Source organism: Phormidesmis sp. 146-12 (assembly GCF_052939495.1).
Map to the genome: position 1 here is coordinate 1 of NZ_JBJPHS010000011.1, position 56,225 is coordinate 56,225.

58 protein-coding genes and 1 pseudogene (1 of these 59 running past the window's edge) are annotated in these 56,225 nt (G+C 47.6%); 33 read left to right on the top strand and 26 right to left on the bottom strand.

The window, feature by feature from the left end; translation table 11 throughout:
• The 10 genes from ACKFKF_RS07110 to ACKFKF_RS07155 form a co-directional block, all read left to right on the top strand.
• Positions 1 to 913 (top strand): PQQ-dependent sugar dehydrogenase (locus ACKFKF_RS07110; RefSeq protein WP_446867053.1); only part of this gene is annotated, 913 nt, incomplete at its 5' end.
• A 9-nt stretch (positions 914 to 922) separates the two neighbouring features.
• Positions 923 to 1,078 (top strand): hypothetical protein, encoded by a 156-nt coding sequence (locus tag ACKFKF_RS07115; protein ID WP_446867055.1) that lies wholly within the window; start codon positions 923 to 925, stop codon positions 1,076 to 1,078.
• A 52-nt stretch (positions 1,079 to 1,130) separates the two neighbouring features.
• The gene (locus tag ACKFKF_RS07120) at positions 1,131 to 1,484 is read left to right on the top strand and encodes a phage holin family protein (protein ID WP_446856517.1); all 354 of its coding nucleotides are present in this window, start codon (positions 1,131 to 1,133) and stop codon (positions 1,482 to 1,484) included.
• Between the two features lie 519 nt (positions 1,485 to 2,003).
• Complete coding sequence (locus ACKFKF_RS07125; RefSeq protein ID WP_446867057.1) at positions 2,004 to 2,165, top strand: hypothetical protein; 162 nt, start codon at positions 2,004 to 2,006, stop codon at positions 2,163 to 2,165.
• A gap of 235 nt (positions 2,166 to 2,400) precedes the next feature.
• Entirely contained in the window at positions 2,401 to 2,853 is a 453-nt protein-coding gene (locus ACKFKF_RS07130) for a DUF2141 domain-containing protein (protein ID WP_446867058.1), read from the top strand.
• A gap of 29 nt (positions 2,854 to 2,882) precedes the next feature.
• Positions 2,883 to 3,089, top strand: coding sequence for a hypothetical protein (locus tag ACKFKF_RS07135; protein ID WP_446867059.1), 207 nt, complete (start codon positions 2,883 to 2,885; stop codon positions 3,087 to 3,089).
• A gap of 54 nt (positions 3,090 to 3,143) precedes the next feature.
• Positions 3,144 to 3,410 (top strand): GNAT family N-acetyltransferase, encoded by a 267-nt coding sequence (locus ACKFKF_RS07140; protein ID WP_446867060.1) that lies wholly within the window; start codon positions 3,144 to 3,146, stop codon positions 3,408 to 3,410.
• Between the two features lie 30 nt (positions 3,411 to 3,440).
• Entirely contained in the window at positions 3,441 to 4,253 is an 813-nt protein-coding gene (locus tag ACKFKF_RS07145; RefSeq protein WP_446867061.1) for an ABC transporter permease, read from the top strand.
• Positions 4,254 to 5,216 carry an ABC transporter ATP-binding protein gene (locus ACKFKF_RS07150; protein WP_446867062.1) on the top strand — a complete coding sequence of 321 codons (963 nt, stop codon included), beginning with the start codon at positions 4,254 to 4,256 and terminating at the stop codon, positions 5,214 to 5,216.
• A gap of 78 nt (positions 5,217 to 5,294) precedes the next feature.
• Complete coding sequence (locus ACKFKF_RS07155; protein ID WP_446867063.1) at positions 5,295 to 5,489, top strand: hypothetical protein; 195 nt, start codon at positions 5,295 to 5,297, stop codon at positions 5,487 to 5,489.
• A 53-nt stretch (positions 5,490 to 5,542) separates the two neighbouring features.
• Here the strand turns inward: ACKFKF_RS07155 and rpoD are convergent, their stop codons facing one another.
• The 4 genes and pseudogenes from rpoD to ACKFKF_RS07175 form a co-directional block, all read right to left on the bottom strand.
• A complete protein-coding gene (rpoD, locus tag ACKFKF_RS07160; protein ID WP_446867064.1) occupies positions 5,543 to 7,486 on the bottom strand; it encodes an RNA polymerase sigma factor RpoD in 1,944 nt (647 codons plus the stop codon).
• A gap of 221 nt (positions 7,487 to 7,707) precedes the next feature.
• Positions 7,708 to 8,398: pseudogene (locus ACKFKF_RS07165) on the bottom strand (IS1 family transposase).
• A gap of 81 nt (positions 8,399 to 8,479) precedes the next feature.
• Positions 8,480 to 8,686, bottom strand: a complete 207-nt coding sequence (locus tag ACKFKF_RS07170; protein ID WP_446867065.1) for a hypothetical protein — start codon at positions 8,684 to 8,686, stop codon at positions 8,480 to 8,482.
• Between the two features lie 52 nt (positions 8,687 to 8,738).
• Positions 8,739 to 9,947 carry a M20 metallopeptidase family protein gene (locus ACKFKF_RS07175; RefSeq protein ID WP_446867067.1) on the bottom strand — a complete coding sequence of 403 codons (1,209 nt, stop codon included), beginning with the start codon at positions 9,945 to 9,947 and terminating at the stop codon, positions 8,739 to 8,741.
• Positions 9,948 to 10,197: 250 nt separating this feature from the next.
• Here ACKFKF_RS07175 and ACKFKF_RS07180 point away from each other — a divergent pair, with 250 nt between their 5' ends.
• From ACKFKF_RS07180 to ACKFKF_RS07190, 3 genes are all read left to right on the top strand, one after another.
• Complete coding sequence (locus ACKFKF_RS07180) at positions 10,198 to 10,512, top strand: helix-turn-helix domain-containing protein (RefSeq protein ID WP_446867068.1); 315 nt, start codon at positions 10,198 to 10,200, stop codon at positions 10,510 to 10,512.
• 97 nt (positions 10,513 to 10,609) lie between these two features.
• Positions 10,610 to 11,050, top strand: a complete 441-nt coding sequence (locus ACKFKF_RS07185; protein ID WP_446867070.1) for a (2Fe-2S) ferredoxin domain-containing protein — start codon at positions 10,610 to 10,612, stop codon at positions 11,048 to 11,050.
• Between the two features lie 404 nt (positions 11,051 to 11,454).
• Positions 11,455 to 12,105, top strand: coding sequence for a response regulator transcription factor (locus ACKFKF_RS07190; protein ID WP_446856528.1), 651 nt, complete (start codon positions 11,455 to 11,457; stop codon positions 12,103 to 12,105).
• Between the two features lie 29 nt (positions 12,106 to 12,134).
• On the opposite strand, the gene ACKFKF_RS07195 is transcribed toward ACKFKF_RS07190, so the two are convergent.
• Positions 12,135 to 13,424, bottom strand: a complete 1,290-nt coding sequence (locus ACKFKF_RS07195; RefSeq protein WP_446867072.1) for a tetratricopeptide repeat protein — start codon at positions 13,422 to 13,424, stop codon at positions 12,135 to 12,137.
• 537 nt (positions 13,425 to 13,961) lie between these two features.
• On the opposite strand from ACKFKF_RS07195, the gene purD reads away from it, so the two are divergent.
• Both purD and nblS read left to right on the top strand, forming a co-directional pair.
• Positions 13,962 to 15,275, top strand: coding sequence for a phosphoribosylamine--glycine ligase (gene purD / locus ACKFKF_RS07200; protein WP_446867073.1), 1,314 nt, complete (start codon positions 13,962 to 13,964; stop codon positions 15,273 to 15,275).
• A 123-nt stretch (positions 15,276 to 15,398) separates the two neighbouring features.
• The gene (gene nblS, locus ACKFKF_RS07205) at positions 15,399 to 17,309 is read left to right on the top strand and encodes a two-component system sensor histidine kinase NblS (RefSeq protein ID WP_446867168.1); all 1,911 of its coding nucleotides are present in this window, start codon (positions 15,399 to 15,401) and stop codon (positions 17,307 to 17,309) included.
• A gap of 191 nt (positions 17,310 to 17,500) precedes the next feature.
• Here the strand turns inward: nblS and ribBA are convergent, their stop codons facing one another.
• Positions 17,501 to 19,204 carry a bifunctional 3,4-dihydroxy-2-butanone-4-phosphate synthase/GTP cyclohydrolase II gene (gene ribBA, locus ACKFKF_RS07210; RefSeq protein WP_446856531.1) on the bottom strand — a complete coding sequence of 568 codons (1,704 nt, stop codon included), beginning with the start codon at positions 19,202 to 19,204 and terminating at the stop codon, positions 17,501 to 17,503.
• Between the two features lie 492 nt (positions 19,205 to 19,696).
• Between ribBA and glpX the strand changes: the two genes are divergently transcribed.
• The 3 genes from glpX (at position 19,697) to ACKFKF_RS07225 (ending at position 25,280) form a co-directional block, all read left to right on the top strand.
• On the top strand, positions 19,697 to 20,734 hold the full coding sequence (gene glpX, locus ACKFKF_RS07215) for a class II fructose-bisphosphatase (RefSeq protein ID WP_446867075.1): 1,038 nt from the start codon (positions 19,697 to 19,699) through the stop codon (positions 20,732 to 20,734).
• A gap of 114 nt (positions 20,735 to 20,848) precedes the next feature.
• The gene (locus ACKFKF_RS07220; RefSeq protein ID WP_446856533.1) at positions 20,849 to 22,141 is read left to right on the top strand and encodes a glutamyl-tRNA reductase; all 1,293 of its coding nucleotides are present in this window, start codon (positions 20,849 to 20,851) and stop codon (positions 22,139 to 22,141) included.
• 265 nt (positions 22,142 to 22,406) lie between these two features.
• On the top strand, positions 22,407 to 25,280 hold the full coding sequence (locus tag ACKFKF_RS07225; protein ID WP_446867076.1) for a UPF0182 family protein: 2,874 nt from the start codon (positions 22,407 to 22,409) through the stop codon (positions 25,278 to 25,280).
• Positions 25,281 to 25,284: 4 nt separating this feature from the next.
• Here ACKFKF_RS07225 and ACKFKF_RS07230 read toward each other — a convergent pair whose 3' ends face one another.
• The 4 genes from ACKFKF_RS07230 to ACKFKF_RS07245 form a co-directional block, all read right to left on the bottom strand.
• The gene (locus ACKFKF_RS07230) at positions 25,285 to 25,980 is read right to left on the bottom strand and encodes a Uma2 family endonuclease (protein ID WP_446867077.1); all 696 of its coding nucleotides are present in this window, start codon (positions 25,978 to 25,980) and stop codon (positions 25,285 to 25,287) included.
• A gap of 193 nt (positions 25,981 to 26,173) precedes the next feature.
• Positions 26,174 to 26,842, bottom strand: coding sequence for a Shedu immune nuclease family protein (locus ACKFKF_RS07235; RefSeq protein ID WP_446867078.1), 669 nt, complete (start codon positions 26,840 to 26,842; stop codon positions 26,174 to 26,176).
• A gap of 4 nt (positions 26,843 to 26,846) precedes the next feature.
• The gene (locus tag ACKFKF_RS07240) at positions 26,847 to 27,335 is read right to left on the bottom strand and encodes a hypothetical protein (RefSeq protein ID WP_446867079.1); all 489 of its coding nucleotides are present in this window, start codon (positions 27,333 to 27,335) and stop codon (positions 26,847 to 26,849) included.
• Positions 27,332 to 27,490 (bottom strand): hypothetical protein, encoded by a 159-nt coding sequence (locus tag ACKFKF_RS07245; RefSeq protein WP_446867080.1) that lies wholly within the window; start codon positions 27,488 to 27,490, stop codon positions 27,332 to 27,334. Before ACKFKF_RS07245 ends, ACKFKF_RS07240 begins: the two co-directional genes overlap by 4 nt.
• 617 nt (positions 27,491 to 28,107) lie before the next feature.
• Here ACKFKF_RS07245 and ACKFKF_RS07250 point away from each other — a divergent pair.
• Positions 28,108 to 28,479, top strand: a complete 372-nt coding sequence (locus ACKFKF_RS07250; protein ID WP_446867082.1) for a hypothetical protein — start codon at positions 28,108 to 28,110, stop codon at positions 28,477 to 28,479.
• A 53-nt stretch (positions 28,480 to 28,532) separates the two neighbouring features.
• Here ACKFKF_RS07250 and ACKFKF_RS07255 read toward each other — a convergent pair whose 3' ends face one another.
• Positions 28,533 to 29,300: an ABC transporter ATP-binding protein gene (locus tag ACKFKF_RS07255; RefSeq protein WP_446856537.1), complete on the bottom strand. Its 768-nt coding sequence runs from the start codon at positions 29,298 to 29,300 to the stop codon at positions 28,533 to 28,535.
• 42 nt (positions 29,301 to 29,342) lie between these two features.
• Positions 29,343 to 30,656, bottom strand: coding sequence for a branched-chain amino acid ABC transporter permease (locus ACKFKF_RS07260; protein ID WP_446867083.1), 1,314 nt, complete (start codon positions 30,654 to 30,656; stop codon positions 29,343 to 29,345).
• A gap of 419 nt (positions 30,657 to 31,075) precedes the next feature.
• On the opposite strand from ACKFKF_RS07260, the gene ACKFKF_RS07265 reads away from it, so the two are divergent.
• Both ACKFKF_RS07265 and ACKFKF_RS07270 read left to right on the top strand, forming a co-directional pair.
• The gene (locus tag ACKFKF_RS07265; protein ID WP_446867084.1) at positions 31,076 to 31,294 is read left to right on the top strand and encodes a hypothetical protein; all 219 of its coding nucleotides are present in this window, start codon (positions 31,076 to 31,078) and stop codon (positions 31,292 to 31,294) included.
• Positions 31,291 to 31,593 (top strand): type II toxin-antitoxin system RelE family toxin, encoded by a 303-nt coding sequence (locus ACKFKF_RS07270; RefSeq protein ID WP_446867085.1) that lies wholly within the window; start codon positions 31,291 to 31,293, stop codon positions 31,591 to 31,593. Before ACKFKF_RS07265 ends, ACKFKF_RS07270 begins: the two co-directional genes overlap by 4 nt.
• 149 nt (positions 31,594 to 31,742) lie before the next feature.
• On the opposite strand, the gene ACKFKF_RS07275 is transcribed toward ACKFKF_RS07270, so the two are convergent.
• The 3 genes from ACKFKF_RS07275 to ACKFKF_RS07285 form a co-directional block, all read right to left on the bottom strand.
• Positions 31,743 to 31,922 (bottom strand): type II toxin-antitoxin system Phd/YefM family antitoxin, encoded by a 180-nt coding sequence (locus ACKFKF_RS07275; RefSeq protein WP_446867086.1) that lies wholly within the window; start codon positions 31,920 to 31,922, stop codon positions 31,743 to 31,745.
• A gap of 72 nt (positions 31,923 to 31,994) precedes the next feature.
• Positions 31,995 to 32,264: a ParE family toxin-like protein gene (locus ACKFKF_RS07280; RefSeq protein ID WP_446867088.1), complete on the bottom strand. Its 270-nt coding sequence runs from the start codon at positions 32,262 to 32,264 to the stop codon at positions 31,995 to 31,997.
• The gene (locus ACKFKF_RS07285; protein ID WP_446867090.1) at positions 32,261 to 32,479 is read right to left on the bottom strand and encodes a hypothetical protein; all 219 of its coding nucleotides are present in this window, start codon (positions 32,477 to 32,479) and stop codon (positions 32,261 to 32,263) included. Before ACKFKF_RS07285 ends, ACKFKF_RS07280 begins: the two co-directional genes overlap by 4 nt.
• 114 nt (positions 32,480 to 32,593) lie before the next feature.
• Between ACKFKF_RS07285 and ACKFKF_RS07290 the strand changes: the two genes are divergently transcribed.
• Positions 32,594 to 32,896: a cytotoxic translational repressor of toxin-antitoxin stability system gene (locus ACKFKF_RS07290; RefSeq protein WP_446867091.1), complete on the top strand. Its 303-nt coding sequence runs from the start codon at positions 32,594 to 32,596 to the stop codon at positions 32,894 to 32,896.
• A 40-nt stretch (positions 32,897 to 32,936) separates the two neighbouring features.
• Here the strand turns inward: ACKFKF_RS07290 and vapC are convergent, their stop codons facing one another.
• The gene (gene vapC, locus ACKFKF_RS07295; RefSeq protein WP_446867092.1) at positions 32,937 to 33,344 is read right to left on the bottom strand and encodes a type II toxin-antitoxin system tRNA(fMet)-specific endonuclease VapC; all 408 of its coding nucleotides are present in this window, start codon (positions 33,342 to 33,344) and stop codon (positions 32,937 to 32,939) included.
• A complete protein-coding gene (locus tag ACKFKF_RS07300) occupies positions 33,341 to 33,565 on the bottom strand; it encodes a hypothetical protein (protein ID WP_446867093.1) in 225 nt (74 codons plus the stop codon). Before ACKFKF_RS07300 ends, vapC begins: the two co-directional genes overlap by 4 nt.
• Before the next feature lie 514 nt (positions 33,566 to 34,079).
• On the opposite strand from ACKFKF_RS07300, the gene ACKFKF_RS07305 reads away from it, so the two are divergent.
• Entirely contained in the window at positions 34,080 to 34,256 is a 177-nt protein-coding gene (locus ACKFKF_RS07305) for a hypothetical protein (protein WP_446867094.1), read from the top strand.
• Between the two features lie 657 nt (positions 34,257 to 34,913).
• On the opposite strand, the gene ACKFKF_RS07310 is transcribed toward ACKFKF_RS07305, so the two are convergent.
• Both ACKFKF_RS07310 and ACKFKF_RS07315 read right to left on the bottom strand, forming a co-directional pair.
• The gene (locus ACKFKF_RS07310) at positions 34,914 to 35,861 is read right to left on the bottom strand and encodes a toll/interleukin-1 receptor domain-containing protein (RefSeq protein WP_446867096.1); all 948 of its coding nucleotides are present in this window, start codon (positions 35,859 to 35,861) and stop codon (positions 34,914 to 34,916) included.
• A 15-nt stretch (positions 35,862 to 35,876) separates the two neighbouring features.
• A complete protein-coding gene (locus ACKFKF_RS07315) occupies positions 35,877 to 36,371 on the bottom strand; it encodes a hypothetical protein (RefSeq protein ID WP_446867098.1) in 495 nt (164 codons plus the stop codon).
• Between the two features lie 200 nt (positions 36,372 to 36,571).
• Here ACKFKF_RS07315 and ACKFKF_RS07320 point away from each other — a divergent pair, with 200 nt between their 5' ends.
• Complete coding sequence (locus ACKFKF_RS07320; protein WP_446867099.1) at positions 36,572 to 37,963, top strand: cytochrome P450; 1,392 nt, start codon at positions 36,572 to 36,574, stop codon at positions 37,961 to 37,963.
• A gap of 78 nt (positions 37,964 to 38,041) precedes the next feature.
• Positions 38,042 to 39,502, top strand: a complete 1,461-nt coding sequence (locus tag ACKFKF_RS07325; protein WP_446867101.1) for an isochorismate synthase — start codon at positions 38,042 to 38,044, stop codon at positions 39,500 to 39,502.
• Between the two features lie 241 nt (positions 39,503 to 39,743).
• Here the strand turns inward: ACKFKF_RS07325 and ACKFKF_RS07330 are convergent, their stop codons facing one another.
• The 3 genes from ACKFKF_RS07330 to ACKFKF_RS07340 are packed head-to-tail and all read right to left on the bottom strand — an operon-like array spanning position 39,744 to position 42,978.
• Positions 39,744 to 40,151, bottom strand: a complete 408-nt coding sequence (locus ACKFKF_RS07330) for an acyl-CoA thioesterase (RefSeq protein ID WP_446867102.1) — start codon at positions 40,149 to 40,151, stop codon at positions 39,744 to 39,746.
• Positions 40,152 to 41,474 carry an ATP-binding protein gene (locus ACKFKF_RS07335; protein ID WP_446867103.1) on the bottom strand — a complete coding sequence of 441 codons (1,323 nt, stop codon included), beginning with the start codon at positions 41,472 to 41,474 and terminating at the stop codon, positions 40,152 to 40,154. It abuts the gene before it with no gap.
• Between the two features lie 7 nt (positions 41,475 to 41,481).
• Positions 41,482 to 42,978 carry a site-2 protease family protein gene (locus tag ACKFKF_RS07340; RefSeq protein WP_446867104.1) on the bottom strand — a complete coding sequence of 499 codons (1,497 nt, stop codon included), beginning with the start codon at positions 42,976 to 42,978 and terminating at the stop codon, positions 41,482 to 41,484.
• 219 nt (positions 42,979 to 43,197) lie between these two features.
• Here ACKFKF_RS07340 and ACKFKF_RS07345 point away from each other — a divergent pair, with 219 nt between their 5' ends.
• Positions 43,198 to 43,965 (top strand): MBL fold metallo-hydrolase, encoded by a 768-nt coding sequence (locus ACKFKF_RS07345; protein ID WP_446867105.1) that lies wholly within the window; start codon positions 43,198 to 43,200, stop codon positions 43,963 to 43,965.
• A 26-nt stretch (positions 43,966 to 43,991) separates the two neighbouring features.
• Here ACKFKF_RS07345 and ACKFKF_RS07350 read toward each other — a convergent pair whose 3' ends face one another.
• Positions 43,992 to 44,693, bottom strand: a complete 702-nt coding sequence (locus tag ACKFKF_RS07350) for a Crp/Fnr family transcriptional regulator (RefSeq protein ID WP_446867106.1) — start codon at positions 44,691 to 44,693, stop codon at positions 43,992 to 43,994.
• A gap of 940 nt (positions 44,694 to 45,633) precedes the next feature.
• On the opposite strand from ACKFKF_RS07350, the gene ACKFKF_RS07355 reads away from it, so the two are divergent.
• From ACKFKF_RS07355 to pgsA, 3 genes are all read left to right on the top strand, one after another.
• Positions 45,634 to 46,929, top strand: a complete 1,296-nt coding sequence (locus ACKFKF_RS07355) for a hypothetical protein (protein ID WP_446867107.1) — start codon at positions 45,634 to 45,636, stop codon at positions 46,927 to 46,929.
• 270 nt (positions 46,930 to 47,199) lie between these two features.
• Complete coding sequence (locus ACKFKF_RS07360; protein ID WP_446867108.1) at positions 47,200 to 47,976, top strand: sugar transferase; 777 nt, start codon at positions 47,200 to 47,202, stop codon at positions 47,974 to 47,976.
• Positions 47,977 to 48,077: 101 nt separating this feature from the next.
• Positions 48,078 to 48,602, top strand: coding sequence for a CDP-diacylglycerol--glycerol-3-phosphate 3-phosphatidyltransferase (gene pgsA, locus ACKFKF_RS07365; protein WP_446867109.1), 525 nt, complete (start codon positions 48,078 to 48,080; stop codon positions 48,600 to 48,602).
• On the opposite strand, the gene ACKFKF_RS07370 is transcribed toward pgsA, so the two are convergent.
• Positions 48,599 to 49,525, bottom strand: coding sequence for a ChaN family lipoprotein (locus tag ACKFKF_RS07370; protein ID WP_446867110.1), 927 nt, complete (start codon positions 49,523 to 49,525; stop codon positions 48,599 to 48,601). The genes pgsA and ACKFKF_RS07370 overlap by 4 nt on opposite strands.
• Before the next feature lie 250 nt (positions 49,526 to 49,775).
• Here ACKFKF_RS07370 and ACKFKF_RS07375 point away from each other — a divergent pair, with 250 nt between their 5' ends.
• Together ACKFKF_RS07375 and ACKFKF_RS07380 are read left to right on the top strand one after the other, a co-directional pair.
• Entirely contained in the window at positions 49,776 to 50,693 is a 918-nt protein-coding gene (locus ACKFKF_RS07375) for a bifunctional riboflavin kinase/FAD synthetase (protein ID WP_446867111.1), read from the top strand.
• 154 nt (positions 50,694 to 50,847) lie between these two features.
• Positions 50,848 to 51,756 (top strand): AAA family ATPase, encoded by a 909-nt coding sequence (locus tag ACKFKF_RS07380; protein ID WP_446867112.1) that lies wholly within the window; start codon positions 50,848 to 50,850, stop codon positions 51,754 to 51,756.
• A 111-nt stretch (positions 51,757 to 51,867) separates the two neighbouring features.
• Here the strand turns inward: ACKFKF_RS07380 and ACKFKF_RS07385 are convergent, their stop codons facing one another.
• A complete protein-coding gene (locus ACKFKF_RS07385; RefSeq protein ID WP_446867113.1) occupies positions 51,868 to 52,290 on the bottom strand; it encodes a hypothetical protein in 423 nt (140 codons plus the stop codon).
• A 286-nt stretch (positions 52,291 to 52,576) separates the two neighbouring features.
• Between ACKFKF_RS07385 and ACKFKF_RS07390 the strand changes: the two genes are divergently transcribed.
• Positions 52,577 to 53,392 (top strand): C39 family peptidase, encoded by an 816-nt coding sequence (locus ACKFKF_RS07390; protein ID WP_446856556.1) that lies wholly within the window; start codon positions 52,577 to 52,579, stop codon positions 53,390 to 53,392.
• A gap of 142 nt (positions 53,393 to 53,534) precedes the next feature.
• Here ACKFKF_RS07390 and ACKFKF_RS07395 read toward each other — a convergent pair whose 3' ends face one another.
• On the bottom strand, positions 53,535 to 55,118 hold the full coding sequence (locus ACKFKF_RS07395) for a glucose-6-phosphate isomerase (RefSeq protein WP_446867114.1): 1,584 nt from the start codon (positions 55,116 to 55,118) through the stop codon (positions 53,535 to 53,537).
• A gap of 212 nt (positions 55,119 to 55,330) precedes the next feature.
• Here ACKFKF_RS07395 and menA point away from each other — a divergent pair, with 212 nt between their 5' ends.
• Positions 55,331 to 56,225, top strand: the 5' portion of a protein-coding gene (gene menA / locus ACKFKF_RS07400) for a 2-carboxy-1,4-naphthoquinone phytyltransferase (RefSeq protein WP_446856558.1). It continues 8 nt past the right edge of the window; only the first 895 of its 903 coding nucleotides appear in the window; its start codon is at positions 55,331 to 55,333; its stop codon lies off the right edge, out of view.

Genomic DNA, 56,225 nt, shown 5'->3' on the forward strand with positions numbered 1-56,225 from the left:
AGTATTGGTCAATACCCGTACTCACTTGATTCATCCCTTTGTTCAGCAACGCCCACAGGGGTTAAAGCGGATTCGATTTATGGCGAAAAGTCCAGACGATCGCCTCTTTGTCACTGATATGTATGATCTGACGGACAACCAGAAAGGCAAGGTTTATGTCCTCGATCGCTTCGATTCTAAAACAGGTAAATTTGGTAAAATCACGCCTTATTTGACGAATCTTAGAAATCCTAATAGCGTTGCGTTTTATGTAGATTCCAATGGTAATCAGTGGTTATATCTGGCGTTGACCGATCGCTTAGTTCGTTATCGCTACAGCAATGGTGAAACTGCTCCCAAAAGTGCCCCTCAAGTGTTGGCCAAGTTTCCTGACTATGGGTTGAGCTATAAGTACGGCGGCTGGCATTTGACGCGAACCGTTGCCATTCACAACGATAAAGTGTACGTCGCTTTGGGAAGTAGCTGCAACGCTTGTGAAGAAAAAGAATCGGTCAGAGCCTCAATTCTAGAAATGGATCTTGATGGTAAGAATCAAAAACCCTACGCGAATGGTTTGCGAAATGCTGTAGGGATCGAATGGGTGAATGACCAGCTATACGCGACAAATATGGGAGCCGATCACTTAGGAGATAACAAACCAGAAGAGACATTTTATAGAATCAGGAACGGTCAAAACTATGGATTTCCCTATTGCTATCAATATCAATCTCGCATCTATGCGGATAATCAGTTTAAGCGATCGACTAAAAAAGTAAATTGCAGTACGGTTCCTTTAGCAAACGCTACATTTCCTGCTCACAGCGCTCCTTTGGGATTGGAGTATTTTGATTCAGCGAACTCTGACGAGTTAAAAGATTCCTTTTTAGTGGTGCTTCACGGGGGATCAAAGCTCAAATTGCAGCGAGGCTATTGAGTCTCACGATTGAAGGCTGACAATTCATCAGAAGTGTTTATTAGCGGCTTTTTGCAAAACGGCACGATCTACGGAAGACCTGTCGATATTTTGCGAGTGGACAAGGATGCATTTCTACTAACCGATGACTACTCAGGGGTGATTTATTACATCTCAAAAAAGTAGCCTACCGTTAACGGTGTGGTCTGCTATCATCGAGACAAAAATTCTAACTACCATGCTGCACTTTATCTTGACCTGGCTGGCGACGGCTGTTTCTCTAATCATCACGTCCTACATTGTGCCTGGGTTTCGGATTGATAGCCTTGCGGCGGCTCTAATCGGGGCTGCGATCTTAGGATTTGTGAATGCGATCGTGCGTCCCCTTCTCATCCTATTCACCTTACCGTTGACGATCGTGACACTGGGGCTGTTTTTATTTGTGATTAATGCCATCACGTTCTGGTTGGTGGCAGCGTTGACCCCTGGATTCTATATTGCTGGATTTTTCTCTGCTCTGTTGGGTGCAATTGTATTAACGATCGTATCTACCGTCGTGTACTGGTTCTTTGGCAGACTTGAACCCTCTTAGAGTAGCTGCTATGAATTCTCAAAGTCCCCAAACATTGCCTAACAATGCGATCGCGCCGCTCAACTCTCCCCAAAAAGACGTGCAAGGATGGATGATCTCAGGGTACCCATCTGACTTGAGCGTGGTCTTGGCTTGGTTTCTTCTTTTTATAAACTTCTTCATTCTTCCCTGGATAGTGTTTCCCATTACAGTTTGTCTTAAGAGCGTTCGTTATTTTGTTGCTCAAAACTCTTTTTATTCTTCGCGTCTGTATTATCTTAGTCATCTCTGGAGTGTTTTACTTATCGTTGGTAAGCGTTGCAATGGATATAGTTGGCGTGGTCATTCAGATTTAACAGAAAGCAGTATTCGACCACCGAACAGGTCGGTTATACTAAGTATCCCTTGTGATTGGGACAGCGTTGCACCCTGAATTGTGATCGAGAACTTGCAGCCAGGCAGCCGATCGCGAACTCAGGAAAGTTAACGATCGATTTGGTTGGTGCAGAAGTCGTAACCTACCGACAGGGGAGGAATACCGTGTATGAACGCCAGATTTTGCATCAGGAAACGATTCATAGCCAACCCATTTTCACGGGTTCTAGCCATGTAATCGAAAGAGACAGTCACTTCTCAACTCCGACCCGTGGGATTCGTTCATTTGAGGCAGAGCATAACCGGATTCGCTGGCAGCGAGGCTAAGGAAGAGTTTGGTAGAAAAAACCGTGGTGGTTCTCTCGAACCGTTGAGTATGTGTTGTAGGTAGAGCCTTAAAAGAACGATATGTTAAATCTTAGGCTGCAACAGATGGGGGTGGGGAATGGTTGTCGGGAATGTTTTTCTATGCGTTGCGGAAGTGGTTTTACAGAGCATTTTTGATTACATTGTTATATGAGCTACTTTGCTACAACACTAATTACACTTAGATCAACAGATGATGCAACGCCTTCTAACTAGCTTCTTGATTACAACTGTAACTGCTAACCTTTTGTCACTGAATGCTGAAGCTATGCCCAACTATGCTCTAACAGTCACCGTAGATGGATTGAGAAATCAGAAAGGAATTGTTTGTCTGAGCCTGTTTGCTAAAGATCAGGGGTTTCCCAATGGAGTCGATCGTGCCCTTGATTCTCGCTGTGTGAGTGCCAAAACTGCTGCGCCATCGGTGACGTTTAACAACTTGAATGCAGGCAATTATGCGGTTGCAGTCATTCATGATGTCAACGAAGACGGTAAACTGAACACTGGACTTTTCGGAATTCCTAAAGAAGGATTTGGCTTTTCTCGTAATCCCAAAATTCTCACCAGTGCGCCCAGTTTTAAAGAAACAGCGATCGCCCTTGTCAATCAAAAGACGAACATCAAGGTTCAGTTGAGATACTTTCTGTAATTAGAACTGTAGTTAAAATTGTAGCTAAAATGCAAATCCTGACCTATCAACCTCAGTACCAAATGCAGGTGGCTAAGTTGATTTTGCAGATTCAACGCGAAGAATTTGGATTGCCAATCACCCTCGAAGATCAACCTGATTTACTCGATATTCCAACGGCTTATCAACAGGGAAATGGAAACTTTTGGATTGCTGTCGAGAATGATCAGGTGATTGGCACGACCCCTTGCGGGTAACTCGAAGAGATCGCCGCTATTGATATCCAAAATTACCAGCTTGCTCTCCGTAAAATGTTTGTTGCATCGGCTTACCGAATGGTCGATCGGGAACCCTTCCAGGTCAGCATTGGTCAACAGCTATTGAACACTTTATACAATTGGGCAACAGAACGGAATATCACAGACATCTACTTGGGAACTGTTGCAGCCTTTAAAGCAGCGCATCGATTTTATCAAAAGAATGGGTTTCAGAGCGTCGATCGTGCTGATCTTCCGTCTACATTTCCATTCATGTCAGGCGACACGCACTTCTACCGACGGACAATCAAACAAAGTTAAAACCAGCACACCAGATCGGATACAGTACGATTGGATAAATCTAGAGACACCCAGGAGAAACGGTTGTTAGCGAGAGACTGGTCAGGAACAACGGCGATCGCTCAACGCATTCTGCTTGAACTGTGGCGGCGAAAAGTTAGTCTAATTTGTTGGGTGGTCTTTCCCGCGTCAATTTTGATCATCAACGGCATGATTCTGTCCGAACAGGCGCGTCTCTCGGTCGCAGAAGCGTTTGCGCGATCGGTGGCTCCCTGTTTAGTCGGAACGGCGTTGTTTTTTAGCTGTCTGGGCGGCAGTATTGCAACGATCGTCGCAGAGCGAGAACAGCGTACCCTCAAACGTTTGTTGACTTCTCCTTTGCGAGGCACGTCCTACTTTTTAGGTATCTTTTTAGCCTATGGCTCGATCGGTGTCGGTCAAACGATTTTAGTCTACAGCATTGCTACTTTTGCTAACGCCTCATTCAAAGGATCGTTGGGGTTAGGATTGCTGATTACATTCCTCAGCATGATCGCTTATGTGGGTGCAGGCTTTTGTATCGGGGCAAAATTAGCGCGTCGCACTGAAGATGTGAATGCATTAATCGCAGCGTTGGGTGTTCCGTTGTTGTTATTGAGTGGGGCGTTTATTCCGATCGAGTTCTTTCCCAAAGCTCTGAGAGACATTGCTCAATACAATCCCATTTATCACATGATTGAAGCGCTCTCTGCTGCGTCCATTCAGGGAAAAGACTTTGCTGAAATTGCGCCTCACTTTTGGTTTTTGGTAGGATTTTCTGGGCTAATGCTGGGTGGCGGGTGGCTCTCATATCGTCAAATGCTCGAAACTGAAAGGAGACGATAATTGCTGAAAATTGAAAATCTTTGCAAATCCTATGGGTCACGATCGGTTCTCAAAAACCTGAATCTCAGCATTGCTCCTGGCGAAATTTATGGACTACTCGGAGCCAACGGAGCCGGAAAAACCACCACAATCAACATTCTCTGTCACCTGCTGCGATCTGATAGCGGCCGCGTCACCATTCACCATCAGCCCATTTCAGACGCGACCAAATCTCTCATCGGACTGGTTCCCCAAGAAAATCTCCTCTACGGCAGTCTCACCTGTGCCGAAAATCTCAACTTCTTTGCGCGGCTCTATGGATTGCCAAAAAAACAGAGGCGAGAACGAGTGCAGGTTTGTCTAGAAGCAGTTGGGTTGGGCGATCGCTCCCATAGCTACGCAGAAACCTTGAGCGGGGGAATGCAGCGACGATTGAGTTTGGCGATCGCACTGGTGCATCATCCCAAGTTACTGATTCTCGACGAACCGACGGCTGGCTTAGACATCGAAGCCCGGATCGAAATCTGGCGGCTGATTCGCAATCTGCAAAGTCAAGGCATGACGATTTTGCTGACAACTCATTTACTTGATGAAGCTGAACGACTGTGCGATCGCTTAGGCATTCTCAAACAGGGCTGTCTCTTGTCTGAGGGCAGCTTATCTCAACTGCGTCAATGTATTGCGGCTCAAGAAATTGTGATCGTGCAAACTTCTGATGAGGAGGGAGCGATCGCGCGTGCCCAATCTCTCGGTTTTCCTTACCGCCGCTATGGAGACGACTTAGCTTTTTGGCTCCCTGAAATGTTGGAGTTAAAAGACATTATCAGCCGATTTGATGGGGTTCCGTTGGAGTCGATCGCCCGTCAGCCCGTCCGTCTCGAACATATCTACAACGAAATTCTGAATGGCGATTTAAAACAGACGAACTCTGAGCGCGATCGTAATAAGCCTGAGTTGATTCCAATTGAGGAATTGCCTTGCTAAGTCGGTCAGATTACAATGCAAGCATCATCTCAATTTCTCAAGTATCCTCGTCTGAATATCACAGATGGAGAAAAATTCATGTCCCAAACTGTGCCTACTTTGAGCCTCGAACAGATTAAATCTATCATTGCTCAACTTCCTGCCCAAGATTTATTAACCCTGTCCCATGAGATTGCAGAACGGCTACAGTCTTATGAGTGGATGAGTCTGTCACAGACGGGTTTTGAGGAGTGGAACGACGAGGAAGAAGACATCTATGATGTTGAATCCTAAGCCAGAAGAAATTTGGCTAGGTACGTTTCCATGCGTTCTTGTTCAACTCTGAACTATCGAATAAATTCTTTTAAGATTTGGTTACGTTCAGGATGCCGTAATTTACGGAGTGCTTTGGCTTCGATTTGCCTAATTCTTTCACGAGTCACATTAAAAATCTGGGCAATCTCTTCTAACGTTTTCATTTGTCCATCATCTAGACCATAACGTAGGCGTAATACGTCCTTTTCACGAGAGGTAAGCGTAGCCAGAATACCCTCTAGATCTTCTCGAAGTATGTTCCGAGAAATATGTTCTTCCGGTGTTTCACAATCAGCTTCGATTAAATCACCTAAACACTCTTCTTCTCCCATCGGTGTATCCAGCGAAATCGGTAGCTGAGCAGACTTGGCAATAAACCGCAGCTTCTCGATCGTTATTTCCATGCGAATGGCAAGCTCTTCTTCCGTCGGTTCGCAACCCATCTTTTGAGAAAATAACTTTATAGTTTTCTCAATGCGAGAAATGGTTTCGTAGAGGTGAACCGGAAGGCGAATCATTCTGGATTGATCTGCGATCGCACGAGTAATTGCTTGACGAATCCACCATGTTGCATATGTTGAAAACTTATACCCTTTCTCATAATCAAACTTCTCTGAGGCTCTGATTAGCCCTAAACTTCCTTCTTGAACTAGATCTTGGAATGACAATCCTCGGTTCATATATCTTTTCGCAACTGACACTACTAAACGCAGGTTCGATTGCACCAGCTTTTCTTTAGCACGGCGACCTAAATGCAAGCGATGCCGAAAAGCTGGCAATGCCATACTAACCCCATATGCCCATTCACTATCTGAAGGCTCACGATTCAATTTCTCTGCCAATCTTATACGGACTCTCTCTAGCTGTAGTAGATCAGAAATCTTCTGCGCCAACTCAATCTCTTCACTGGCACGTAAAAGGCGATAGCGACCGACTTCTTGCAGATAAAGACGAATTGAGTCCTCAGTGTAGTTCCGACTTCTCATCCGTCTTTTAGAATTTGCTTGATTAGCTTTCAGATGTACTTCCTGTTCACCTACAGTGTCATTTTCATCATCAAACGGTACATGGCTATTGCTATGAATTCTGTTACTAGAAAAGTTAGTTCCTTTGTAGCGAATAAGCGGCGGACAGCTATTCTCTTGATAGAAGGGACTGACAATTGCAAAACATGAGCCATTCGGGTTTGTGATACGCTGTCTTGGATTGTTATAAACATTCACTCTTGCGTGCCAGGTTTCCATATACGGCTTTAAGGTATGCCAATTTAGCAGAAATGTTTGTGCCGCCTGATTAGGTAAAGCAACAACGATTAACAAATGCTCCAGTGCTATTCCATAAACTGAGTTAATTGCATCTAAGTAAGCAGCCCCTTGAATAATGTGTTCATCTAGAGAAAACTGATCTAATTTCTCCGATGTTTTCCATTCAACAACACAATCGATTCCAGACCAAGAAGCAACACAGTCTACTCTGCCAGAATAAAGTAACTCTGGATGAAATATTGGTTTCTCTAAAAGACGAACATAGTTTAGTTTGCGAAGAATAGGCTCAACAGAATTAACCCAAGGAACTAAGTCTGCTGAATAAGAAGCATTTCTACGCCCAGTCAAGTAATGCTTGATTAGGTTATGTACGGCAATGCCACGGTTTCTTGCTTGTTCCTTTTTTAGTTCAATTTCATGCTTAGAAAGTCTTGCACCTTGTTTACGTACTGGTAATGCTGTGGCTTCGAGAATTTGTGTAACACTCGGTAAGTGTTTACTAAATAAAATGTACTCACAAAGCCAAGACAGACTTTCATAGTTTTGTCGTAATGCCAGCAGAGATTTAGTCAGAACCTGTCGCTTTAAAGAGTCAAAAGCTGCAAGTGTAAGTTTTTGCTTAAAATCAACGAAAATGCCGTCGAGAAGACTGCGGTTATGCGCTTCACAGCATTCTGTGAAAAATTGCGTTAGTTCATCCGTTTGACTCATAAGTAATCAGGCTCGTCATAAGTGCAGCAAAGTATGACGTTAAGGTGCCCAATTGTCACGAAGGAGTAGCGTACAGATAAATAGGCGGCATATGGAAGAGTGAGTGTCTTTCAGCAGTCCAACAATTTTTTTGTAGAGCTTTTTATCCAGTTGCGCCCATTCTGTGAAGTCTTCAAAAGCACTGGGTTCAAAAATAGGGCGTTGCTGAACAAAGGGATGAATCAAGTGAGTACGGGTATTGACCAATACTTTAGGTAATGGAGGAGCAATCGCAGCGAATGCTTTAGCATTTCGACCGACTTGGAGTAACACAAGGTCTGGCGATGCAATCGAGCTAAGTCGTGACGTAAGCGGGTATTCTCGCCTTCGACTCTCGTCATGTACGTCTTGCTCACAAGGTGGTCGCCTTCCTCAATAAAACCGGGATAAACCTTCCAGCCATCGGTGACATAGAAGTAGCAATGCCAGCAACAGACAATCTGCCACAAGGGTTTGAACGTCTCTGCGCTGTGACTCCCCCCACCCAAGCGAGAATGCCCGCCCGGAAATGGTTCACGGCTGTCCAGATCCAAATTTTGTTTTTTTTGACCCGACAAAGGTTTCTAGTTCGTCGAGTTCTCCCACCTCTGGAATCTCCGACTCCTGTGGGGCATCCGGCAGTTGCTGTCCGAGTTGCTTGACCCAATGAATCACGGTTGTATGATGCACGCCAGTACAGCGCTCAATCGCGCGAAATCCCATGCCGTTGACGTAACGCATCAAGCAATCCTGCTTGGTTGCTGCGCTGTAGCCTTTGGGTGGGTCATAGCCTTCAATAAATTGGCGACCGCAGGCGCGACAGATATGATTTTGCTTGCCTCGTCGTTTCCCGTTCTGGCGAACCTCAGTAGACCCACAGTATCGACACTGCATAGTACAACACCCTCATTCATCCCTCCATTATGCAACGCCAAAAATAACTTTACGCTTCACTCCAGATTATCCAGATTGACTTCAATGAGTGTTGGTTGATGAACGTTGTTTAATGTTCTCAACTGCTTGCAACAATCGTGCGCGATTTGCAGCAGAAGCCATCAAATAAGCGGTTTCGTCCACACCATATACAACAATCTCAATTTCCTGATCCTTAAAAGTCGCCTTCAGTCCGTCTAAAAATTTTTGATCGAGTTCATTAGCATTTAAGCGATAAATCGTCTGCATACTGCTTTAATTTGAGTGATTTGATTGAAGGCCCAGATTTGCTAATCTAATCCTACCGTTTGCAAAACTTTTCGACGCAGCGCACAAAAATTTCAACCCCCATTCCTAATGCAGTTTCATCAAAATCAAATCGCGGATGATGATGCGGAAAGTCTAATCCTTTGGCAGAATTGGCAGACCCCAAAAAGAAATAACAGCCCGGAACTTCCTGCAAGAAAAACGACATATCTTCACCGCCCATCGTTTGACAGTTTGGCACCACTCCTAGCGGCGACTCAATCACTGTTTCTGTAACAGATCGCACCAGATCCGCGATCGCGCCATCATTGATCACAGGCGGATAAAGCGATCGGTAATCTAACTCAAACTTGGCACCGTGACATTGACAAACCCCGGCAACAATTTGTTCAAGTCGCTGGCTAAAATAATTGGCGTAATTAGGGTTAAAATAGCGCACCGTTCCACTCAATTGAGCTGTGTTAGCAATGACATTGCAGGCTGTCCCGGCATGAAATTCGCCAACGGTCACTACTGCCGACTCGATCGGGTCAATGTTTCTTGCCACAATCGTTTGTAGTGCATTTACCACTTGAGAACCGACCACAATCGAGTCGATCGTCTGTTGAGGAATTGCGCCATGTCCGCCTTTGCCAAAAATCGTACAGCGAAACGTCTCGACCGCCGCCATCAGAGCGCCCGATCGCACCCCCACCGTTCCCAAGGGAAGCTGATTCCACAAATGCAGACCGACGATCGCATCCACATCGGGATTTTTTAACACGCTAGCTTCAACCATTGGCTTCGCACCGCCTGGCCCTTCTTCGGCAGGCTGAAAGATGATCTTCACGGTTCCCGAAAACTGGCGATGTTGAGACAAATAATATGCCGTGCCTAGGGCGATCGTCACATGCCCATCATGACCGCAGGCGTGCATCTTGCCATCGTGTTGAGACTTGTAGGGGACTTGATTCGCTTCCTGAATCGGCAAGGCATCCATATCTGCTCGAATTGCGAGAACAGGGCCAGGTTGATGTCCTGCGATCGTCGCCACGATTCCCGTTTGGGCCACCCCTGTCTGATGCTCAATGCCCCACTCAGTCAGCTTTTGAGCGATGAATTCTGCGGTGAGATGCTCACAAAAACCGAGTTCTGGTCGTTGATGTAGTCTGCGCCGCCAAGCAACTAGTTGAGACTGGAGGGCCTGAATCTCAGAACGAATGCGAGAAACATCGACAACCGGATTCAGAAAAGTGGAAACCATAGTAGAAACAGTGAATGTTTTATGACAAATGAAAGGGTTGAGAGTCTTCGGCGATTTTAACGTGACAGCCTAAAAATGTCTCCAATCCTCGTCTTAGCTAAAGTCTACCTCGATCGAATTTAGAAGCGTTGACGTGAGTGGCTATCTTAACCGCTTGTGAGTTCATTCTTGGTATCAAATTGTTTTGAAGAACGGTCAGATTGCCGTAGCGTTACCGTTTCTTTCCCTAGAGTTTTACCGCATGTTTATAATGGCTAATCTCATCGTTGATCTGACTTTTATTCGTGTGCCCTCTACCGTGAGTCAAGCTATGGGAAAAGCAGGAAAGGCCCTCAAGCACGTCCTCTCAACCTACGGTCTAAGCCAAAATCGGCTGGCTGTGACAATGGGCATTAATCGATCGACCGTTCATCAATGGGTCAACGAAATTAGTGATCCCCTCGCCGAAGCCGTGACCGAAATCATCAAAGCCCTCCGCCAAATTGACGAAACCGCCGCCGAAGATTTCATCAATCTGTATCTAGAGCGGGGGACTCAAAATGTCGATCGAGAAGGAGTGGGATGAAAGCCAAAAGCCTGTTTTGCAGCCGTCAATTTTTCTTTCTATTACTTAACTTAAGATCTTAAATAAAGACCTTAAAAAACTCAACCTGCGATCGTCCATGTCTTCCTCTCCAATTCCCCCAGCCTCTGAGTCTCTGACAAATTGTGTTCAAAACTTGGGACTGCCCCAGATTCAGCGCCACCTTTTAATCTGTGCAGACCCCACAAAACCGATCTGCTGCTCTCAAGAAACGGGATTAGCGTCCTGGAATTACTTGAAGAAACGCCTGCAAGAACTGAAATTAGATAAACCGACTGCCGATCGTCCGGGCTGCATCTTTCGGACAAAAGCGAATTGTCTGCGCGTCTGTGATCAGGGGCCGATTCTGGTCATCTATCCCGATGGGGTGTGGTATCGGGCGGCGACTCCTGACGTAATCGAACGGATCATTCAAGAGCATTTGATTGGCAACCAAATTGTCAAAGAGTATGCGTTTCTCACCCATCCGCTGCCACAGCCAGTCAGCCAAAAAACCGATTTCTCTAAGCAAGCTGAATGACGGATTTTGACGCAGTAGCGGCGTGAATTGTGGGATGGAAACGATCGTATTAACCGTCCCTCAAAACCTTTTCAATCCTGGCTCCTCAAACTTCTTAAAGCTCACGCGATCGAGTCCTTAATCCACCACCGTTAATCCACCACCGTTTGATGGAAACCTGATCGATAAAGTTAATTTTTTTGACAAGTCGTATATAATGGCGCAAGACACAGGGTCAATAAATCTGCGCCACTGTCCACATTGCAATTGATTGAGTTTTCTATCCTCTTAACGAAGCTCCCCAAAATAAAAGTTAGATTCTAGCTAGATTTCCGTTAAATAAAACGGTTGATTCTGTAGAATGTGGCAATGCATAGGGTTCTATTTCCATTCAAGTCCAGATTAGGCAGAGCGAGTATCACAGCATGAAGGAAACCAGCGCGGGGAATCATAGACGGCTGCTGCTGATTGACGATGACCCTAACTTGATTTTGCTAGTCAAAGACTATCTTGAGTTTCGCGGGTATGAGGTCATCACCGCAGAAAACGGTCGCGAAGCTTTAGAGGTTCTAGAGCAAGACGTTCCAGACATGATTATCTGTGACGTGATGATGCCAGAGATGGACGGCTATTCGCTCGTCAGCGCCATCCGCTCAGATCCCAAAACCAGTTGGATTCCGGTCTTATTTCTATCCGCCAAGGGGCAAAGCCAGGATCGCGTCAAAGGGCTAAACATCGGCGCAGATGTCTACATGGTCAAACCCTTTGAGCCAGAAGAACTCGTCGCCCAAGTTGAGTCTTCTCTCAAGCAAGCCTCTCGCCTGATTCAACACAAAGACGCGAAGGGTGGAGACAATACGCCCAAAATTCAAGTCCCGTTTGATGTCGAGCTAACGCCCACTGAGCTGCGAGTGGTGCAATTTGTGGCGAGAGGTATGGCCAACCGAGAGATCGCCGAAGAACTCAACGTCAGCCAGCGCACGATCGAAAGCCACGTTAGCAACATGCTCGGCAAAACCGGACTGCACAACCGGACAGAATTGGCGCGCTGGGCGATCGAAAATAGTATGGCTTAGATAGGTTTCAACTCATTCAAATTAGCGAGTTACTCTCCTTTTTGTGCGACTTGAATCTGGGTGGTGAAGTAATCCATCCGATAGTTAAGCTGCTTTGCCAGTTCTAGCCCTTGATTAAAAGCGGTAGCGGCTTCTGCATAAGACTTTCGAGCAAGTTGGATTTGCCCAATTTTGTCGTAAGCATCCATTGTGCTGTAGAGGTCAGAAGTTTGCTGCCCAAAGCCGATCAGGTATTCGTAAACTCTCAGGGCCGCGTCTGGGCGATCGTTCTTGCGGTAAAGCGCTCCCAATTTTTGCAAGGCATCCTTGGTGTAGGCTAACTGGAGCAGGGGTTGTGCCAGGGTGAACGCTTCTTGATAAGTCTGCTCTGCTAACGCAGTTTGTCCGCTGGCGGCGTAGTTGTCGGCAATTTTAATCTTGAGCGGGGGAATTAGCGGCTGTTGCTGAGTTTGCTCAAAAAGCTGCACCAATTGCTGCTGATAGGGCACAGCTTGGGGGGGCTGTTTGGCTTGCTCGTGGGCAAAGGCCAGTTGACTGATGCTCACAATTTCATTCGCCCGATCGCGCCTTGCCTTTGAGCCATTCAGCAGGTCAGTGTAGGTGGCGATCGCTTTGGGATAGTCAAACCAACTTAAATGAAGCTGTCCGATCGTATTCAACAAGCTGATTTCCTGGGTGACATCTTTGCGCTGCCGAGCTTCGGTCAACAATGTGTCATAGGCGCTGAGGGCGAGTCCGGGCGATCGTACTTGCTGATAGGCGAGTCCTAATCTAGAGAAGAGTTGAGTGCGATCGAAGGCGGGTTGCGGAGGGATCTTATCCAGCTTCCCGGTCTGCACCTGAGTTTGAATCGATTGCAGTCGAAGTGTGATCACCCGCACCTGGTTAGGTTGATTTTGTTTCCAGGCTAAATCGCCGACTCGACCCAGCGCCTTCACTTCTTCTACAAACCCCAATGCACGACGCAGCCGCAGTTCTCGATTCCACAACCCAAAGGCTTCGAGAGGCTGTTGAGCCGCTAATTTGACCAGGGCTTCTTGATTGAGGGCATCCAGCGCGATCGTCAGACGGGAGCGATCGACCGCACTCAAGGGAGTCTTTAAACCACCTGGCAATAAGGGATCAGGCGTAGTTAGCTCCAGCGGACTGGGCGGGAATTCATCTTTTTGGGGAGGCTTGGCGGTCGGCTGTGTCGTGGGTGAAGGCTTTGGTTGGGGAGTCTCGGCCGACTGGGCAGAAACGCCAAAATTTAGGCTCGAAACTACGATTCCTGCACTGACCCAGGTTAAAAAGTCAGAAAACTTGACTGTCATAGGCACGATCGACCTTGGTGTAAATGTTTAAGCGGCAAAAAACAGCAAATTAAACGGCAGATTTTTCATCAACCCTTTGGTTAGCAGAAGTGAAACGGCTCTCGAAAGTTTCAAAAATTAAATTTTCAAGAATTACTGAGTAGTCAGCCGACTGAGCCAGTCAATCCTTGGATTAATAACTTCTATCTAAGCAGAAGTGAGCGCTGAGTAAGGCCGCAAGTTAAGGGTCTATTGATACCGAAAGTAGGAAGATTAAGTGAGTTTTTGACCACAATAAAAGTTAGAGGAAAATAAACCGAAATTCACCTGAATGATAAAAGCTACTGCCACAAAATAGGTCGAATCTGAGCTTTATTCAACTGATAACTCAAACCTCAACACTCCCATGACATAATGAGATGCCATTCGTCCGTATTGGAGATTTTACCGTTAAGCTTAGTATTTTAGATAGACAAAATTTTGAAGACGGTTTGAGTAATATTGCTTGACCGCTGTGTGTCGCGTGGGTTAATCTCATCCATCGCTACACCATTAACAACACTTGTGAGATTGAGTGAGGGCAATGTGAGGGTTTTGATTGTTGGCAATGGGGGACGTGAACATGCCCTGGCGTGGAAACTACTACAGTCGCCGCAGATGCAACAGGTGGTCTGCGTGCCGGGTAACGGAGGAACTGCTCACCTCGATCGCTGTAGCAATTTACCTTTATCGATAGATGACTTTGAAGGAATTGCTCGATTTGCGCTGGTCAACAATATAGCTCTGATTATTGTCGGCCCCGAACTGCCACTCGCGCTAGGCATCACCGACTATCTCAAGCAGCAGCATTTGACGGTATTTGGCCCTACTCGCGAAGGCGCACAAATCGAGTCGAGTAAAGCCTGGGCCAAAGGTTTGATGCGTCAAGCTGGGATTCCGACGGCTACAGCTGAGGTGTTCAACGATGCCGAGTCTGCCAAAGCCTACGCTCGATCGCAAGGTGCACCGATCGTCATTAAAGCAGATGGGCTTGCGGCTGGGAAGGGAGTCACCGTAGCTTCCACCATTGATGTCGCGGTCGCTGCGATCGAGGCTTGTTTTGAGGGGCAGTTTGGCGAGGCGGGTCAGCGGGTGGTGATCGAGGAATGTCTGACGGGGCAAGAAGTTTCTATTTTGGCGGTCACAGACGGCTTGACGATTCGCCCTTTGCTGCCTGCCCAAGACCACAAACGGATCGGAGAGGGTGACACTGGGGCGAATACTGGAGGAATGGGTGCCTATGCGCCTGCTCCGATCGCGACCCCTGCTTTGATGTCCCGCATTCAGACCGAGATTTTAGAACCGACGATCGCGGCCCTTCGAGACCGAGAAATCGACTATCGCGGCGTTTTGTATGCGGGACTGATGATTACGCCCGCAGGTGACCCAAAAGTCATTGAGTTTAACTGTCGATTTGGCGATCCAGAAATTCAAGCTATCTTGCCCCTGCTCGAAACGCCGATCGAAAAAATTCTGTTAGCCTGCACCCAACGCCAACTAGAGACCTTGCCAGAGATTGAATGGAAGCCAGGAGCCGCCGCCTGTGTGGTAGTTGCTTCAGAAGGGTATCCCGAAAGCTTTACCAAAGGCGTTGAGATCAGAGGCATAGAGCAGGCCGAAGCCACAGGTGCCCAAGTGTTTCAAGCGGGGACGCAGCGCAAGCAGGATGTGCTGGTGACGGATGGTGGGCGTGTGCTGGGAGTAACCGCAGTCGGTGCAGACTTTGGACAAGCGATCGACCAGTCCTACGCCGCGATCAGTCGCATTCAATTTGAAGGCATGTACTATCGAAGGGATATCGGCGATCGCGTTCGTACCGTCGGCTCGACTCCAAATTAGCCTAATATTAAGATAAGCTCTGTCAGAACAGCCCTCCAGCCGTCATTCACCTTGTCTATCCTCAAATCCATTCAAGACGTTCTCATTCGCTGGTGGTCAGAATTTACCCTCCAGACTAAGCTCATGGCTGCCGCGACCCTGGTGGTTTCTCTGATCATGAGCGGTCTGACCTTTTGGGCAGTCAATACGATTCAGCAGGATGCTCGCCTCAGTGATACTCGATTTGGCAGCGATTTGGGTCTATTGCTGGCGGCAAACGTGGCTCCTTTAGTCGGAGAAGACAATCGGACAGAACTGGCGCGGTTTTCTCATCGCTTTTACAGCAGCACTTCTAGCGTCCGCTACATGATCTATGCCGATGCTGACGGCAATATCTTTTTTGGCATTCCCTTCTCTGATTCAGAAGTTCAAAATTCTTTGACAATCCGGCGACGCATTCAACTCCCGGACGATTTTGCCAATCATTCCGACTTGCCCCTGGTTCGGCAGCACATTACACCCGATGGAGAAGTGACGGATGTTTTCGTGCCGCTGGTTTATGAAGGGAAATATCTGGGGGCGCTGGCGATCGGTACCAATCCCAATCCGACCGCCGTGGCTTCTTCTCACCTGACTCGCGATGTGACGATCGCGGTTTTTGTCTCGATCTGGGTAATGGTGATTTTGGGCGCGGTGTTTAATGCCCTACAGATTACGAAGCCGATTAAAGAACTTGTGGTGGGCGTGAAGAATATCGCCAAAGGTAACTTTAAGCAGCGCGTCGATCTCCCCGTAGGGGGCGGGGTTGAGTTGAGCGAACTGATCGCCAGCTTCAACGAAATGGCAGAACGGCTAGAGCGCTACGAAGAACAAAATATTGAAGAATTGACCGCAGAAAAGGCAAAACTAGAAACGCTGGTTTCGACGATCGCGGATGGAGCCGTTTTGTTAGATACCAATCTGCAAATCGTGCTGGTTAACCCTACGGCTCGTCGCATTTTTGGTTGGGAAGGAAAAGTCATCGAAGGCACCAATGCGCTTTACTCTTTCCCGGTTGCCGTTCAGGTTGAGTTGACGCGACCGCTTTATCAGATGGCTAGAGGAGAACTCAAAGAGGAAGCTGAATTTCGCATCACGTTTACTGAGCCGACCAATCGCACCATTCGCATTTTGCTCAATCGGGTTCTCGATCTCTACAAAGAAAACATCAAAGGCATTGCCGTCACGGTACAAGACATCACGCGCGAAGCGGAGTTAAACGAAGCCAAGAGCCAGTTCATCAGCAATGTCTCCCACGAGTTGAGAACGCCGCTCTTTAACATCAAGTCCTTTATCGAAACCCTCTACGAATATGGGGAAGATCTGAGCGACGCTGAACGACAAGAATTTTTGGAAACTGCTAACCGAGAAACCGATCGCCTCACCCGCTTGGTTAACGATGTCCTGGATCTGTCTCGCCTCGAATCTTGCAAGGTCTATCACTTTGAGGCGGTGGATCTAGCACAACCGATCGAGCAAATTCTTCGCACCTACCAACTCAATGCCAGAGACAAGGGGATCGAGCTACTGCAAGATATTGATCCCGATCTGCCGCCTGTTCTGGGTCACTATGATCTCCTGCTGCAAGTGTTTGCCAATTTAGTCGGCAATGCGCTCAAGTTTACAGAAGCCGGGGGCAAGGTCACGATGCGGGCCCATCTGTTGCCTGCGGAAGCGCTTGAGGAGTCAACGTCTGGTCTTGAGGTAACTCCTCCTTCGAGACGAGTCCGAATTGAGATTGTCGATACAGGAATTGGCATCGACCAGGAAGACCAGGATGCCATTTTTGAGCGATTTTTCCGCGTTGAAAATCGAGTTCACACCCTGGAAGGCACTGGACTGGGACTGTCGATCGTTCGCAATATCATTGAGCGGCACCGCAGTCGAGTCTGCCTAACTAGCGAAGTCGGAGTCGGGACAACCTTCTGGTTTGACCTGGCAGTTTATCAAGACGAACCCGCAATCACACCCTCACCGACTTTAGAGACTCCGGTATTGGAAGCGATCGAAGGCTAACGGTGACGTGAATTAATTCGATGAAGTTTTTCGCTCCGGTGTTTGACGCTTCTGCTGCTATTCTGGAGATCTTCCAGACTTTCAATCTTAACAATTCAGATTCAGCAGTTCTCAGTTAAAACAATTGAGAAGGACTTGTAGAGACAAAGCTTTTTGAACAGGTCTTCAATCCTAAGCGTTAAACATTTGAACTACTCCTCAAACTCCTGTTTGCAGAAGCTGTAAATCGTTTGCGTTTCTAAGGCGGTGCAGATCGATGAGGGCTGCTGTCCGATCTCAAAGGTACGTCGATCGAGTTGTACCTGTAAGCCCGTCAACGGATCGGAGCCTGGAGAGATCATGAATTCTAGCTGCTCAACAAACGACCATTGCATCAGAGTATCTAGAATCTGTGCGATCGACCCAATATAGGGATGTCCGGGAGCCTTGTACCAATCTGCATCACTAACCAACGCCTGCTCAAAGCCCAGATTGACAATCAGCGGAGCCTGCCCGAAGAGAGCAGAGGCGACAGGTCGAGCTTCTTCTTGCAGCATCAGATCGTGGGCCTTCGCCAAAAATCTGAGTTTCTCTAGACGTTCATAGCGCTCTGTGACGGTTTCCACCTCGTCGTGAAGGTGAATCGCGATCGTCACCAGATAGGTTCGCAAAAACAAGTGACCCATCTTTTCGGCTTTGGTGGTCAGATAGTTGGAGTTGTAGGACGTCGCCTCGATTAGCAGAGGAACGCGATCGACCATTTCTAAGCCATAACCTTTGAGTCCAGCAATTTTGCGAGGGTTGTTGGTGATCAGGCGAATTTTCTTCACACCCAGGTCATTGAGAATTTGTGCCCCTACGCCATAGTCCCGCAGGTCAGCCGGAAAGCCCAACCGCTCATTGGCTTCGACCGTATCCAGCCCCAAATCTTGCAGCGAGTAGGCTTTTAACTTGTTGACCAGACCAATGCCTCGCCCTTCTTGACGCAGGTAGACGATGACCCCAGCCCCCGCATTCTCGATCATCTTCATCGCCGCCTGAAGCTGCATCCGGCAATCACAGCGCAGAGAACCCAGCGCATCTCCCGTCAAACATTCTGAATGAACGCGCACCATCACAGGCTGATCTTTGAATTGAGAAGGATTGCCTTTGACGATCGCGACATGCTCAGAGTTGTCTAAGAGATTGCGATAAGCGTAAATCTGAAAGCGACCGAACTGGGAGGGCAAGTCGGCGATCGTTTCTCGGCAGACAAAGCGCTCGTGCCGCAGCCGATAGCTGATCAAATCGGCAATGCTAATAATCTTGAGGCCGTGGAGCTTGGAGTATTCGATCAGTTCTGGCAGGCGCGCCATCGAGCCATCCGCATTTTGGATTTCGCAGATCACACCCGCCGGGTACAAACCTGCCAATCGAGCTAGATCAACCGCCGCTTCGGTGTGGCCGGCCCGCTTTAAAACGCCGCCTTCTCTCGCTCGAATCGGAAAAATGTGACCTGGACGGCGCAAATCGCTGGGTCGAGTGTCTGGGCTGAGGGCCACTTGAATCGTTCGAGAGCGATCGTCTGCCGAGATGCCCGTCGTCACCCCCACCCGTGGAGAGGCATCAATACTCACCGTGAAGGCAGTTTGATTACTGTCAGTATTCTCACGCACCATCAGAGGCACATCTAATTCATCCAATCGGTTGCCCGTCATTGCCAGACAAATCAAGCCCCTTGCGTAGACGGCCATGAAATTAATCATGTCGGGGGTGGCAAACTGGGCGGCACAGATGACATCACCTTCGTTTTCCCGATTTTCGTCATCGACGACGACGATCGATTTGCCCGCTTTGAGGTCAGCCAGAGCTTCATCGATCGGATCGAAGGAAAATGGATGGTTTAACAGGGGTTGAGTGTTGACGGAGAGGTTCAAGGCGATAACACCGTAAAGTTTTTTGAAGCGACTTTATCTTGATTGTAATTCCTTTGACTTCGGAAGCATACCTATCTTTGATAGTAATTCTTTTGAGAAAGAATCTCCTGGATGCAGGGTGAAAGGCAAGCCATTACGGATGAAAAAAATCAGCCAATGTGCCGAAAATGCCCAAAAAATCAAAAGTCGTCAATGACCGCACACCATCCTGATATTTTCGTATTGTAAATTCCTCCCTTAGAAATGGTAATTGAGCGATTAGCGCAATTTCCTCACTTGAATGACTGAAAAACGATGAAGTAGGGTGACGATCGGCGCTCAATTCATCGCTTCATCACCAAATAGGCATTTTCTTCTTGACTCGACGCTTCTGATCAAGACGCAAAACTTAACACAGAGACACCCAAGAAGGCATCACCCCCTTTTGGTAGACTTAAAAACTGAGAGCGCTAAACGAAAGGGCGCAAAATCAGCAGTTGGAGGACTTACTTCGTGGAAAACACGCTGGGTTTAGAGATTATTGAAGTGGTTGAGCAGGCTGCGGTCGCCTCCGCTCGCTGGATGGGCAAGGGTGACAAAAATATGGCTGACCATGTGGCGGTCGAAGCCATGCGGGAGCGGATGAATAAGATCTACATGCGCGGTCGCATTGTCATTGGAGAAGGGGAACGCGACGACGCACCCATGCTCTATATTGGCGAAGAAGTCGGCGTTTGTACCCAGGAAGATGCCAAAAATTTCTGCAACCCGGATGAACTGGTCGAGATCGATATTGCGGTTGACCCTTGCGAAGGAACCAATCTTTGCGCCTATGGTCAGCCCGGTTCGATGGCGGTCATGGCCATTTCTGAGAAAGGTGGGTTGTTTGCGGCTCCCGACTTTTACATGAAGAAGCTGGCGGCTCCTCCGGCTGCAAAAGGCAAAGTAGACATTAATAAGTCTGCGACCGAGAATCTAAAGATTTTGTCTGAGTGTTTGGATCGGTCGATCGAAGAACTCGTGATCGTGGTCATGAAGCGCGAACGCCACAATGACCTGATTGCTGAAATTCGGGAAGCAGGTGCCAGAGTTCAATTAATCAGTGATGGTGACGTGGGCGCTGCGATTTCCTGCGGCTTTGCGGGAACAAACATTCACGGACTGATGGGCATCGGGGCCGCTCCTGAAGGCGTGATTTCGGCGGCCGCGATGCGGGCTTTGGGCGGTCACTTTCAAGGGCAACTGATCTACGATCCGGCCGTCGTCAAAACGGGACTGATTGGGGAAAGCCGAGAAGCAAACCTCGATCGCCTCAAAAGCATGAACATCACTGACCCTGACAGAGTGTACAGCGCTGAAGAGCTGGCATCGGGCGACACCGTGTTGTTTGCAGGCTGTGGCATCACGCCCGGTAACTTGATGGAAGGGGTGCGCTTCTTTAAGGGTGGCGCGAGAACCCAGTCTCTGGTCATCTCAAACCAGTCTAAGACGGCGCGATTTGTGGATACGATTCACATGTTTAACCAACCCAAGACCATTCAAGTGCGTTAAGTTCAAGAAGCTATGAGGTTTGAGCCTGTTGGAAGCGCTTTTGGTGGAAGGCAGGCTCAACTAAAAACTCAAACTCTTACATCGTGGCGGTTTAAAATAACAGAGTGATTTAAGATGAACATTGCCGTTGTGGGGTTAAGTCACAAAACTGCCCCGGTTGAAGTTCGCGAAAAGCTGAGTATTCCGGAGCCTGTGTATGATAAGGCGATCGCTCAGTTGTGTAATTGTCCTCACCTTCAAGAAGTCGCCGTTCTCAGCACTTGTAATCGTCTAGAAATTTACATTGTCACGGACGAGACGGATCAGGGCATTCGCGAAGTTATTCAATTTCTTTCAGAACACAGCAAGCTACCTGCGCCCTACCTGCGTCAGTATCTCTTCACGCTGCTGCACCAAGATGCAGTGATGCACCTGATGCGGGTATCGTCTGGGTTAGATAGTCTGGTGCTGGGCGAAGGGCAGATTTTGGCTCAGGTGAAGCATTGTCACAAACTCGGTCAACAACATAACGGCGTTGGGCGGATTCTCAATCAACTCTTTAAGCAGGGAATTACGGCTGGGAAGCGCGTTCGTACAGAAACCAGTATTGGGACGGGGGCGGTTTCGATCAGTTCGGCGGCGGTGGAGTTGGCTCAGATCAAAGCGCAAAATCTGGCGGCTTGCCGGGTGGCGATCGTTGGCGCTGGCAAAATGTCTCGTCTCTTGGTGCAGCATCTTTTGTCTAAAGGGGCGACGAATATTACGATTTTGAATCGATCGCTGGAGCGTTCTCAAGAACTCGCCAAACTGTTTCCCGATGCAACTTTAAATCTGTTGACCTTGGCGGAAATGATGCCGACGATCGCGCATTCTGACCTTGTATTCACGAGTACATCTTCGACCGAGCCGATTCTCGATCGCTCCAAGCTAGAGACGATTTTGGAACCCAATCAGCCGTTGATGGTGTTTGACATTGCTGTTCCGCGAAATGTGGATGCCAATGTGAATGAGTTGGATCACGTTCAAGCGTTCAATGTGGACGATCTGAAGGCGGTGGTGGCGCAAAATCAGGAAAGTCGGCGACAGATGGCAATGGAAGCGGAAGCGCTGCTGGATGAAGAAGTAGACAGTTTTGATGTGTGGTGGCGATCGCTGGAAACAGTTTCTACGATCAGCAGTTTGCGAGACAAAGTGGAGGCAATTCGCGCTCAAGAGTTGGAGAAGGCGTTTTCGAGATTGGGGACGGAGTTTGGCGATCGTCACAAAGAAGTGATCGAAGCGCTGACTCGCGGCATTGTCAACAAAATTTTGCACGATCCGATGGTGCAGCTTCGCGCCCAGCAAGATATTGAGGCTCGTCGTCAAGCGATGCAGACATTAGAACTGCTGTTTAATTTAGAGAAGCCGTCGAGTCAAGCGAGAGTTTAGACATCCCGAAAATCTAATCAAGTAGGCCCTGTGCAGGTAGAAGCAAAATTCGGCGTTGCTGATTGGAGGGATGAATGCGTGGGAAGTGTCCATCTTTTCGCCCCCTAAATCCCCCAATTTTGGGGGACTTTGAACATTGGGTTTCTCTCCGCTTTGGGGCAATTCATCCCACGATTCAGCAATGCCCAAAATTCTAGTCTGTATGTGGTCTATTTGTTTGAGAATGGTGGTATTTCTCATGGAGCGCTCAGGCTAACCTAAATTTATGCGCCTCTGGAATCAAGCTTCTCAACTGATCGTCATCTTATTGGGACTGTGGTTTGGCTTTGATTGGCTGGCCCATTTTGTCGTGGAGAGTCTTTGGTTTCAGGAAGTCAATTATCGATCGGTTTTCTGGCTCAGGCTCGGTACTCAAGCAGCCATCTGGACGATCGTCACCGTTGCTTCGATCGCATTCCTGCTCATCAACCTCTCTTTAGCCCAACGATTCAAGTCCCACTCCTCACTCCTCACTCCTCACTCCTCACCCCCTCCCAACGCTCTCCCCTGGCTGCTTTTGCTCACATTTGGCATGAGTTTTTTGCTGGGATTGCTGCTGCTGCACTACGGTCGAGCCATCACAAATTGGCAGATTGATTGGACGGTTCCCAGTATTACGCCAGCGTTGCCGACGCAGTTTCGGTTGGGGGCGATCGCTCAAACTTTAACCCAATTAATTAGCTCGATTTGGGATGGCTGGCTGGCTTCTGTCGAATTGTTGTTGCTGTTGGGTGGAGCGATCGCACTTCTAATCTATCCAAAGTTTTTGTTGAAAGTTGGAGCGGTTGTTCTCAGTTTGTCTCTTGGATTTACGCTTTCTCATTATTGGGGTAACTTTTTACAGTTGTTTCATGCGACGACGTTTAATCAAACTGATCCACTTTTTAATTTAAACATCCGTTTTTATATATTCTTTTTGCCAGTTATCGAACTGTTTGAATTCTGGTTGATTGGAGTATTTACTTATGGATTCGTCTCGGTTTATCTAAGCTACTTACTTGCCGATAACAGCTTGAGTGAAGGTCGAGTTCACAAACTTTCTGTACCGCAACAGCGACACCTTGCAGGATTGGGCGGATGTTGGATGATGGCGATCGCCCTGACTCACTGGATCAGTCGATATGAATTACTCTATTCAACTCGCAGCGTTGCCTATGGCGCAAGCTACACAGATACAATAGTGCAATTGCCCGCAAACACCGTTTTGAGTATTGGCGCACTAGTAATTTCTTTGTATCTTTTTTACCAAACTCGCTCAAAACATAGAATACAAGACACCACGCTTTTTTCTGGTTACTTACTGGCGGTCGTAGTGGTTGGTTTTTTGCTCCCGATCGCCGTTCAAAGACTGGCCGTACAGCCTAATGAATTAGCGCGAGAATGCCCCTATATTGAACGCAGCATTGCTAAAACGAGGGAAGCTTTTAATCTCACCGCGATCGACGCACAAACCTTCGATCCGCAGAACAATCTCACCTTTGCTGACCTGCTGCAAAAAAATAGTTTAACTGTTCAAAACATTCGGCTTTGGGATACGCGCCCTCTTTTAGAAACCAACCGTCAACTTCAGCAAATTCGCCCTTATTATCGATTTTTTGATGCCGACATCGATCGTTACAGTCTACCCACTGGCCCAAACTCTTCTGCAAACCAACAAGTTCTGATCGCGGCGAGAGAACTCGACTATAACAACGTTCCTGCTGAGGCGAAAACATGGGTTAATGAACACTTAGTTTATACACATGGATATGGCTTTACAGTTAGTCCGGTGAATAAAGTTGCGCCTGGTGGATTACCTGATTATTTAGTGCGAGATATTGGGGCGGATGCCAATCGAGGTGGAAGTGCTTTGGGGTTGGCCAACGATCGTATTCGAGAGAGTATTCCGATCGCCAATCCTCGCCTTTATTACGGTGAAATTGCCAACACCTACGTCATGACTTCGACAAGGGTGCGCGAGTTTGACTACCCCAGCGGCAACGAGAACGCTTACACCGTTTATGACGGACAGGGCGGCGTTTCGATCCGATCGTTCTGGCGAAAACTGGCTTTTTCTAAAGTCCTCAATGATTGGCAAATGCTGTTTACTCGCGACTTTACTCCCGACACAAAGCTTCTGTTTCGCCGCAATATCAATCAGCGAATTCGCTCGATCGCTCCCTTTCTAAAATTTGATCAAGATCCTTATCTTGTTGTAGCCGATGCGGGAAATCCGACACGAAGCCCCACTCAAAACTATTTATATTGGATTGTAGATGCCTATACAACGAGCGATCGCTATCCTTATTCTGATCCTGGTCAATTGGGATTTAACTACATTCGCAATTCAGTCAAAGTTGTCATTGATGCCTACAACGGGTCGGTGAATTTCTATATTGCAGATTCTCAAGACCCGATGATCCAGACTTGGGCAGCGATTTTCCCCAATTTATTCAAACCGTTGGATGCCATGCCCACCGCGTTGCGAAACCATTTGCGCTATCCAGCAGACTTGTTTAATGGTCAGTCCGATCGCTTGATTACCTATCACATGACTGATCCACAAGTTTTCTATAACCGAGAAGACCAGTGGCAAGTGCCTAATGAAATTTATGGGAATAAAGCGCAGCCTGTTGAACCCTATTATTTAATTACCAATCTTCCAACGACGGTCAACCGCGAAGAATTTATTCTGTTATTGCCCTACACGCCCAACCAAAGAACCAATCTAATTGCCTGGTTAGCAGCGCGATCGGACGGTCAAAACTATGGAAAGCTTCTCCTCTACACGTTTCCCAAACAAGAATTAGTCTTTGGAACTGAGCAAATTGAAGCCAGAATTAACCAAGATCCCGTGATTTCTCAACAGATTTCGTTATGGAATCGAGCCGGATCACGAGCCATTCAGGGCAATTTGTTGGTGATTCCGATCGAGCAGTCTCTTCTCTACGTCGAACCGCTCTATCTCGAAGCCGAACAAAACAGTCTGCCTACACTCGTTCGGGTAATTGTCGCTTATGAGAATCGAATTGCAATGGCAGCCACGCTAGATGAGGCACTCAAGGCAGTTTTTCAGTCCAAACCGACCAAAACGCCTGCGATCGTGCGTCCTGTCGAGTAACGTCTCAAAGCTGTTCAGGATCAATCCCTTGCGCTCTCAATCGCTCAACCAAGTCTTGAAACAATTGTTCTGCCTGTTCTGCCCGTTGTTCTGCTTGTTCTGCTCGTTCGTCTGGGGTGGGATAGCGATCGCCTCGTTCGTCGTACCAATAGAGCCATTCTCGTGTGACCCCTTGATGCAGTCCGCGATCAGTGCCCAACCCCAACCCAATTTCTGGCAGCCAAATGGGATTTCCTGATAGCAGTACATAAGCATCGTCCACCAAGCGATAAACTTCCAATCTGGCCTTGCGGCGGCGGTAGATTGAATAAATCGCGTAATACTGAATGCCTAACTGTCGATAGAGTTCGTTTTTCTTGCTGTATTCGCCGCGATATTTTTGAGAAACGACTTCTAGAGCGAAGATGGGAACGACTCGTTCTTCCCAGAAAACGTAGCTGAGGCGTAGGTCTTCATCAATGATGCGATCGACTCCCAAACTCAGAAAGCCATCGGGCACTACGGCTGGCAATTCAGGATCGTAGTAAATTCCCATATCAACGCCAAAAAACCAATCCATCCGGTCTTTCCAGAGGTAGCCGAGAATCAGTTTTAGCAGGGTCGGAATCAGATCTTGAAGCTCGTTATCCACGGGGGTATCGTCTGAGTCGGGCAGTTCTTCGGAAGACGGATAGCAGTGTAAGGGATTGTACTCTAGCATGGCGATTTCCCCGTTTGGCTTCCTAAATTTTAGCGAAGGATGAGCGATGAGTCAGAAGTATAGAATGACTAATCCAGGTTTACGGGTTGAGGCTATCTCACTCAAAGTGTTTAAGGCTCTCAATGCCGGAATTATTAGAGCGCAGCAATCACCACTAGACTGATGCAAATGCATTAGACAAATGAATGTTGAATTAATTCTTGCCCTCTAGAATTTCGACCAAAGTTTTTATCTTTTCAAAAACCTCATCATATGTAACAATCTGGACATTTCTATGGTCGGCTCTATAAAGTTCAAAAGATCTCCTCTTATACTTATCTAACAGTTCATTACCTGCATGACCTGAAATAACAATACAGAGAGGATTGAAGGCTTCAAAATCGCTGTCTGATAGGCTAACCAGTCTAGCGTGGTCTTTAATCCAAGAATCTCTACTTGTAGATACTTGAGTTACAGCACCCACCAGATCGCTAGAAGGATTATAAACTCCCTTCCTATATTCCTTTCCGAGAAGACGACTGGTTGGAGTCTTAATTTCTATTAGCGAAGTATTTCTAGTTAGGTTATTGACCATAAGAAAATCTATAATTTTGCTACCAGTTCTTTCCATTTCCCTACCACCAACATATGCCTCTGAAGAAAGTATAGTCACTGGAGTAGAGAAAATTTGTGAAAGAACACAAGAATTTTCTGATAGCAGCTTTTGCCAGAATAATTCACTGGAGTTGTTTTGGTTAGTTTTCCAAACTTTAAAGATCTGTTTGAGCTTATCCACTCCAACTAAAGCGTTTAATATCTTCTGAACTTTAGCATCCCTATCACTATCGCTTTCTTCTTGCAAATTTACTACCGCTTGAGCCATCTCTTTATGAAACGTTGATAAGTTCTAAAATTTGGTTGAAATCGCTAGGGCTATCGGCTTTTTTATTCAGCCTAGTTGTTACGTCCCTAATGTTTTTACTTTCGCTAAAAAGAGGATTTACCTTTTCTCTCCACTTATCTAAAGATTTCCAAACATTATCACTGTCTTGAAAGTAAGCTTCTCTAAACACATCCATAGTGTGACTTTTACGGTGTGTCTCAAAAGATTCTGAGATTAAAGTTGCAGCATGGTTGATGCTTTTAGCATCTTTTTGAAGAGCGGGGATAGAGCAAGTACAGTCCCGCAAATTCCCTGTGTTGCGTTTCAGTTGTAAATAATCCTTTAGAACTAACTCTACAAAAGGGTTACCGTCCGCCTCTAGAATCTCTAGGTCTTTATAGAGAAAGGAGCATAGTTTTTCGTCTTTAGTAGTTGATTTGACAACTACCATCAATTTTGTCCCAGGTACTAGAGAGTTGTTCTGCTCTGTCATCTTAAAAAGCTCATTAATTCAACGTAGATGATGGGATTGATCGCGAGTTGATCTTGACGGGCGTAGGTCGTAAGTTGATGGAATGACCAGCTAAACCAATTTGGATCGTTGGTGAGGATGTCGAGAATAATGTTGCTATCAACAAGGACGGTCATGGAGCTTCGTCTTCGCGGGTAAGGGTCATGATTTGGTCGGTGGTCAAGCGATCGAGTGTGCCGCGCATGGTGTTAATCCAATCTGAGATAGGCTCGTCGGGCTGTTTTTTCTTGATGTAAAGTCGGTTATTTTCGATTTCTAATTCGAGTTCAGTTTCGGGTGAAATTCCAAATTGTTCGCGGATTCTCAGAGGGAATGCTCAGCTTTCCATCTGGCGTGAGGTTCATGGTACCGGGTTAGAAGATGAGGAGTGATTTGATCTTAACCTGACGATCGCCCGTCGATCGCTCCCCCAAAACTCCAATACTTTGCTTTAGACGAAACGAATCGTTCCTCAATTAAAATTCAGGATTCCAAAAAACGAGAAATTTGTGTAAAATACCCCGCAGATGGGTAAAGCGCCCCGGAAATTTGATTTCGCAGATCAGACCTCCGAGGACTTCCATCTAAAGTTAAGTAGAGTAACTTCAGAGGCGTATATGATTGTACACCGTCAGCTTTGCGATGGGATCTTGGCACCCTGGAATCAAGATCCCGCATACATTTCACATGACTGGGGAACGTTTGAACAATCAGCATTCCCGTCCTCTTTGCATTAACAGAGGAGACAAACAATATGGCTGTTAGGAATCCCCTTCCTGACTCGGTTTCGTTTGGCTTTGAGTTGCGATGCTCATCAGTCAGACGATATCAAGTCATGGTGACGTTGGATTTGCAGGAGCGTTTGATTTTTATGTCCTCTGGCGTTCTTTCGGATGTGATCGATTCTATTGACGAATTTGTGTCACAACTGAGTCAGATTGCGTCTACAAAACTGGCCCTGCTCAAATGGGATGGCACCAGCGATCGAACCACTGAATTTCAAGTGATTCAAGTGTTGTCTAGATATCAAGTTCAACGTTCTCTAATGAAGTTCAATATCATTATGGGCAATGGCTCACTGATTCACCTGGAGGATTTGTACGACAAAGAAACTATTCAACTGTAGGAGGTACTGTAAGAGGTTAGGGAGTCGTCGATCGTCTTTCGTGCGGCTCTCTCTTACTGCCCTAGATAGGCCTCTAATACTTGAGGATTGGTTTGAATTTCGCTGGGTGTGCCGACGGCCAAATTGCTGCCTTCTGCTAGAACGTAAACTCGATCGCACAATGACATAATCACATCCATGTTGTGTTCGATGATTAGAAAAGAGAGTCCTTGACGATTCCAATAGTGAATGTAGTCACAAATCTGATTGATCAACGTGGGATTAACTCCAGCAGCAGGTTCATCCAGCAGCACTAGTTTGGGGCGGGTCATTAAGGCTCGTGCAATTTCTAATAGTTTGCGCTGTCCGCCAGAAAGACCGCCTGCATAGTCTTGAGCCTTTTCTGCCAAACCGACTGAGGCGAGAATCTCCATTGCTCGATCGCGCGCTTCTTTCTCTTCTTTGGCAATTCGTCTGCCTGCAAACCAGGTATTCCAAAAGTTTTCGCCTGTTTGATGTTGGGCGGCTAATAACATATTCTCTAAAACTGACAGACGCGACAAGACGCGAGCAACCTGAAACGTGCGTACCATCCCCCGTTGAGCAATTTCGTGCGGCTGCAAATTTTGAATGGGTTCGCCATCAAAGACTACTCGCCCCTGATCGGGATGAATGAAGTTAGACAGCAAGTTGAATAAGGTGGTTTTTCCTGCACCGTTGGGGCCGATTAATCCAGTGATACTGCCGGGAGTCACTGCGATCGCCGCATCATTTACCGCCGTTACGCCACCAAAACTCTTCATCAATCCGGTGGCCGACAAGACGGGCATTTGAGAATTCATATGGTTTATATCTTCACTGTTCATATTCAATTCAAAGATTAATTACTTGCCAAGTGTCAATTCGTCTTTGTTGCCCAAAATTCCTTGAGGTCGCCAAATCATTAACAACATGAGCAATAGACCGATTAGCATAATTCGCAATGCTCCCACTTGATCGGCCGCCAAGGGAATGAACTGATCAAGCGATCGCGTCAAAGTTGTATATCCCCAAAAAATGGCTGCTCCTAAAAGCGTTCCAGCATTACTGCCAGCCCCGCCTAATACAATAATCGTCCAGGTATCAAAGGTAATTTGTGTTTCAAAACTGCGAGGATAAACCGTACTCAGTTGCCACGCGAGAAAGGCACCCGCCACACCTGCAATAAAGCCGCCAATCATAAACGATTGCAGTTTATAGGCAAAGACATTTTTACCCAACGCTTTAGCCACCTGTTCATCTTCTCGAATCGCTTTGAGAACTCGTCCCCAGGGCGATCGTACCAGCCGTTCCAAAGCCCAAAACGTGACAGCTACCGTAATGACTGAGAGGAATAGCAGCCCATTTCTCGCCGGATTTTCTCGATAGTTATAAAGCGCCACAGCACTGACTCCATAAAGCCAAACGCCAAAAATCGAGAGCGCGATCGTAGACAGCAACACCACACCCGCATTCCAATTAGGCATCTTTGGCAAAATTAACCGTTTGGCAATCCAGGTATAAATCCAACCGACTGCTACCAGCGATCCCATCAGCAGCGCAATCAACACACCGCCCGGTAGCGAATTTGCTAGCTTTAGCGTACGAGAAGTCATCCCAACGCCATAGATCAAAGCCAACAGAGAGCCAGAATATCCCGTCAAAATCAGCGAATTTTGTAGCAGTTGAGAACGATCGACTCCTCTCAGCCGTTTCGCCGTCCACTTCCACAATCGCCAGAGGGCAAGAACCGCGATCGCTGTAAAAATCGCAATCATGCCAATTCGAGTTGCCACCGTAGGCCGAAAATTCGCCAGCGGCAAGTCGTAACCCTGAACGCCAAACGATCCTTTGGTCAGCCATTCTTCATTGAGCGCCACCAACCGAATTAATTCTGACACGCCGATCGTGACGATCGCTAGATAATCTTCGCGCAGTCGCAGCGTTGAGAATCCGATTAGCAGTCCCAACAGGGCGGCCAGTGCGCCTCCAATCAAGACCGCGAAGATCATCGGCACTCCTGCCAAACTCAAAAGAACCGTCGTATAGGCTCCGATCGCCAAAAAGGCCGCATGTCCGAAGTTGATTAGGCCTGTAAAGCCCCAATGCAGGTTCAATCCCAGACTAAACAGGGCATAGACAGCGGTAAAGACAATCAGTGAAACGAGATAACCAACCATAAGTTCAGAAAGGCGTGGAGTAATGAAATCGTATCTTACTAGGGAACCGGAATCGTAGCGATCAACACAGCCAAACGACATTGAGTTAACGTGAATTCGATGAAATCCTTCGCTGCGGTGATCGCTCCGGGCAGCCCCCTAAATCCCCCAAGTTTGGGGGACTTTGAGCAAAAAATCCCATCCGGAAGTCCCCCAGATTGGGGGGTTGGGGGGCGAAAGTGCTGAATCACGAAGCGAAAAAACTCTGTCGAATTCACGTTGAGTTAGGCTTCAGCGTTTGGCGTTTGAATTCAATTCGCGAGGCGAGATTTGATCGCAACTTGGGCATTCTGAACGCAGATTCTAAATGCAGTCCAAAGCTTTGTGCTGACTTGGGTTTGTCTCAGTTGAGTTCGATGTTTTTTCGTTGGCAATCAGTTATGAACCTATTTCGCAGTCGCGCCCATCATTTGATCGATCGCCTCTCGGACGAAGAACTGGCAAGCACCTGGATCGAGCTAGAAACGCTGTTTTATGACCTTTATGTGATGAAAGCGATCCAAGCGTCTAAGAAGTGCCACAATCCCGGAGACACCTTGACCCGTGAAGAAGCGCTGCGTCTGTTACCCCTCATTCAACCTGCACCCCGATCACTATGAATACGACAAAGCCAAGCTCAATGGGTGGTTTGATGCTTCCGGCGAGGCTTGAAGTCCGCTACGATCGTACCTTCTTGATCGATCTCAAAAGTCTTGAATCTTCTGCCTTTCCTCGAATTCAGCAGTTTGTGTTTGGCGAGTTTTTTCAGATGGGTCAACTACAAGACTTGTGCGAATTTCAGCCTGTTGGCTCTAGCGAAAATTTTTACCGCTTCACGCTAGACAACTATCTGATCTGCATTGAAATCACAGGACAAATCATCAAGTTTTTACGAATTTTGCCCAAGCCTGATGTTTAGAGTAGTTATATTCAATCTACTTGTTGGTGATACAGATCCTCGCCCCCTAAATCCCCCAATCTGGGGGACTTTGAAATGGTATTAGATTCCAGCTTCACCAGTTTATATACTGTTGCACTGCTCGATCGGCGTTGCCAGTCCTTCCCGAATCAATTCTCGCATCCCTGGAACTGAAAGAAGATAAGTGTTTCTTGCACCGATGTCCAGTCAGCTTCAGACAACAGCACTGCATTGCTACGCTGTCCTGCAATCACGATCGGCTGATTTGACTGACTCACTGCATCGATCAAATCCTCTAACTGCTGTTGAGCTTTATCGACTGGAATCATAATCCTCCACTTAACAACGCTTTCTATCTTTTGTCTGCTGACTGTAAACGTTACTTCTATTACCCTGTGTTGCTACACCTGCCCCAGAAACTTGTCATACTCCGCATGTGAACCAACCCAAAACCAGATCACCGTGTCTCCATCTAACTGACCAACTGCCCGGTAATTTCTACTAATCCGAGCAGAGTAAATTGGCAAATCTGGATGTACTTTCTTGAAACGCAGGCTTGGGTGGCTTGGGTCTTCCTTGAACTGGAGATATGCCGCGCGTGTCTGCTGTTGAACTTGCTCAGATAAATCAGCAAATAGTTTACGGAACTGGATTGTGGTGCGTGAATTCACAGTGTCTCTGGGTCGAGTTCTTGAGTCTTGCCTGCGTGATACTCGTCCATTGCTGTAGCAGCGAGTTCGGCAAGTGTATCTGGAGAGCGGGAGAATGCTTCATCCCAGCGCAGATCGTCTTCAAGTTCTTCCAGAATCATTGATGCGATCGCATCTTGCTCTCTTGTAGGTAAAGCTTTTAGCCTGGCGATCGCACGTTCAAGTAATTCAGTCATGGCTAACCATACTCTGACAATGAAAATAGTCTCTTATCTATTATCGCTTCTTGACGGCAAGTTAAGCACAGTTTGAACATAGTCTTGGAATGCTGTTTAACCGCACCGATCGCGATGAACACGATAAAGCCAAGCTCAATAGGTGGTTTGATGCTTCCGGCGAGGCTCGAAGTCCGCTACGATCGTACCTTCTTGATCGATCTCAAAAGTCTTGAATCTTCTGCCTTTCCTCGAATTCAGCAGTTTGTGTTTGGCGAGTTTTTTCAGATGGGTCAACTACAAGACTTGTGCGAATTTCAGCCTGTTGGCTCTAGCGAAAATTTTTACCGCTTCACGCTAGACAACTATCTGATCTGCATTGAAATCACAGGACAAATCATCAAGTTTTTACGAGTTTTGCCCAAGCCAGATGTTTAATGACCCAGGCGAGGGGTAACTATCCTTATGGTTTGGTTACTCACGTCTTAACTTCCCAATCCTCAATCTGCAACCCATCTACACGCCTAAACTCTCGCGTGTTATGTGATATCAAGGTTAGATTGTTAGCAAGCGCGATGGCTGCAATTTGCAAATCGTATGCACCAATGGGCATTCCTCTGGTTTCTAGCTGTGCTCGGATGACTCCAAACGTCATAGCGGCAAAATCATCAAATGGAAGTGAGACAAACCGTTCCAAGAAAGTCTGTTGTAGAGCAAAATTGCGTTCTGGATCAGTACTTTTCATGGCTCCAAAACAAAGTTCTGCTTTGACGATCGAACATACAGTAATTTCTTGAACCGGGACTGCCTCTAGCCTCTGCTTTAAGTTCAGGTTTCTGCCTTTCAGATAAATGATGCAGACGTTGGTATCGAGAAGATATCTCATTCCAGGCTTTCGCGTTCAGGCTGTTCGGATTGGGGATGTCTAAAAAACGAGTCATCCTGGATGCAGCCATAAAACTGTTCTAAAGACTGAGAACTAACCTCTTTAGACAGTCTAGTTTGATAGACAATGACAACCTCAACATCTGTATCTCTCATGTCAGGTAAATGAACCTTTAAGAGACCATCGCTACCGATATGAGATTTTAGTGTGATGCTGTGCATGATTTCAACTCTATTCCTATAAACGGATTGCTTCACCCAATTCTTGCAGAATTCTCTGTAGTCCTGCCATCGCTGCCTCCAGTTTAGCCATGACCTCTTGTGCGATCGACTACTCAGGGGGACGAGTCAATTGTAAGACTTATCAGAATCTCAGCCCAATGGCTCCAGCAAAATTTTCTATCGCTTCATGATAAATAATTATGTGATTTTCATTGAGATCAGGGGAAAAATCATCAAATTTTTGCAGGTTTTGCATGAGTCCAGATGTCTGAACGTGAATTACTACAGAGCAGCTTTTAACGAGACGCATACTAGATCCTTACTGCAATTTCTGGTTGCATTTCTTGATCGGCGTTGCCAGTCCCTCCCGGCATTTCACCTGTTATGAGCGCTTCTCTGAGCCATTGCCAGAAAATGATTGGAACTAGGGGGCTAAGGCTTGCGACCATAATGCTACCCCTATTTTTTCTTGGAAAACATCCTGATGATTGGGAGGACTGCTTGTATAGTAATAATGTACTATAAAATTCAAATCATGTCAGAAAATACTAGCTCACAGGCAGCTTCAAAGAACGAGCTTTGCGAAAAACTTAGAGATCTAGTTGTGGAAAAGCAGCAAATTAAAGGGCAAATTAGAGAAACAGAAAAGCAAATCGATCGCCTACAGAACAACATAGATCAAGCAGGATAAATCTATACTCGTTCATTGAAGCTTGATCTTTAACGTTTCAAGCTTGAAGTTCATATGATGGACTTAATCCTGTCCGGATATTCATCAATTTATTAGCAGGTATGAAGCATAGTTAACGCTAAAGACTCACTATGAATGACAATGAGCGGCTTGAGCTAATGAAGAGAAAAGCTGTTTTGAACATGGAACTTTTAGAACTAACTAAACATATTGGGAGAGTTAAAGAGATCATAAGCGAAATCAAAAGGATTGATAAAAAGTTAAACTTATGAGTAAAAGAAGTAAGTCATTAAGTGGTTGTCAGGATTGGAGTGAAGTACATACCTCTCTTCGCGAAAGAAACCCCATACCTTTTGTGGTGCAGTTCACCCTTTTGTCGTTTCTGGATTTGTAAAACTGAAAACTTTCACTGCGCCAAGGTTTCAGAATTTGCTATGAAGGGAGTAATCAACAAGGGATGCAGCACTTTGTAAATCAATCAACTACAAAGTTAGACAACTAGAAGATTATGGAATCAGCATCTTTGCTCGTATACATGTATTACATCAAATAGAGATTCGATGTGATAGAACGTAAAGCGCGATTAATCAACGGCGAGTATTTGAGGACTTCACACTCATATACATAACTGTATTTCATAACGCCTGCTTACTTAGGTTAGACTCCAGAGTTTCGAGCGTCCATTAGAAGCCTTAAGACAGCATAGTCGATACGGGCTTCTAATTTGCTTTTTATTGAAATATCTATGTATGGAGGAATCCTATCTTTAATAAGTCTGAAAGCTTCCTCATAGACATTTGAATCCGCAGACTTGTACATATTAGAATCTGCTAATGTGGGTGGCAACGCTGGCTCATTCACGAAAATGATATTATCTCTAGCAATTGACATAGAGATGAATTCTAGACATGTAGAAATCTCTAGAAAAAATTTAGATAAACTATCTTTCCTTTTAACTTCCAGCTTAAGCCTCGGAAATTTTTCTAGTGCTTTTGCCCCACACCTTTCTGCGATGCTCTCTCTGGAAGAGAGCCAGTCTAGGAGGGGATCTAGACTAGAATCAACTCGATTCTCCAAGGAGCTTATTCTATCAAGCCTTTGCTCAATTTCTTTGATTTCTTGTTCTAAGCCATTCTTCTTACATATGAGCTTCTCCAATTTATCACTTAAATGTTCAGTGAGTCTCTGGCCCGTAATTCCCCAAAATAACTGCCCCATCGGGTCAGGGCTTTGCTGACGAAAATCCACCCGGTGAAAGTGTTTATAGAATCTTGGAACCCTGTCAATAATCTCGTTGGAGCAACCAGGCAGAATTACCAAACCCATCCGAAGTTTACGAGATACGAACTCGTCAAGAAACAATCTCATTTCAATATCTTCCCATGGCCCGACACCTGATGAGCCAACAAAAATTGCAGCCGACTTAACCTGGTCAATAACTTCTTCCAGTTGATCTTGCCAGGGTCGAAAAGGCTCGAAATCATACTTATCTAACCAGGTCTTAATGCCTTGATCTTGAAGATGGTGCCTAATTTCTTCTACGTGTGGTTTCTCTTGGCTGTTATGGCATAAAAAGACATTCCATTCTGGTTCGTCTCTCATCATTGATTGTTACCTGGATCACTGTTCAACGCCTGCAATTTTCGCTAGCGCGATCGCATACTGCTCCAAACTATTTCGCAATTCCGCTAACTCTTGACGCATCTGGGCGGCTTCTGACCAATGCTGCTCATGCACTCTTTTGCTCATGTTGTCGGGGCGCTGCACTTCCCATTCCTCTAGCGCTGGGTGCCAACGGGTCATAAATGGACGCAAGCCATCGTTCAAAACCGCGATCGCGATTCCTCCCACCGAATGCCGTGATGCACCTACTTTCGGCCCTGCTAATTTCAGTATCTCTCTCGTTGTACCAAATAAGGTATACAGCGAGTTGAGCGCCTCCCGCAGCAAGCCCTGCTCTGATCCTAAAGATTGCACCGCGATCCGAGTCACCAACTCCACGTACAGTGACCATGCCGCATTTTGCTCGGTCGGGTCAGCTTCCCATCTGGCAGAGCCAATGCCAAACGGCAGACTGACGGATACTTCTCTCAAAACAGCATCTTGCTTTGCCATAAAAACCTTTAATTCCTATTTGGACTGGGTAGAGGCGAAATCTCAGTTGGGTGTCAGGTTAGGTTGAAGGGACACAAAAATTATACCGATGTCTCAGTATTTACTGTGGTGAGATGTGTCACACTATGCCTGTCCATTTATGACTTCTGCTGGCTCTGCCTTCTAAACTAGAGCGAGAAGTGTCTACACAAGCAAGTCTGATGAAACTGCCTGATGGATCGCGATCGCCCTCTCTTCTCCAAACGCTCTCGATCGTTGCTCAACCGATTAATTTTCTCGAAGCCTGCGCTCAGAAGTATGGCGACACCTTTACCTTGAGAGTGTTGGGCGTAAATTCGCCGCCTGTGGTGTTTTTTAGTCATCCGGATGCGATTCAGGCGATTTTTACGACGCTGGCAGACTCGCTGGAGTTGGGCAAAGTCACCCATGTGTTTCGGCCGTTGGTGGGCGATCGCTCGTTGATTATGCAGGAAGGTCAGCGTCACTTGCGATCGCGCCAGTTGTTAATGCCTGCTTTGCATCGAGAACAGCTTTATCGTCAAGGTCAACTGATCTGCGCTCTAGCCAGCGAACAGATGCAACAATGGCAGCCCGGACAGTCGCTGAATATGCGGGAGGAAATGTCTCAGATTTCGCTTCAGGTGATTTTGCAGGTCGTCTTTGGCATGGTGCCGGGTGACCGCTATCAACGGCTCAGACAGCTATTGGGCAGATTGTTGGAATCGATTACGTCTCCGCTTTATTCGACTCAGTTTTTCTTTCCGCCGCTTCAACAAAATTTGGGGCGCTGGAGTCCCTGGGGCAGCTTTTTAGATCAACAACAGCAAATTGATGCTCTGATCTACGCCGAAATTGAAGAGCGCCGATCACAGAATCTCAGCCAGCGATCGGACATTCTCTCGGTGTTGATGTCTGCCCGTGACGACCAAGGCGAATCGATGGACACTCAAGACTTGCGCGATCAGTTAATGACGCTCTTGCTGCTCGGTCACGAAACGACGGCCTCTGGTTTGGCGTGGGCGTTTTATTGGATTCATCGAAATCAGAACTCACTCGATCGCCTGCTGCCAGAAATTCAAAATCAAAGCCTCGATCCGACCGCCCTTTCTCAACAGCCTTACCTGACTGCCGTTTGTAAAGAAGCGCTGCGGGTGTATCCGATCGCCCTCATTTCCCAACCGCGCAAAGTCAAGCAGACGATTGAACTAGAAGGTTACACGTTTGAACCGGGGGCCATTCTCGTTCCTTGCATTTATCTGGCGCATCGTCGAGCCAAGACTTATGTAGAACCGGGGCAATTTAATCCCGATCGCTTTATGACGCAAAAGTTTTCACCCTATGAATTTTTCCCATTTGGCGGCGGCAGTCGAAGCTGTGTGGGCATGGCATTGTCGCTGTTTGAGATGAAGCTGATTTTGGCAACCGTTCTGGCTCATTATCAATTTGAGACTAATGAAAATCGCCCGGTGCGGCCGTCTCGTCGAGGCATCACGTTTGTGCCGCCAGATGACTTTCGCCTCAAGGTCGTGGGACGGCGACCTGACCCAAAGAGATCGGAGTTGCCGCGTCCTTCATCTCCCAAAGTCTACTAAAATCAGCTAAGGGACTAGGTTCCAGCTTTTGTCATTTCAAAATGTCTGTTTCAAACAAACCTCGATACTTGCGTACTCATGCCTGTTATCCCGTACCGTCTCGATCGCTTGCAAAATCAGAAAGATCTCGCTCAATTTCTCCGTACGTTTCGACCCGCTAATTTTAGAAATTCTCCGCTACAAATTGCCAGCATTTCTTTAGAAATTGATCCAATCGATCCGCTTGCAGTTTTACAATCAATTGTTCGATCTAACCAGCGACATTTCTATTTTGAGAAGGGTCAGCAAGAAGCAATTTTGGCGATCGGGGCAGCCATTCAGTTAGAAACGAAAGGGAAAAATCGATTTATTCAAGCTAAAGAATTCATTCAAGATACGCTGTCAAAAACAACTCAAACTGGTGAATTAGATGCTCCATTTTCTGGGGCACATTTTTTCTGTAATTTTTCATTCTTTGACGACATTTCTGAAACTGATTTTTTTCCGTCTGCTTCGATCTTTTTACCTCGCTGGCAGGTCTGTCGTCAGGGCGATCGTTCAACCCTTGTTGCTAACTTAGTGATCGATCAGCAGTTTGACCCAGACGCTGCGGCAAGCTTGGTTTGGCGACGGTTTGATATGATTCGATCGGTGAGACATGAGGCGATTGATCTGGCGATCGGTCACAGAAACTTACTTAAAAAACAAAACGTTTCTCACACCAATCATTTCAAAAATTCTGTTTCTTCAGTTCTTGATTTAATTCAGAAAAACCATCTTCACAAAGTTGTTTTAGCTCATGCTTTGGATGTGACTTCCCCGATTCCTTTTAATCTAATTGCCTCCCTCAACAATTTACGAAAACTCTATTCAAGCTGCTATATTTTTTCAGCCAGCAGCGGCAAAGGGCAGACATTTATCGGTGCAAGTCCAGAACGATTAGTGAGCATTCACGATCGCCAATTAGAAACGGATGCGCTGGCGGGTTCTGCGCCTCGTGGCAAAACGGCTAGTGAGGATGTCCGATTAGCCAATGATCTGTTATCAAGTGTTAAAGAACTGCACGAACATCAAGTTGTGATTGATTCGATTACTCAACATTTGTCACAACTGGGATTAAAGGCGCGGCAGCCTCTGGCAGATAATTCAAAGCGGCTCCTTGCGGGTAACTCAAAAAGGTCGTCGGCTCGACTTTTACAGCTTCCCAATATTCAGCATTTACACACTCCAATTCAGGCAAATGTTCCGTCGAGTGTGCATTTGTTAGATGTGGTTGCAAAGCTTCATCCTACGCCTGCCGTTGCGGGGGCACCTCGATCGCTTGCCTGTGGTCAGATTCGTCATTTTGAGCAGTTTGAGCGATCGCTGTATGCGGCTCCGATCGGTTGGGTCGATCGCCAGGGCAATGGAGAATTTGCGGTTGGCATTCGGTCTGCCTTGCTCAATGGCTGTCACGCTCGTCTCTTTGCGGGTGCCGGAATCGTCGCTGGCTCAACTCCCGAAAAAGAACTCACCGAAGTCCAACTCAAGCTCCAGGCACTCTTACAGGCCTTAGTTTAACGTGGATTCGATGAGTTTCTCGCTGCGGTGGTCAATCCGGGAGAGCAAGCCAAATCCTCCACGAGTGAGAGACTTTGAACTGGAAGTCTTGTCTAAGAGTCCCCCAAAATTGGGGGGGCAGAAGCGCCAAACAACGAAGCGAGAACCCCTCATCTAACCGACTTTAAAGAGGAGAACTCAATCAAGCATAAAGGAACTTAGAGAAGTCGCACATTGCGTAATCCCTGTTTTGGAACGATCGTCACGCAAAAGCCTTTAGCCAGGAATTTAGGTCAGACAGTAACGGGTGGCGCGATCGGCTTTCCAAATGAATGCAAACGTGGCGGGTGTGCGCTTTGCAGGTAGATCGTTCCTGATTCGTTAAGCGAATTTCATAGAAGATCTCAAATTCACTGTCACTAATTGCGCGAGGCGTGAGTTGAATCGACAAGCGATCGCCGCAGTACATCGGACGAAAAAAATCTACGTCAGCGTGAACGATCGGAACCGCCGTTTTGGAGCCGCTAAAAAATTCCTTTAAGTTAATTTCAACTGCCATTAGAGACGCTTCGTAAGCCTCGTGACAGATAGTTAGAACGTTAGCAAAGTAGACGACTCCCGCCGCATCGGTGTCTTGAAATCGGACAATTCTCTCGTGAGTGAATGACATCTAAGCCTGTCCAAAAACGCTCAAATCGGATCGCAGAAAATCAACAAACTGACGCGCCGTTCTGCCCGATCGCCCATTGTGACGAGTCGCCCACTGCAACGCCCGAAATTCTAAATCCTCTGAACTGAGGGCGATCCCAGCTTGACTCGCTAAATGATGGATGATCTTGAGATACGTAGTTTGGTCGGGCGGCTCAAAAGTTAGCGTGAGTCCAAAGCGATCGCTAAAAGAGAGTTTTTCCTGCACCGTATCCCAATTGTGAACCTCATCAGCATCTCTGGGACGGGGACGATCGCCAAAAAATTCACGAATCAGATGGCGACGATTGGAAGTGGCATACACCACCACATTCTGCGGACGAGCGGTGAGATTGCCTTCGAGAACGACTTTGAGCGCCTTATAAGCGTCTTCATCTTCCTCAAACGACAGGTCATCCACAAAAATGATGAACTTTTGAGGCAGACCGCGAAGCTGCTCCACGATGATCGGCAAATTTGTCAACTCAGATTTGGCAACCTCAATCAACCGCAGATGACGATCGCCATATTCATGCAGCAGTGACTTGACTAACGAAGATTTCCCTGATCCCCGACTGCCATACAGCAAGACATGCAGCGCCGAATTGCCTGACAACAAGAATTCTGTATTTTTGAGCAGTGTCTCACGCTGAGACTCATAGCCAAACAAATCCCCAGTCTGGACGGGATCAGGATGAGCGATCGTTACTAGCTGCCCACCCTGCCAGCGAAACGCCTGATATTCAGCAAAAATCCCCGTTCCAAATTGGCGATAATAATCAGCTAAATCCGCCAGCGCATCGGCCCAATCTGTCAGCCCTTCTAACCGAATTCTCAACTGCGAAGCCGCTTTTTTAGCAGGACTTTCTGCGTTTGCAGGCAACTGATCCGCCCAGGGGATCAACTCTTCAGAAGAATCAGCTTGCTGAGTGATCCAGTCGCAAATTTTCTCAGCCCTGCAAGCGTAGAGGGATTGAAGCGATCGCAAGTCCCGTTTCACCGCTTGAATCAAGGCAACAGGCAACGCTTCTAAAGCCGTTTTTTGAACCTGACGTGAGAAAGGATTGTCAGCGGTCAGAAGGCGATCGAGCAGATAATCTTGCCAGCCCCGATTTTGAGTTGCCAACGCTGCAAACCAGCCGCCATAGGCTTTAAGAATGTGTAGCGAGTCGGAGAGGGCGATCGCTTGCAGCACTTCTAGAAACGCCTGCCCCACAGAATCGCCAAAAAACTCTCGATAGATCAACAAAGATTGCAGATCGCGATACAAAACGTAGGCTGGACTGGGCTGAGACCGTTTCGACATCGTGTTTCTAGAGATTTAACCATGCCAGGACAACTTTAGGAGCGGGTAAAACAATCATCAGCAACATCGCCAGAATGATCAGCCCAATCACGTCACGAGCATTATTCAACTCCGTCACATCATTCAAAGCAGGCTCATCCGTCACAGGCAGCAACAACATCAAAATCGCCCAAACCAGCAAGTGCTGTTGAGAAAACGCCATCTGTTGAGCAAACGCCAGCGCCAGCAATAACAAGCGAGAAATTTGCCCGATCGCCGCCCCTGTCCGTTGCCCAAACATCGCGTGAACCATTCGCCCACCATCCAACTGGCCCACAGGCATCAGATTAAACGCCGTAAACATCAGCCCAATCCAGCCCGCCACCGCCACAGGATGCAGACGAATTGCTCGTTCAGCCACCAGTTCACCGCCCAAGGCCAGCTTGCTAAACACAGCCAGCAATAGAGAAAACCGAGGACTTAACGCCTGAAAGTCAAACAATCCGGGGCGCTGAGGCAAGTTTACAACAGTGGAATGATCCAATCCCCACAACAACAGCGGCAGCGCAATCACCAAACCCGCGATCGCTCCCACCACACCAAAATCAAACAAGGCTTTGCGGCTAGGAATCGGCGATCGAATCTGAATAAAGGCTCCCACCGTGCCCACAGGCAACAACGGCAAAGGAATCACGGGAATAAAATAAGGCAACGTGGCCGCAATCTGATGGCGACGAGTCGTTAGATAATGCCCGGCCGCCCGAACGCTAAAAAATGTCATCAACGCGATCGCGTAAGGCAACCCTTGAGGCAAAACAGACAAATCTGTGTCCAACTCTTTGCCAATAATTTGCAAACCTGCCAGCGTCGTTGTAAACAGCGTCATTACCGCCAGTCCGATCGCAATTCCAGGACGAGCCAGCGATTTGCGCGTTTGCTTTTCTTCTCCACTGGCTTGTGGGTTGGGCACCAGCGCAAAAAATGGCTTATCGTTCAGGCCCTCTTGAAAAACCACGTAGAAGCGATCGCCAAACTTAGACTCCACATTTTCTCGAATTGTCTGGTAAGCCACTTCAGGAGTCGTTCGCAACTGTCCCCGACAAATCACTGCCTGGGGACGATACTCCAGATTTTGTAAGTAATACACCGACCAGGGAAAACAGGTTTGTAGGCTGCTCTCTTCGTCCTTGTTGATCGGTCGCGAGACGGGCGGCTCACTTTGGGGATCAGCAGGCGTTTCGGTGCCCAGCGTTTGACCTTGAGGAACGGCATCGATCGCCGAAGTGGGAGAAATCCGTCCGCGCTGAATCAAATACAGGTAGAGCGACAAACACAGCACAAACATCAAAATCACCAACTCAGGCGGCATGGGCCGTTGTCCCCGGAAGGCTAAAGTCCACCCGACCAGCGAGAATGCGGGAAGCATCGCCACAAACCACAGCGCCCAGATGGGAGTGCGAGTGATGCCAGTCACCCTTTGCACAATAAAGTAGGTAATCAGTCCGAGTAAGAGTAGCCAGATCATGCGCTAAATTTTGGGGTTGACGATGCAGTGGTGGGCGATCGCAAACTCAGACTTTTTGAGGAATCTTGGAGCAATCGCAGCGTTGATTCTTGCTTGAAGCGCGAAAAAAAGCAGCACCGAGACATAACATTTTATTGGCATTCGCGGGTCATGGTTTCAATCTGCCAAGATCATCGAAGATTGAATGACTCCGCCTCTCGTTCTGCTTACCTGCGTGTAATGACTCAAACTCCATCCGAGCGATCGACAAACTCCTCACTCTCTCAGCCTATCTCAACCAGCCACAAGGGAACGCTCAAACTCCCTCGTCTTGTTCTGGATGGATACGATGTTCCGGGTGCTGACTCTATTTTTGCATTCCCTCCCAACCAAGACACCTTGGGCGGCACGGCTTATCTGATCGTCGAGCCAGAAGGCAACATTCTAGTGGACTGTCCCGCCTGGGATGAGACCAATCAGCAGTTTCTGCAAAAAATGGGTGTGCGCTGGCTGGTCATAACGCATCGAGGCGGACTGGGAAAAGTGCGAGAAATTCAGCAGAAGATGGGCTGTGAGGTGGTGATTCAAGAGCAGGAAGCGTACCTTTTGCCTAATCTGAAGGTGAGTTCGTTTCACCAGGACTGTACAATCTCTTCGAGTGACCCGCATGGGGTCGCGTCTCATCACCTGATTTGGACATCCGGTCATTCTCCCGGAGCGTCTTGTCTCTATCGTCCATTCGGTGGAATCTTGTTTACAGGGCGGCATTTGTTGCCCGATCGCTCTGCCCATCCCACGCCCTTGAGAACAGCTAAAACCTTTCATTGGCCACGTCAAATCCGCAACGTGCAAAAGTTGTTGGATCAGTTCACACCCGAAACGCTGCGGTTTATCTGTCCGGGTGCCAGTCTGGGGTTTTTACGCGGCAAACAGACGATCGATGACGCTTACACAAAACTCGCTCAACTCGATCTAGCTGCCTGCTTGACCACTCAACCTCTTCTCTAAGTTTCTAGTAAGTCTTTGGCTAAACGCTAGATCATCATTCGTTCTAGAGCATGGGGATCAGGGATGCAAAGTGTGTCACGATCGCGCACAATCAGCCCTTTCTTTTCGAGTTTGCTCAAGACTCTCGTTACCGTTTCTCGCGCCAGCCCACTCAGACTGCTCAGTTCTCGATGCGGCAAATTGGGGATTTCGGTGCCATTGGGGCCACGTTTGCCCTGCCCATCTGCCAAAAATAAAAGAATGTCAGCCACTCGTGACGTGCTGTCAGACTCGCGCAGTCGCAGACGACGATTGACCTGACGCAGACGACGCGCCATCAGTTGAGCTAACCGGATTCCCGCTTGCGGTTCTGAACTGAGCAGTTGCACAAAATCTTGAGCAGGCATGTTGCCGATCGTCGTCGGAGCCAGCGTAATCACATCCGTCGATCGGGGCACTTCATCTAGCGGAGCCATCTCGCCAAACAGTTCTCCTTTGCCCAAAATGTTTAGCGTAACCTCTTTGCCATCCAGGTTGTAGGTGCGAATCTTCACCCAGCCATTCAAAATAAAATAGACCGAACTGCCCCAGTCGTTTTCGAGCAAGATCACCTGATTGGCCGGATGACTCCGCGTAACAACATGAGAAATTGCCTTTTCGACCACTGCTTCTGGCAATCCTTCAAAGAAAGGAGCCGAACGAATCGATACATCAGAATTCTGGTCGCGTAGGTTATACCAATCTTCCATTGAGGTTTTGTTTTGAGGGAGGTTTAAGCCATCTGAGGTGAAGAATTAAATTTTATAAAACGTAGTGGAGTTGTAATTTAGTGACCAAAGTCTATTCGTCAGTCTCAGTAATATGACGTGCACAAGACGAGCGCACGATCCCAGTTTGCAATTAAATTGTTGGCTTCTTCTAGGTTAATTTATACTTTAGTCTCAGAATTTTGATTTCAGTATTAATCCACTTGACAGGCGCAGGCCAAAACAGGGTTGAGGTTATAAACTGATAAGCCTCAAACTTGGTTAATCGCCAAAACCAATCGCCATCATAGCCTAAAGCTTAACAAATGCTAGATAAAACTGATGAACTTACGATCGCCTTTCGTAAAGCCTCAGCGATCGAGCCAATTCAAGATCTGGTGATCTATTGACTAGTATCCCATTACAAGCTTCACAAACAGGTATTATTTTAGACTATAGCTTTTTAACACTTAGACTTTTGGACGGTCATATTTCTATCTGTCGTTTTCTTGATCCTACGAATTTTTAAGTTCTTGAAAGTTTTTGAGACAAAAATTTGTAGCGCCACCCGCATTTAAAAAAGAAAGGAGTTCGTCATTTTTTAGCTCAGGGTTTAGGAAAAACTTGATCGCTGCCCTTAGATTTTATTGGATTTTAATCGCCTTTACGGCTCCTACGTCGGCGACGACTTGATCAACCTTAACTACCAACCTTAACCACCTTGCAGTTTTCTACGCTCTGTTGAGAAACTTGGACTAAGACCTGCCTGCTGCCTCGACAACGCAGCCCATAAACTATCCTGAGTAAACAATCCATTTGTTGTTTTCTAAGTCAGGGGTATCCGCTTCATAAACGCTGGGTGAGAGTATGCTCTTATGGGCAACCTAGCAATCAGTTGAATTGGTCTCATCCATTTTGCAAAATCTTCATCAAGGATTCGATCGTGACTTCTCAGAAGGATCAAATTCAGACGCTCATTCACGAAATTGATGCGGTGCTGCAAAAAGCAGCCTCTCGCCTTCCCTGGGCGGCAAGTGGGCAAGTGGCTCAACAGCGTCAACTCTTACAGAGACTTCGCATCTATTTGATGATGCAAGAGCGATCGACCCCTGTTAGCCAGACTTCAGACTCCTCACAAGCCGACGCGCAGCAGGTGATGCAATCCGTTGTGCAAGAAATGAACGAGCTGCGATCGGGGTTACTTCGCCCTTTGCAGTCTGAAGTTGCGACCTTGACCCAGCAGAGAAATGCCCTGATTCGAGAAATTCGCAGGCTAGAGGCGCACCGCCAAAGCTACCAGACAGAGCAATCAGCTTCTCCCTCGCCAAGTGTTGAGCAGATCCAGAAAATACAAGATCAAACCGATCAGGCGCTCACAACGCTAGACACTACGCTAAAAGTCGTGTTTGAATCCCTGCAACAAGACATCAATGCTTACCAGGATTCGCTGGCTCAAGGGTTAGATAAGCTTCATCATTTGGGTGAGCAGGGAGAAGTCATGTTCTCGACGCTGGTCAATCGATTAGCCGAGCAGTTGGGACGAGAAGCGTCTTCTTATCTCCATGCCCAGGAAGGAGAGCCTACAAACTTAGAATCTACAAACTCAGAAGCTGCGCCTCAACCCGGAAAGCCCGTCCAATCCGAGTCGATCGCTGTGAGATACCCGCAAGGGGTCGCGTCTACTCCCATTTCACTCCCCTATCCCGGCACCGAAATTCCCAGCGGCCCTGCACAACCCCTCGAAGCAGCCACAGGTTTTGCCAGTCCTGCCTTACCCCCTGAAGAGACTGCGATTTCTACTAATCCAGCCCCACCGCCTCTAGAGACACCGCCTCACCGTGACACTATCAATGCACTGACCGATCTTTTGGAGCAGTTATCTGCGGATGCCAGCCAGCCGTTGAATGTCGTGTCCGTGAGTCCGCCTGCGATCGATTCTGCGGCCTCAGATGTGCGATCGCTTGCCGAAGCCACCTACACGCCAGAAGAAAATTTATTGCCCACACCGCCAGTCTCCGAAAATCCAGACTTAGAGCTAACGCTTGACTCGACTACCCTGCACCAACTTAGTCAGGATCTCTCAAATCTAGACAAAACGCGTGAAATCTCCTCACCAACTGCTCCTCTGATAAAAAGCAGCACCTCCTCAGATTCCCCTGCCAAAATCAACTCAGTCTTTAATCTGGAGGGGATGGATGACTTGTTTGTAGAAGATGCTCCTCCCGAATCAGAATCGTAGTTCAGAACAGTACAGACGAATTGCTGAATCAAATGAAAAAGCTGATGAAGCTCAGATATGACAAGAGTCTCAGGGATTTTCATTGACTGAGCGATCGAGGGCTGCACAAGACCTAGATTTGCCCCACTCCTGTCCATCTCACGCGACAGAACCTTTGGCGCACAACCCTCATTTGGTCTACATTTCGGACAACATACCAGATCTTCATAAAAGTCTAAGGCAGTTCAAAGATTAAGCAAACGTCCTTCAATTCCCTAACGATAGGTAGGTGTGGCTGAATATAGTGGTCGGGTGAGGTCAACCTTTAAGAAAAATCGGCTGCAACCTGTGATTACGACTTCTAACATTCCTTCATCTCTCTATTCCGCCTTGCTTGAACGCGCCAAAAAAGCAAATACTTCTGCTTCAGACCTGTTGGCCTCAATCGAGTCCGAACCCCTTCACCCCTCTGTCAACAGCAAGCTCAAACGACTGCTCGACATTGCAGGTGCCCTGGTAGGTCTGGCGATTACGGCTGTGGTGGCTATTCCGGTGGCGATCGCCATTCAGCGCGATGATCCCGGCCCAATCTTTTACAGTCAGATTCGCTGTGGAGTCAAGGGGCAGCCTTTTCGCATCTGGAAGTTTCGCTCAATGGTGATCGATGCTGACCAGCGCAAACATCTGGTGCAAAATCAAGCCAAGGGCAACATCTTCAAAAGCAAGAACGACCCTCGAATCACGCGGATCGGGGCCTTTTTGCGGCGTACCAGTCTAGATGAGCTTCCCCAATTTTGGAATGTGCTGAAGGGCGACATGAGCATGGTTGGCACCCGTCCCCCTACGGCGGATGAAGTCAGCAAATACAAGCCGCACCACTGGCAACGTCTCAACGTCAAACCTGGAATCACAGGAGAATGGCAGGCCAACGGTCGATCGAATGTCACCGATTTTGAAGATGTCGTCAAACTTGACTTGGAGTATCAGAAAAAGTGGTCGATCGCGTATGACCTGCGCTTGATCTTTAAAACCATCTGGGTAGTTCTCAATAAGCATGGGGCTTGCTAAAAGCCAGAGTTTATCTCCTGAAGTTGTTGGATTTTAGGGTTGATCCTATTCGGATTGGCCCTATTTTTTTATGCTTAACGAGTGCCCTTTGCTCAAATCTTATGAATCTGCCCACCTGGATCACCGTCTCGCGCCTATTCGGAGTTCCTTTTTTGCTCTACGGCTTGCACCATCCCACTTCGGAGACTCGCTGGATCATGGTGGCGATCTTTCTATTGGCAGCCGGGACAGACTGGCTCGACGGCTACCTGGCTCGAAAGCTTAACCAAGTGACAGACTTAGGAAAATTTCTTGATCCCCTGGTTGACAAACTGCTGGTTTTGGCTCCCCTGATGTCTCTGGTTGAGTTGGGGCAAGTTCCCGCTTGGGGGGTGTTTATGATCTTGGCGAGAGAACTGACGATCGCAGGCTGGCGCGTTGATTTGAGTTTGCAGGGAGGGGGCAGTATTCAAGGCGCAAATCTATGGGGCAAGCTAAAAACAGTGAGTCAAATTGTGGCGATCGCCCTTCTCATCGCACCTTTGCCTAGTGATTGGATGTTGCCTCTGGGAGCCTTTTGGGTATCTGTTGCTTTGACCTGGATTTCAGGCGCAATCTACTTGTTTCCCAAAAAGTTGACGAGCTAAGGAGTGGACTGATTCCAAAAAAAGTCAGCAATGGGACGGTCTTGTGGGGTGGTGAATTCAGTAGGCGGGTTGAGCAAGACCAGTGATTGAGAAAACTGGGGATTGTTGAGCATTCGTCTCGCAACTCGGCTGGGAATCCCGTCGCCATAGAGAATGTGTCCCTGACCTGCCAGCACGATCACCTGAGTTTTGGGAGTTGCCTTAAGAAACTGACTGATGCGATCGCCCATCGTTTCATCCCAAAGAATTTGCGCCAAAAAGAACGACTCAAAGCGATCGCTGCTTCCTTTCCCTTGATGAATTTGCTCATAAATCTGGCGCATTCTCTGACGATAAGCCTCTGGCTCGGCGCGAATCTCAGAAAGGGGCGGAATAAAGCGACGATCGCTCAACGTCAAACTTTTTAACCCCCCACGAGCCACTTTGCGCGTTACTTCAGAAGGCGTGTTGAGCGCAATCACGGGCAAACGGTTCGCTTTGGCAAATCTGAGAATGGGGGCGTAGTACTCCCACGGGAAGCCCCAGCGTTTCTGAAATTGGCTGAGTTCTTGAAGTTGGGTTTCTGTAAGCTCACCCGCTAGATAGCGATCGACCAGCGATTGATAAGGGCGTTGAAACATCTCCAGTGCGATCGCGATATTGGGATTTGAGCGATGCAGGGATTGAATAATCTCAAGTTGGGCGCGATGATCATCTGGACTGTCGTGGGTTTCGCCCAGATAGACGACTGAAGACTGGGACAGTTGAGTGAGAACTGCCTGGGGATCATAGCTCTGTTTTTTGGGACTTGATACCGACACCCTGGAGGCAGTCAGAGAAACAGAAGTTGTCTCAGCATAGGCTGGCAATATCCACAGCAAAGTCAACCCCAATGACCATGCCCAGAGAGTTGTCCGAAACTTTGAGAGAAAACGGTTTGTCATGCTTTACGCTACAGTCTGACTCTATTTTGCCAGGATTTGACTGAGAGAAGAGGCGGCGAAAGTTAGAAAGCCTTTCTGAACGTGGGAGGCTTACCTTAAGTTGAAAGAGTTGGGATGGGGGCGATCGCCTCTCGTTGTGCCCAATTTGTCTCCTAAAGTGACAGTTTGCCCGTGAAAACTACAAAATTCAGCCAACTCGCTTAGATGGGCTTTTGCAGATCGCTGAGTAATGTATGTCAAAATGTAAAGCGTGTGGATAACTTCTTCTCTCACTAACGCGCTGACTCCGACTGTGGTTGCCCTGGGCAATTTTGATGGCATTCATCAAGGGCATCACCAGGTAATTTCGCCTGTCATCAGTAACGATCCTCAAATTCGCTCTACAGTTGTTAGTTTTTGGCCCCATCCCAAAGAGTTTTTTACAGGGCAACCGCGCAAACTGCTTACTCCTCATTCTGAAAAAGCCCTGCAACTGAGCGCGATCAGCGTTGAGCAACTGGTTCTCTTGCCGTTTAATCGCGAACTGGCGGCTTTGACTCCTCAGCAGTTTGTCGAGGAAATTCTGATCCATCACCTGCAAGCAAGGTGCGTGAGCGTTGGGCAAGATTTTCGGTTTGGCTACAAGCGATCGGGGACAGCAGCAGATTTGCAAGCGATTGCGGCTAAGTTTGGGATCGATGTCACGATCGTGCCGCTGCTGACTTTTCACGGAGAGCGGATTAGTAGCTCTGCCATTCGTGAGGCGCTTGAGAACGGAAACTTGCAGGGCGCAAATCGAATGTTGGGACGGGCTTACAGTCTTGTTGGCGAAGTTGTACAGGGTCAGCAGTTGGGACGAACGATCGACTTCCCGACCGCTAATTTGCAGCCGCCCCCCGAAAAATTTATTCCCAAGCAGGGTGTTTACAGTGTGAGGGTTTCGGGAGTGGGCCTCGATCACAAGCTGGGCGTGATGAATATTGGCAACCGTCCAACTGTGAATGGAACTAAGCAAACGATCGAAGTTCACTTGTTGGATTGGTCAGGCGACCTGTATGGGCAGACACTCATCGTTGAGCTAGAGCAATTTATTCGCCCTGAGCAAAAGTTTGCCTCGCTAGATGACCTAAAAGCCCAAATTAAAGCCGATTGCGAAACCGCTAGAACGATGTGCGTTCCTGTCTCCTAGTATTGAGGCAAAGACATTAGATCAGAGACCCTAGACTGAAAACGCAAATGACAGTCAGAGTTCAGAGTCCAAAGTCTATGGTTCAGCGTTCAACTCCATTTTTGGGCATCCTGAGTATGATGAACGAAAGTCTTCTAGGGGCGAAAACCTACACATGAGAGAGCGCATTGAGCAACTAACCCAAAATTTGAGCCAAACGATCGTCGGCAAGTCTGAGGCGATTCGGCTTGTCCTGGTTGCCTTACTCTCAGGCGGTCATGCTTTGTTAGAAGACGTTCCGGGCGTTGGCAAGACGTTGCTGGCGAAGTCTTTGGCCAAGTCTATCGACGGTCGGTTTCAGCGATTGCAGTGTACGCCTGATCTGTTGCCGACGGATGTGACAGGCACGAATATTTGGAATCCGCGATCAGGTGAGTTTGAGTTTCTGTCAGGGCCAGTTTTTGCGAACGTTTTGTTGGCTGATGAAATTAATCGGGCGACTCCTCGCACCCAATCTGCCCTTCTCGAAGTCATGGAAGAACAGCAGGTGACGGTGGATGGCAATTCTCGTAAAGTTCCCAGTCCGTTTTTTGTAATCGCGACTCAGAACCCGATCGAGTATCAGGGCACCTTTCCGCTACCAGAGGCGCAGATGGATCGATTTGCGCTGTCGCTGTCGCTGGGCTACCCGACCGAATCGGAAGAAATGCAAATGTTACAGCGCCTTCAAGCAGGGCATACGATTCAAGAACTCAAGCCTTGCATTTCACTAGCAGAAGTTCAGGAGTTACAGCGCCTTTGTCGTCAAGTAAAAATTGATACTTCTCTACAGCAATACATTCTCAATCTGGTAAGGGCAACTCGTCAGGATGAAGAAGTGACATTGGGTGTGAGTCCTAGAGGAACGGTTGCGTTGCAAAAGGGAGCGCAGGCATTGGCGTTTCTAGAAGGCAGAGAATACGTAATCCCCGATGATGTGAAGGAGCTTGCGCCTCATGTGTTGGCTCATCGCCTAATTCCGGCGGGGGGACGCAGAGCCAGAGGAATTGTCGATCGCCTGCTTCGGTCTGTCTCAATTCCTTAGAAGTGGATGCGATGCAGGTTTTTCGCGTTGTTTGGGTCTTCTGCCCGCCAGCGTCTCAATTTGGGAGGAATTTCAGATAAGAGTTCTGGAAGTCCTTCATTAAAATCGAACTCACTTTTGAATCAGCAATTCACCCGTCATTTTTTGATATTCGGTGACCACTTCTTCGGCGCGTGGATTTGACTTAGCCTTGCCGTAGATGAATACGATCGGCTGCTTTTCATGCTTGAGTTGTTGAAAGCGATCGAGTCCCTGATGGTCGTCTGCGTCCAGGGTTTGAGAAATCGAGGACGTGAGTTGATAGGGAATTTTGAGCGTAGCAAGTCGATCGACTAATGTTTGAGTCTGTACGTCAGTGGCGCTATAAATCAGCACTTGATAAGGCTTTTTGACCGCTTCGTCAGGGATGGGAACTGAGACAAACGCCTGACTGAGAGGAGAAGTTTCGCCTTGAGAGTTGGCAGGCAGCAACTCAAAAGATTTGGCTCCGAGTGTGATGAGACCGATCGTAAAGCAAAAGTTAAGTAGACGCATTTTTGAGTAGAATCCCTGGTGCGTCTTTATTTTGGCTGGACAACCGAAATATCTCCCTGCGTAAATTAACGGAACTCCTTTACAAAACCTTGAGTCAAAGCAGGCAACTCGATCGGAATTAACGGAGAGTTATTCCCTTGAGGCAAAGCTACTCTTTGTGCGGGTAGGTACACTAGGTTCGGGAAATCAGGAATGAGCAATCGCGCATGAGTAGTTTTCTGTCGATCGCCGTCAATCAAAATTGAAAAGCCTAAAACTCAGCAGAATCAGGAATTGGAGAAATTCTATGCGAATCAAAGTTCTTCAGACGACGTTTTTCAAGCAATCCGCAGATGATTCTTCAAAACTGCCGCCTCAAGATAAAGTCACTGTCGAAGCGGGCAAAGTATTGAACATTCACTCGTGGAAGCCTGTCGGCAGAAATCATCTCAAAATCGCGATCGTCGATGGTTTTTTGGGCGTTCCTCCCCGCAATACCTGGTTTGTGTTTATGCCGCATGTCCAAGTGCTCAACAGTCAGGGGAAGGTCATTTCAACCGCACGAACGCCGTCTCTTCCCATTCGTCTGCCTGCTCGTCTGCCTGCTACAAAGTCTCTGGGAGTGCCTTACCACAATCAATTAAACAACTCAGAGAATCCGGGTGGGGCTTGCAATGTCACCTGTTTTGCGATGGTGATGCGCTACTTCAAAATTCCTCGCAAGACGAACGCCGTCCAATTTGAGGATGAGCTTTATCGCTACATGGATAATAAAGGGTTGAGCCGTCACGACCCCGGAGACTTAGCAAAAATGGCCGCTGACTATGGGTTAAGGGATGACTTGACGCTGCAAGGTCGCATGTTTGACATTCAAAAGGCGATCGCTGAAGGTCGTCCGTGTATTATTCACGGCTATTTCACCAGCTTTGGTCACATTATTGTGCTGCGGGGATATGACCGATCGGGCTGCTTTGTCAACGATCCTTACGGCGAATGGACACAGTATGGATACCGCAAAGACTTGTCCGGCGAAAATCTACACTATTCTTACGGTTTAATTCAGCGTGTCTGCTCACCCGAAGGGCCCAATTTTATGTGGCTGCACCGACTCTCCAAAGCGTAACGATCATTGCTGAAGGCGCAGTAAACTTTGACTTTACTTTTGACTTTACTAAAGACGCTACCTCAAAGATCTGGCAATGAAGATCTTGCAATATTGAACTTCAAGGTAGCTTCTCCGCTTTTGTTGAAAATAACCCAAACTGTTAGAGGCTCACCGTCAGGCTGCCAGGATCACCTAAACTACCTTCTACTTTGACCCCGCGGTGATTGGCTTCGAGATGACGGACGATTTTGTAAATCGCTTCGACCTGATCAGAAGCATTCGCTTTAATTGCTAGAGTTCCTAATGGGATGGGAGTCTTTTCTTGCTGTAAAACCTCCATTACTTTGCGCTGGAGATCGAGAATAGCGGCTGCTGCTTTCTTGCCCGCTTCTACTCCAGGTTGGTGATAGGCATTGACGTTGACGAGAAAGCCATAAAAGCCGACAGCGCGTTCGTACAGGGCAATCAAGGCCCCAACGTTGTGAGGCGTGACTTCGGGAATGGTGACGGTCACAGAGTCGCGATGATTTTCGTAGAGCGCCTGACGAGTACCTTGAAGCAGTCCAGACAGATAATCGCCCGACGTGACTCCCGGTTCGACTTCGACGGGTTGGGAGTAGCGATCGCGCAGCACTTCGATAAACGTCAGAAAGAAATTGGGCACACCTTCGCGCAGTTGTTGAACATAGGCGTGTTGGTCGGTCGAACCTTTGTTGCCGTAAACGGCGATGCCCTGATAAACCGTGTTGCCGTCGAGGTCTTTTTCTTTGCCCAACGATTCCATCACCAATTGCTGAAGATAGCGACTAAACAACAGCAGACTGTCTTTGTAGGGCAGCACCACCATATCTTTTTCGCCTTTACCGTTGCCCGAAAAGTACCAGGCCAGCGCCAACAGTGCCGCGGGGTTGCCTTTGATCTGAGGTTGACGAGTGGCGGCATCCATTTCTTTTGCCCCAGCCAACATCGCCCGAATATCAATCCCTTGCAGCGCAGCAGGCACTAACCCAACGGCTGAAAATTCAGAAGTGCGTCCTCCCACCCAGTCGTGCATCGGGAAACGAGCCAGCCAGCCTTGAGACTCGGCCACTTTGTCCAGATTGCTGCCTCTGCCTGTGATGGCGATCGCCTGTTTGCCAAAGTCCAGATTGTGGGCTGCAAAAGCATGTTGCACCTCGATCATGCCGTTGCGAGGTTCGGGAGTGCCGCCGGATTTGGAGATGACCAGAACGAGGGTGCTGTTGAGCCGATCACCCATTTTTGCCAGGGTGCGATCGATGCCTGCGGGATCAGTGTTGTCAATAAAGTGAATGTTTAGCGGCGGAAAGTCTGGAGAAAGTGCTTCGGCGACAAATTCGGGGCCCAGAGCAGAACCACCGATGCCGATCGACAAAATATCTGTAAATCTCTCAGCATTGGGGGGAGCCACTTCGCCAGAATGGACTTTTTCAACAAAGGTCTCAATGTCTTCCAGCGTTCCTACAATGTCTTGTTTGAGGTCATCCGTCGGGGCCAAATCGGGATCACGCAGCCAATAGTGACCAACCATGCGGTTTTCGTCGGGGTTGGCGATCGCGCCCCCTTCTAGGGCAGCCATGTCCTTGAAAGCCTTTTCAAACTTAGGTTTTAGCTGGTCTACAAAGTCATCATCAAACCGCATCCGACTGACATCAAGATAAAATTCTAGACCTTTGTGATAGTAAAGCCAGTCTTGATAGCGTTGCCAGAGTGCAGCAGCATTCATAAAAATCTTCTCCCCGCGTGTTATCTGCCACTGAACAGTGTATCGAGGCAATCGTCAAGGGGCGTGAAACTGAAGGGGGAAATTTAAGGTTAGTAAAGCGAAACCAGGAAGCGTGTAACGTTTCTATAACAGACTGCGGTTGCTTCGGATCAAATGGGAAACTGGGAAACACAGTGTTTGTAAGCTTTCTGGCAATTACAGGAGTTTTTTTAATGACAACCAGGACGATCGAGCGTGTCAACAGAAAGCTCTGGTTTGCGGCGATTAAGCCTCCCATGTACAGTGTGGCGATCATGCCGATTTGGGTCGGGTCTGCCGTTGCTTTCGCTGAAACCACCCGGTTTAACCTTTCAATTTTCTTAACATTTTTAATATCTGCTATTTTGATCCTGGCCTGGGAAAATTTCAGCAATGACGTGTTTGACTCGGAAACAGGCGTTGATGTCAATAAGAAAAATTCCCTCGTCAACATGACGGGCAATAAGGCGCTGATTTTTTGGATCAGTAATTTTTGTCTGGCGTTGGGCTTGTTTGGGATTGGGTCGATCGCCGCTCAACAACAAGACTTTACGGTAATCGGACTGATTTTGCTGTGCTGTGCGATCGGCTATATCTACCAGGGGCCGCCCTTTCGTCTCAGCTACAAAGGCGTGGGTGAAATTCTCTGCTTCTTTGCGTTTGGGCCGCTGGCGTTTGCTGCTTCCTACTACAGTCAGACAAAAGCTTGGTCAAGTACAAATTTTGCAGCGTCGATTATTGTTGGCATTGCGACCAGTTTGATTTTGTTTTGTTCACACTTCAATCAGGTTAAGGATGACACCGCGATCGGCAAAAAATCTCCCGTAGTGCGGTTGGGTACGAAGCGATCGGCGGATCTGTTGCCCTGGATTTGTGGCAGTCTCTACGCGCTGACCGCTTTGTTTGTTATGTTGCATCTGTTTCCAATCTGGACGCTGTTGATTTTTGCTAGTGTGCCCGCGGCTCGGAGGTTGTGTCGATTTATTCGATCGCAGCACGACCAACCCCACAAGCTCACATTCTGTCGATTGATTGCGGTCGAGCTTCACTTTTGGGCAGGTTTGATGTTGGGTTTGGGCTTTGTGCTAC

Bases quoted from the DNA above. Each gene is read 5' to 3' on its own strand.
- ACKFKF_RS07170 (WP_446867065.1), bottom strand. From the start codon at position 8,686: ATGCAGACGATTTATCGCTTAAATGCTAATGAACTCGATCAAAAATTT.
- ACKFKF_RS07335 (WP_446867103.1), bottom strand. From the start codon at position 41,474: ATGTCGAAACGGTCTCAGCCCAGTCCAGCCTACGTTTTGTATCGCGAT.
- ACKFKF_RS07380 (WP_446867112.1), top strand. From the start codon at position 50,848: ATGAGAGAGCGCATTGAGCAACTAACCCAAAATTTGAGCCAAACGATC.
- ACKFKF_RS07120 (WP_446856517.1), top strand. From the start codon at position 1,131: ATGCTGCACTTTATCTTGACCTGGCTGGCGACGGCTGTTTCTCTAATC.
- rpoD (WP_446867064.1), bottom strand. From the start codon at position 7,486: ATGAGTCAAACGGATGAACTAACGCAATTTTTCACAGAATGCTGTGAA.
- ACKFKF_RS07390 (WP_446856556.1), top strand. From the start codon at position 52,577: ATGCGAATCAAAGTTCTTCAGACGACGTTTTTCAAGCAATCCGCAGAT.
- ACKFKF_RS07345 (WP_446867105.1), top strand. From the start codon at position 43,198: ATGACTCAAACTCCATCCGAGCGATCGACAAACTCCTCACTCTCTCAG.
- ACKFKF_RS07255 (WP_446856537.1), bottom strand. From the start codon at position 29,300: ATGAATTCTCAAATGCCCGTCTTGTCGGCCACCGGATTGATGAAGAGT.
- ACKFKF_RS07315 (WP_446867098.1), bottom strand. From the start codon at position 36,371: ATGGCAAAGCAAGATGCTGTTTTGAGAGAAGTATCCGTCAGTCTGCCG.
- ACKFKF_RS07305 (WP_446867094.1), top strand. From the start codon at position 34,080: ATGTACTATAAAATTCAAATCATGTCAGAAAATACTAGCTCACAGGCA.
- ACKFKF_RS07370 (WP_446867110.1), bottom strand. From the start codon at position 49,525: ATGACAAACCGTTTTCTCTCAAAGTTTCGGACAACTCTCTGGGCATGG.
- ACKFKF_RS07175 (WP_446867067.1), bottom strand. From the start codon at position 9,947: ATGGTTTCCACTTTTCTGAATCCGGTTGTCGATGTTTCTCGCATTCGT.
- ACKFKF_RS07300 (WP_446867093.1), bottom strand. From the start codon at position 33,565: ATGCACAGCATCACACTAAAATCTCATATCGGTAGCGATGGTCTCTTA.
- ACKFKF_RS07220 (WP_446856533.1), top strand. From the start codon at position 20,849: ATGAACATTGCCGTTGTGGGGTTAAGTCACAAAACTGCCCCGGTTGAA.
- pgsA (WP_446867109.1), top strand. From the start codon at position 48,078: ATGAATCTGCCCACCTGGATCACCGTCTCGCGCCTATTCGGAGTTCCT.
- vapC (WP_446867092.1), bottom strand. From the start codon at position 33,344: ATGAGATATCTTCTCGATACCAACGTCTGCATCATTTATCTGAAAGGC.
- ACKFKF_RS07385 (WP_446867113.1), bottom strand. From the start codon at position 52,290: ATGCGTCTACTTAACTTTTGCTTTACGATCGGTCTCATCACACTCGGA.
- ACKFKF_RS07330 (WP_446867102.1), bottom strand. From the start codon at position 40,151: ATGTCATTCACTCACGAGAGAATTGTCCGATTTCAAGACACCGATGCG.
- ACKFKF_RS07320 (WP_446867099.1), top strand. From the start codon at position 36,572: ATGAAACTGCCTGATGGATCGCGATCGCCCTCTCTTCTCCAAACGCTC.
- ACKFKF_RS07285 (WP_446867090.1), bottom strand. From the start codon at position 32,479: ATGACTGAATTACTTGAACGTGCGATCGCCAGGCTAAAAGCTTTACCT.
- ACKFKF_RS07340 (WP_446867104.1), bottom strand. From the start codon at position 42,978: ATGATCTGGCTACTCTTACTCGGACTGATTACCTACTTTATTGTGCAA.
- ACKFKF_RS07290 (WP_446867091.1), top strand. From the start codon at position 32,594: ATGAACACGATAAAGCCAAGCTCAATAGGTGGTTTGATGCTTCCGGCG.
- ACKFKF_RS07235 (WP_446867078.1), bottom strand. From the start codon at position 26,842: ATGGCTCAAGCGGTAGTAAATTTGCAAGAAGAAAGCGATAGTGATAGG.
- ACKFKF_RS07250 (WP_446867082.1), top strand. From the start codon at position 28,108: ATGGCTGTTAGGAATCCCCTTCCTGACTCGGTTTCGTTTGGCTTTGAG.
- ACKFKF_RS07265 (WP_446867084.1), top strand. From the start codon at position 31,076: ATGAACCTATTTCGCAGTCGCGCCCATCATTTGATCGATCGCCTCTCG.
- ACKFKF_RS07310 (WP_446867096.1), bottom strand. From the start codon at position 35,861: ATGATGAGAGACGAACCAGAATGGAATGTCTTTTTATGCCATAACAGC.
- ACKFKF_RS07180 (WP_446867068.1), top strand. From the start codon at position 10,198: ATGGCTAATCTCATCGTTGATCTGACTTTTATTCGTGTGCCCTCTACC.
- ACKFKF_RS07350 (WP_446867106.1), bottom strand. From the start codon at position 44,693: ATGGAAGATTGGTATAACCTACGCGACCAGAATTCTGATGTATCGATT.
- ACKFKF_RS07395 (WP_446867114.1), bottom strand. From the start codon at position 55,118: ATGAATGCTGCTGCACTCTGGCAACGCTATCAAGACTGGCTTTACTAT.
- nblS (WP_446867168.1), top strand. From the start codon at position 15,399: ATGGCTGCCGCGACCCTGGTGGTTTCTCTGATCATGAGCGGTCTGACC.
- ACKFKF_RS07155 (WP_446867063.1), top strand. From the start codon at position 5,295: ATGTCCCAAACTGTGCCTACTTTGAGCCTCGAACAGATTAAATCTATC.
- ACKFKF_RS07260 (WP_446867083.1), bottom strand. From the start codon at position 30,656: ATGGTTGGTTATCTCGTTTCACTGATTGTCTTTACCGCTGTCTATGCC.
- ACKFKF_RS07135 (WP_446867059.1), top strand. From the start codon at position 2,883: ATGCAAATCCTGACCTATCAACCTCAGTACCAAATGCAGGTGGCTAAG.
- ACKFKF_RS07325 (WP_446867101.1), top strand. From the start codon at position 38,042: ATGCCTGTTATCCCGTACCGTCTCGATCGCTTGCAAAATCAGAAAGAT.
- ACKFKF_RS07245 (WP_446867080.1), bottom strand. From the start codon at position 27,490: ATGACCGTCCTTGTTGATAGCAACATTATTCTCGACATCCTCACCAAC.
- ACKFKF_RS07190 (WP_446856528.1), top strand. From the start codon at position 11,455: ATGAAGGAAACCAGCGCGGGGAATCATAGACGGCTGCTGCTGATTGAC.
- ACKFKF_RS07275 (WP_446867086.1), bottom strand. From the start codon at position 31,922: ATGATTCCAGTCGATAAAGCTCAACAGCAGTTAGAGGATTTGATCGAT.
- ACKFKF_RS07130 (WP_446867058.1), top strand. From the start codon at position 2,401: ATGCAACGCCTTCTAACTAGCTTCTTGATTACAACTGTAACTGCTAAC.
- ACKFKF_RS07270 (WP_446867085.1), top strand. From the start codon at position 31,291: ATGAATACGACAAAGCCAAGCTCAATGGGTGGTTTGATGCTTCCGGCG.
- ACKFKF_RS07185 (WP_446867070.1), top strand. From the start codon at position 10,610: ATGTCTTCCTCTCCAATTCCCCCAGCCTCTGAGTCTCTGACAAATTGT.
- ACKFKF_RS07230 (WP_446867077.1), bottom strand. From the start codon at position 25,980: ATGCTAGAGTACAATCCCTTACACTGCTATCCGTCTTCCGAAGAACTG.
- ACKFKF_RS07140 (WP_446867060.1), top strand. From the start codon at position 3,144: ATGTTTGTTGCATCGGCTTACCGAATGGTCGATCGGGAACCCTTCCAG.
- ACKFKF_RS07240 (WP_446867079.1), bottom strand. From the start codon at position 27,335: ATGACAGAGCAGAACAACTCTCTAGTACCTGGGACAAAATTGATGGTA.
- ACKFKF_RS07225 (WP_446867076.1), top strand. From the start codon at position 22,407: ATGCGCCTCTGGAATCAAGCTTCTCAACTGATCGTCATCTTATTGGGA.